Annotated in this window: 51 protein-coding genes and 2 pseudogenes; 23 read left to right on the top strand and 30 right to left on the bottom strand. The window is 62.6% G+C overall.

Translation table 11 applies throughout. The annotated features are described in order from the left end of the window. The 3 genes from FV228_RS00250 to FV228_RS00240 all read left to right on the top strand — a co-directional run. Nucleotides 1-866: tyrosine-type recombinase/integrase (locus FV228_RS00250; RefSeq protein WP_147852746.1), on the top strand; the 866-nt coding region annotated here is incomplete at its 5' end. 192 nt (nt 867-1,058) lie between these two features. Beyond that, nucleotides 1,059-1,718: a hypothetical protein gene (locus FV228_RS00245; RefSeq protein WP_147852745.1), complete on the top strand. Its 660-nt coding sequence runs from the start codon at nt 1,059-1,061 to the stop codon at nt 1,716-1,718. A 426-nt stretch (nt 1,719-2,144) separates the two neighbouring features. Then, nucleotides 2,145-2,471, top strand: a complete 327-nt coding sequence (locus tag FV228_RS00240; protein WP_147852744.1) for a hypothetical protein — start codon at nt 2,145-2,147, stop codon at nt 2,469-2,471. 125 nt (nt 2,472-2,596) lie between these two features. On the opposite strand, the gene FV228_RS00235 is transcribed toward FV228_RS00240, so the two are convergent. From FV228_RS00235 to hsdR, 3 genes are read right to left on the bottom strand one after another with little or no spacing between them, the layout of a single operon-like run. Then, nucleotides 2,597-4,060, bottom strand: coding sequence for a restriction endonuclease subunit S (locus FV228_RS00235; protein ID WP_147852743.1), 1,464 nt, complete (start codon nt 4,058-4,060; stop codon nt 2,597-2,599). Then, nucleotides 4,057-5,544, bottom strand: coding sequence for an N-6 DNA methylase (locus tag FV228_RS00230; protein WP_147852742.1), 1,488 nt, complete (start codon nt 5,542-5,544; stop codon nt 4,057-4,059). Before FV228_RS00230 ends, FV228_RS00235 begins: the two co-directional genes overlap by 4 nt. After that, nucleotides 5,544-8,942, bottom strand: a complete 3,399-nt coding sequence (gene hsdR / locus FV228_RS00225; RefSeq protein ID WP_147852741.1) for a type I restriction-modification system endonuclease — start codon at nt 8,940-8,942, stop codon at nt 5,544-5,546. The genes FV228_RS00230 and hsdR overlap by 1 nt, the downstream gene beginning before the upstream one ends. 232 nt (nt 8,943-9,174) lie before the next feature. On the opposite strand from hsdR, the gene FV228_RS00220 reads away from it, so the two are divergent. Continuing rightward, entirely contained in the window at nt 9,175-11,373 is a 2,199-nt protein-coding gene (locus FV228_RS00220) for a helix-turn-helix transcriptional regulator (RefSeq protein WP_246693768.1), read from the top strand. Between the two features lie 214 nt (nt 11,374-11,587). Continuing rightward, complete coding sequence (locus tag FV228_RS00215) at nt 11,588-12,217, top strand: hypothetical protein (protein ID WP_147852739.1); 630 nt, start codon at nt 11,588-11,590, stop codon at nt 12,215-12,217. A gap of 67 nt (nt 12,218-12,284) precedes the next feature. Here the strand turns inward: FV228_RS00215 and FV228_RS00210 are convergent, their stop codons facing one another. After that, nucleotides 12,285-12,521 carry a hypothetical protein gene (locus FV228_RS00210; RefSeq protein WP_147852738.1) on the bottom strand — a complete coding sequence of 79 codons (237 nt, stop codon included), beginning with the start codon at nt 12,519-12,521 and terminating at the stop codon, nt 12,285-12,287. Then, nucleotides 12,521-13,597: a site-specific integrase gene (locus FV228_RS00205; RefSeq protein WP_147852737.1), complete on the bottom strand. Its 1,077-nt coding sequence runs from the start codon at nt 13,595-13,597 to the stop codon at nt 12,521-12,523. Before FV228_RS00205 ends, FV228_RS00210 begins: the two co-directional genes overlap by 1 nt. Nucleotides 13,598-13,760: 163 nt before the next feature. On the opposite strand from FV228_RS00205, the gene FV228_RS00200 reads away from it, so the two are divergent. From FV228_RS00200 to FV228_RS00185, 4 genes are all read left to right on the top strand, one after another. Then, nucleotides 13,761-14,258: a hypothetical protein gene (locus FV228_RS00200; protein WP_147852736.1), complete on the top strand. Its 498-nt coding sequence runs from the start codon at nt 13,761-13,763 to the stop codon at nt 14,256-14,258. 28 nt (nt 14,259-14,286) lie between these two features. After that, nucleotides 14,287-14,481, top strand: a complete 195-nt coding sequence (locus FV228_RS00195; RefSeq protein WP_147852735.1) for a hypothetical protein — start codon at nt 14,287-14,289, stop codon at nt 14,479-14,481. Between the two features lie 24 nt (nt 14,482-14,505). Continuing rightward, nucleotides 14,506-14,871 (top strand): hypothetical protein, encoded by a 366-nt coding sequence (locus tag FV228_RS00190; RefSeq protein ID WP_147852734.1) that lies wholly within the window; start codon nt 14,506-14,508, stop codon nt 14,869-14,871. A 388-nt stretch (nt 14,872-15,259) separates the two neighbouring features. Next, entirely contained in the window at nt 15,260-15,508 is a 249-nt protein-coding gene (locus tag FV228_RS00185) for a hypothetical protein (protein ID WP_147852733.1), read from the top strand. On the opposite strand, the gene FV228_RS00180 is transcribed toward FV228_RS00185, so the two are convergent. Next, nucleotides 15,486-15,809 (bottom strand): hypothetical protein, encoded by a 324-nt coding sequence (locus tag FV228_RS00180; protein ID WP_147852732.1) that lies wholly within the window; start codon nt 15,807-15,809, stop codon nt 15,486-15,488. The two genes, FV228_RS00185 and FV228_RS00180, sit on opposite strands and share 23 nt — an antisense overlap. 31 nt (nt 15,810-15,840) lie before the next feature. Between FV228_RS00180 and FV228_RS00175 the strand changes: the two genes are divergently transcribed. The 3 genes and pseudogenes from FV228_RS00175 to FV228_RS00165 form a co-directional block, all read left to right on the top strand. Next, entirely contained in the window at nt 15,841-16,020 is a 180-nt protein-coding gene (locus FV228_RS00175) for a hypothetical protein (protein WP_246693767.1), read from the top strand. 6 nt (nt 16,021-16,026) lie between these two features. Continuing rightward, nucleotides 16,027-16,482 (top strand): S24 family peptidase, encoded by a 456-nt coding sequence (locus FV228_RS00170; RefSeq protein ID WP_147852730.1) that lies wholly within the window; start codon nt 16,027-16,029, stop codon nt 16,480-16,482. Beyond that, nucleotides 16,479-16,715: pseudogene (locus FV228_RS00165) on the top strand (Y-family DNA polymerase); the annotation flags it as partial. The gene FV228_RS00170 and the pseudogene FV228_RS00165, both read left to right, overlap by 4 nt. Before the next feature lie 69 nt (nt 16,716-16,784). Here the strand turns inward: FV228_RS00165 and FV228_RS00160 are convergent. Together FV228_RS00160 and FV228_RS00155 are read right to left on the bottom strand one after the other, a co-directional pair. After that, entirely contained in the window at nt 16,785-17,195 is a 411-nt protein-coding gene (locus tag FV228_RS00160; protein ID WP_147852729.1) for a hypothetical protein, read from the bottom strand. Nucleotides 17,196-17,515: 320 nt separating this feature from the next. Further along, the gene (locus FV228_RS00155) at nt 17,516-17,857 is read right to left on the bottom strand and encodes a hypothetical protein (protein ID WP_147852728.1); all 342 of its coding nucleotides are present in this window, start codon (nt 17,855-17,857) and stop codon (nt 17,516-17,518) included. A 137-nt stretch (nt 17,858-17,994) separates the two neighbouring features. On the opposite strand from FV228_RS00155, the gene FV228_RS00150 reads away from it, so the two are divergent. Beyond that, nucleotides 17,995-18,579, top strand: a complete 585-nt coding sequence (locus tag FV228_RS00150) for a hypothetical protein (RefSeq protein ID WP_147852727.1) — start codon at nt 17,995-17,997, stop codon at nt 18,577-18,579. A gap of 14 nt (nt 18,580-18,593) precedes the next feature. Here the strand turns inward: FV228_RS00150 and FV228_RS00145 are convergent, their stop codons facing one another. The 3 genes from FV228_RS00145 to FV228_RS00140 form a co-directional block, all read right to left on the bottom strand. After that, the gene (locus tag FV228_RS00145) at nt 18,594-19,091 is read right to left on the bottom strand and encodes a hypothetical protein (protein WP_147852726.1); all 498 of its coding nucleotides are present in this window, start codon (nt 19,089-19,091) and stop codon (nt 18,594-18,596) included. Further along, complete coding sequence (locus FV228_RS34715; protein ID WP_281406435.1) at nt 19,088-19,222, bottom strand: hypothetical protein; 135 nt, start codon at nt 19,220-19,222, stop codon at nt 19,088-19,090. The genes FV228_RS00145 and FV228_RS34715 overlap by 4 nt, the downstream gene beginning before the upstream one ends. A gap of 94 nt (nt 19,223-19,316) precedes the next feature. Beyond that, the gene (locus FV228_RS00140; protein ID WP_147852725.1) at nt 19,317-19,703 is read right to left on the bottom strand and encodes a DUF4189 domain-containing protein; all 387 of its coding nucleotides are present in this window, start codon (nt 19,701-19,703) and stop codon (nt 19,317-19,319) included. 458 nt (nt 19,704-20,161) lie between these two features. Between FV228_RS00140 and FV228_RS00135 the strand changes: the two genes are divergently transcribed. Next, nucleotides 20,162-20,713, top strand: coding sequence for a hypothetical protein (locus FV228_RS00135; RefSeq protein ID WP_147852724.1), 552 nt, complete (start codon nt 20,162-20,164; stop codon nt 20,711-20,713). A 250-nt stretch (nt 20,714-20,963) separates the two neighbouring features. Here the strand turns inward: FV228_RS00135 and FV228_RS32815 are convergent, their stop codons facing one another. The 4 genes from FV228_RS32815 to FV228_RS00110 form a co-directional block, all read right to left on the bottom strand. Then, nucleotides 20,964-21,116 (bottom strand): hypothetical protein, encoded by a 153-nt coding sequence (locus FV228_RS32815; RefSeq protein WP_187277568.1) that lies wholly within the window; start codon nt 21,114-21,116, stop codon nt 20,964-20,966. Between the two features lie 578 nt (nt 21,117-21,694). Further along, nucleotides 21,695-21,958, bottom strand: a complete 264-nt coding sequence (locus tag FV228_RS00125) for a hypothetical protein (RefSeq protein WP_147852722.1) — start codon at nt 21,956-21,958, stop codon at nt 21,695-21,697. A gap of 950 nt (nt 21,959-22,908) precedes the next feature. After that, nucleotides 22,909-23,346: a DUF1772 domain-containing protein gene (locus FV228_RS00115; protein ID WP_147852720.1), complete on the bottom strand. Its 438-nt coding sequence runs from the start codon at nt 23,344-23,346 to the stop codon at nt 22,909-22,911. Nucleotides 23,347-23,443: 97 nt separating this feature from the next. Further along, nucleotides 23,444-24,399, bottom strand: a protein-coding gene (locus tag FV228_RS00110) for an IS630 family transposase (protein ID WP_147852719.1) whose coding sequence is annotated in 2 segments (ribosomal slippage) — nt 23,444-24,054 and nt 24,054-24,399 — 957 coding nt in all. Because the reading frame shifts where the segments join, the coding sequence is not laid out codon by codon here. 410 nt (nt 24,400-24,809) lie between these two features. Between FV228_RS00110 and FV228_RS00105 the strand changes: the two genes are divergently transcribed. Beyond that, a complete protein-coding gene (locus FV228_RS00105) occupies nt 24,810-25,535 on the top strand; it encodes a Crp/Fnr family transcriptional regulator (RefSeq protein ID WP_147852718.1) in 726 nt (241 codons plus the stop codon). A 434-nt stretch (nt 25,536-25,969) separates the two neighbouring features. Here FV228_RS00105 and FV228_RS00100 read toward each other — a convergent pair whose 3' ends face one another. Further along, nucleotides 25,970-27,667, bottom strand: coding sequence for a methyl-accepting chemotaxis protein (locus FV228_RS00100; protein WP_147852717.1), 1,698 nt, complete (start codon nt 27,665-27,667; stop codon nt 25,970-25,972). Between the two features lie 158 nt (nt 27,668-27,825). Continuing rightward, nucleotides 27,826-28,104 carry a hypothetical protein gene (locus FV228_RS00095; RefSeq protein ID WP_147852716.1) on the bottom strand — a complete coding sequence of 93 codons (279 nt, stop codon included), beginning with the start codon at nt 28,102-28,104 and terminating at the stop codon, nt 27,826-27,828. Nucleotides 28,105-28,467: 363 nt separating this feature from the next. Here FV228_RS00095 and FV228_RS00090 point away from each other — a divergent pair, with 363 nt between their 5' ends. Beyond that, complete coding sequence (locus FV228_RS00090) at nt 28,468-28,869, top strand: response regulator (protein WP_147852715.1); 402 nt, start codon at nt 28,468-28,470, stop codon at nt 28,867-28,869. A 75-nt stretch (nt 28,870-28,944) separates the two neighbouring features. On the opposite strand, the gene FV228_RS00085 is transcribed toward FV228_RS00090, so the two are convergent. The 6 genes from FV228_RS00085 to FV228_RS00070 form a co-directional block, all read right to left on the bottom strand. After that, nucleotides 28,945-32,229, bottom strand: a complete 3,285-nt coding sequence (locus FV228_RS00085) for a PAS domain S-box protein (RefSeq protein WP_246693766.1) — start codon at nt 32,227-32,229, stop codon at nt 28,945-28,947. A 258-nt stretch (nt 32,230-32,487) separates the two neighbouring features. After that, nucleotides 32,488-32,613, bottom strand: coding sequence for a hypothetical protein (locus FV228_RS34710; RefSeq protein ID WP_281406434.1), 126 nt, complete (start codon nt 32,611-32,613; stop codon nt 32,488-32,490). Then, nucleotides 32,610-33,095 (bottom strand): PilZ domain-containing protein, encoded by a 486-nt coding sequence (locus FV228_RS00080; protein ID WP_246693769.1) that lies wholly within the window; start codon nt 33,093-33,095, stop codon nt 32,610-32,612. Before FV228_RS00080 ends, FV228_RS34710 begins: the two co-directional genes overlap by 4 nt. A gap of 999 nt (nt 33,096-34,094) precedes the next feature. Further along, nucleotides 34,095-34,226 (bottom strand): hypothetical protein, encoded by a 132-nt coding sequence (locus FV228_RS34705; RefSeq protein WP_281406433.1) that lies wholly within the window; start codon nt 34,224-34,226, stop codon nt 34,095-34,097. A 12-nt stretch (nt 34,227-34,238) separates the two neighbouring features. Further along, nucleotides 34,239-34,418: a hypothetical protein gene (locus tag FV228_RS00075; RefSeq protein WP_147852712.1), complete on the bottom strand. Its 180-nt coding sequence runs from the start codon at nt 34,416-34,418 to the stop codon at nt 34,239-34,241. Nucleotides 34,419-34,944: 526 nt separating this feature from the next. Further along, nucleotides 34,945-35,499: a PAS domain-containing protein gene (locus FV228_RS00070; protein ID WP_147852711.1), complete on the bottom strand. Its 555-nt coding sequence runs from the start codon at nt 35,497-35,499 to the stop codon at nt 34,945-34,947. A gap of 176 nt (nt 35,500-35,675) precedes the next feature. Here FV228_RS00070 and FV228_RS00065 point away from each other — a divergent pair, with 176 nt between their 5' ends. The 4 genes from FV228_RS00065 (at nt 35,676) to FV228_RS00050 (ending at nt 38,881) form a co-directional block, all read left to right on the top strand. Continuing rightward, nucleotides 35,676-36,173, top strand: a complete 498-nt coding sequence (locus tag FV228_RS00065) for a hypothetical protein (protein ID WP_147852710.1) — start codon at nt 35,676-35,678, stop codon at nt 36,171-36,173. A 479-nt stretch (nt 36,174-36,652) separates the two neighbouring features. Next, on the top strand, nt 36,653-37,474 hold the full coding sequence (locus tag FV228_RS00060) for a porin family protein (RefSeq protein WP_147852709.1): 822 nt from the start codon (nt 36,653-36,655) through the stop codon (nt 37,472-37,474). A gap of 311 nt (nt 37,475-37,785) precedes the next feature. Beyond that, complete coding sequence (locus FV228_RS00055) at nt 37,786-38,019, top strand: hypothetical protein (RefSeq protein ID WP_147852708.1); 234 nt, start codon at nt 37,786-37,788, stop codon at nt 38,017-38,019. A gap of 292 nt (nt 38,020-38,311) precedes the next feature. Beyond that, nucleotides 38,312-38,881, top strand: a complete 570-nt coding sequence (locus FV228_RS00050) for a fasciclin domain-containing protein (RefSeq protein WP_147852748.1) — start codon at nt 38,312-38,314, stop codon at nt 38,879-38,881. Between the two features lie 66 nt (nt 38,882-38,947). On the opposite strand, the gene FV228_RS00045 is transcribed toward FV228_RS00050, so the two are convergent. After that, complete coding sequence (locus FV228_RS00045) at nt 38,948-39,208, bottom strand: hypothetical protein (RefSeq protein ID WP_147852707.1); 261 nt, start codon at nt 39,206-39,208, stop codon at nt 38,948-38,950. Between the two features lie 306 nt (nt 39,209-39,514). Then, nucleotides 39,515-39,748 carry a hypothetical protein gene (locus FV228_RS00040; RefSeq protein ID WP_147852706.1) on the bottom strand — a complete coding sequence of 78 codons (234 nt, stop codon included), beginning with the start codon at nt 39,746-39,748 and terminating at the stop codon, nt 39,515-39,517. Between the two features lie 322 nt (nt 39,749-40,070). On the opposite strand from FV228_RS00040, the gene FV228_RS00035 reads away from it, so the two are divergent. Then, the gene (locus FV228_RS00035; RefSeq protein ID WP_246693765.1) at nt 40,071-40,487 is read left to right on the top strand and encodes a heme utilization protein; all 417 of its coding nucleotides are present in this window, start codon (nt 40,071-40,073) and stop codon (nt 40,485-40,487) included. A gap of 419 nt (nt 40,488-40,906) precedes the next feature. Here FV228_RS00035 and FV228_RS00030 read toward each other — a convergent pair whose 3' ends face one another. From FV228_RS00030 to FV228_RS32810, 3 genes are all read right to left on the bottom strand, one after another. Beyond that, the gene (locus FV228_RS00030) at nt 40,907-41,140 is read right to left on the bottom strand and encodes a hypothetical protein (protein ID WP_147852705.1); all 234 of its coding nucleotides are present in this window, start codon (nt 41,138-41,140) and stop codon (nt 40,907-40,909) included. A 951-nt stretch (nt 41,141-42,091) separates the two neighbouring features. After that, nucleotides 42,092-42,280 (bottom strand): hypothetical protein, encoded by a 189-nt coding sequence (locus FV228_RS00025; RefSeq protein WP_147852704.1) that lies wholly within the window; start codon nt 42,278-42,280, stop codon nt 42,092-42,094. Between the two features lie 447 nt (nt 42,281-42,727). Then, nucleotides 42,728-42,898 (bottom strand): hypothetical protein, encoded by a 171-nt coding sequence (locus FV228_RS32810; RefSeq protein ID WP_187277566.1) that lies wholly within the window; start codon nt 42,896-42,898, stop codon nt 42,728-42,730. A gap of 431 nt (nt 42,899-43,329) precedes the next feature. On the opposite strand from FV228_RS32810, the gene FV228_RS00020 reads away from it, so the two are divergent. Beyond that, nucleotides 43,330-45,921, top strand: coding sequence for a hypothetical protein (locus FV228_RS00020; protein ID WP_147852703.1), 2,592 nt, complete (start codon nt 43,330-43,332; stop codon nt 45,919-45,921). Nucleotides 45,922-46,047: 126 nt separating this feature from the next. On the opposite strand, the gene FV228_RS00015 is transcribed toward FV228_RS00020, so the two are convergent. After that, nucleotides 46,048-46,245: a hypothetical protein gene (locus tag FV228_RS00015; RefSeq protein ID WP_147852702.1), complete on the bottom strand. Its 198-nt coding sequence runs from the start codon at nt 46,243-46,245 to the stop codon at nt 46,048-46,050. A gap of 303 nt (nt 46,246-46,548) precedes the next feature. After that, nucleotides 46,549-47,856: a hypothetical protein gene (locus tag FV228_RS00010; protein WP_147852701.1), complete on the bottom strand. Its 1,308-nt coding sequence runs from the start codon at nt 47,854-47,856 to the stop codon at nt 46,549-46,551. A 507-nt stretch (nt 47,857-48,363) separates the two neighbouring features. On the opposite strand from FV228_RS00010, the pseudogene FV228_RS00005 reads away from it, so the two are divergent. Next, nucleotides 48,364-50,614: pseudogene (locus FV228_RS00005) on the top strand (glycoside hydrolase TIM-barrel-like domain-containing protein); the annotation flags it as partial.

Here is a 50,614-nt window from a genome sequence, read left to right as displayed (position 1 = left end):
CCGCCAACACCGTCCGCGCCTACCGCAGCGACTGGGCGCACTTCTCGGAGTGGTGCGCGCGCGAGGGCCTCGACCCGCTTCCGGCCGCGCCTGCGGCGGTCGGGCTCTATATCGCCGCACATGCCGACGCCCTGTCGGTCGCCACCCTGTCGAGGCGGCTCTCCTCCATCGCCGCCGCCCACCGGCTCGCCGGACACGGCCTCGACCCTCGCCACCCGGCCATCGCCGACGTGATGGCGGGTCTCCGACGTGAGCGCGGCAGCGCTCAACGCCACGCCGAGGCCCTAACCGTCCCACGCCTGCGGCAGGTGCTCACCGGGCTCGGCGACACCCTCGGCGACCGGCGCGACCGCGCCCTCCTCCTAGTCGGTACGGCCGCTGCGCTCCGGCGTTCTGAACTCGTCGCCCTCGACGTGGCCGACATCGCCGTCCTGCCTGAGGGCCTGCGGATCACGATCCGACGCAGCAAGACTGACCAGGACGGTGCAGGTGTGGTGCTCGCAGTCGGGCGCACCGGGACAGCGACCTGTCCGGCCGCCGCCTTCGCGACGTGGCTCGCCGCGGCCGGGATTGCGGAAGGAGCAGCGTTCCGGGGGGTCGATCGTCACGGCCGCGTCGGCGGGCGGCTCTCGGGCAACGCCGTCGCCCTGATCGTCCAGCGCCGCGCCGCCGCCGCCGGGTTCGACGCCGCGGCCTATGCCGGTCACTCCATGCGCGCGGGCTTCGCCACCTCGGCCGCCCGCGCCGGGATTGGCGAACTCGCCATCGCCCGCCAGACCCGCCACACCTCGCTCACCGTTCTACGACGGTACGTCCGCGAGGGTCAGTTGTTCGAGCAGAACCTCACCGCCGAGATCGGCCTTTAGAGATCGTGCCCGTGTCATCGGGGTATCACGGGAACCGTTCTTGTGGAGATCCTCGTTAATGTCTTGAAATGTACCTTTCACAATACGGGCTCGATCACCACCTCGCCCTGAGCGAAATAGCGATGGTGATCGTAGATGCAGCACAGCGTACCACTCAGGCGCCTTGATGAGCAGACGGAGTTGATCAGGCAGATGGAAGCGACAGGCTTCCCGCCGTGCGAAATCGAACAGAGCCGCGATGAACTCTTCTACAAGATCCTCGGCTTCACCCGAGATGACCTAAACGTCCCTGTTCCGCCTACGGAGATGGCGACACTTAGGGCCTACACCTACGACGATGTCGTCGAACTCGCCGAGCAGTTCGGGTTTGACGCGACCTCATCCGAGCGCGCAGGCGGTATCGCGCTTCCTCGGGCGATCCTCGAACGGGACGATAAGGACGAAGACACCTCGATCCCGTTTTGGCTTCGGGAACTCGATGCCGACGACGAGGAGGACGAGCCTCAGTACGTCATCAAGGACTACTTCGCCTGGATCGTGATGCTACGGGCCATGGAACTGGGGCTGCACCCAACCTCCGAGGAGGATCGCAACCGGGTGCGTCTCAACCGTGAGGCCAAGCAGTTCGTCCGGAAGAACGAGAGCCGCCGTCAGCGGCCTTCCAACAGCGACCCGGAGCGCGGCCGTGTATTCGGGATGGAGAAGGCCATCAAGCCGGGGACGGTCATCGTGCGGGCAACCCGATCCGGTGAGACCAAGCCCGTTCAAGTTGAAGTTCGCAAGACGCGGTCGTTCGGAAACGGCTCTCCCTCTGAGACTCGATCGAAGATCCGCAGGAACGGTCCTCGATAACGTCGCTCAGATCGCGAAAGGTGTTGTCTGCTGCGCTCTTAATCTGTGTAGGCAGCTCTCTGTCGCTTCCAGCATAAGTACATGGAGGGATCTAACCGAGATCCTACCCAAGGAAATTTCCATGTACGGTTTTCAACTTTTACGTTTATTCGATGATATGAAGATGCTTGGCTTAGTTTCGTCTCACGAACAATTCTCGCGATCCTGGTGCGACCGCGGTCCCGGATATCTCCATGATTATACACGGCGTGATGGGGCGATGGCGAGGGTTTCGCCGCGGACAATTCAGCGGATCCGCATGCGGCTGACCGAGGCTGGTACACTTCTGACCGGAGAACTTCGCGACCGAGTGCAGGCGTATGATGCTGAAATCCTTCGCGATCTTCACGTCGCCGATCTACTGTCACGTCGTTCGATCGATGCGCGGTGCTCGTGATGGCTATTCGAAACATCGAGAGCATCCGGCGCATGATCGCCCGGCTACGAGCCGATCCAGAATTCCAGGCGATGCTGGCGCGCAATACCTTCGTGATCGCGGGCACCGTCGAGATGATCTTGAACTTGAATTCTCCGTCGCAGCATTACCGACACGACATTACCTGTCAGTGGTGCGAGACATATGCAACCGGCCGCTGGCGCCGTTGTATCCGAGAGCGCAAAGGCTTCGCGGTCCTCGATGCGGTGATCTTCGAGTTTGAAAATCCTGCCGATGCGCCCGTGCTTTGCCGCTGGCTCAAGGCGCGCGGTTGGTAACGAAGTGTGTGGCCGATCAGTGAACCTCAATTTGGTCCCGGTCGGCCATCTCGTCGCGATAGGTGACTTCGAGACCATCCATCGCATGCGAACTGAGTGTACTCTTCATAGATGCCCGACCGCTGTCAGGCCCTTGTTGCGAGGCGTGGGCGACCGCGTCCTCTTCGAGGTTGGAGCGATATCGCCTTCGTGGTCTTGATCCGCTCCAGCAGTACGCTCGCGGGTTCATCATTCGGATCTTGCGGTACTAGCTCGCCGCGGAACGCCTTCGAGAGGACGGCCTGATCGAGGTGGTCCATGAGCTTGCGGGCGCTGGTCGCTTCAGCAGCAAGGCTGCCGATCCAGGAGAAAGCCGCCTCCACGCGCCGCACGATTTCTGCTTGTTCTAGCTTCGGTGCAAGACAGATATGTAAAGCCCTGATCTCAGGAAAATAGATCGTTGTATGCGTTGATCCTTCGCCGAAATCTCGAATTCGCTCGCCTTCTGCCATCAAGGCATACATCAAGTACTTGGGATCTAGGGCTTCAGAGCAACTCCAGGTCGCGAAATCCTGGCTTGTAGCCATCGTGGCCCCCATGATGGTGACGTACCCTACGGATGCTGTCCGCGATAAGCATACAGTTCCCGCGGGTAAGAGTCTTGCCGACGAATTTTGGAGACCTAGATCGCTGATGGTCTGAATTGTTTGATGTATCAGCCGCCCATGATGTGCTCCGGCGTCGCGAATTCCGATCCAAGGCACGCCGCCGTCCCAATATTCCGGCTTTGAGCGGCTAGGTGTATGGCCTGTTTCCTGACGCGAGATCCGGGAGAGGCGCACCCACGACCAGTTTTCGGGCGCAAGTAGATTCGGTTTATTAATTGAAAGTGCAGCTTGCCCTGGTTTTATCGCGTCAGTGGCCTCCCGGCCCCCACGGGATTTCGCTGGTTCATCCGTTGCCGCTATAAGTTCGGTCGCGGACTGAGGGCATCCGACGTTCCGGCGCCATTCTGCCGTTAGCCGCCCAGTGAGCGCAGCAACAAGCACTGCCTGACGGTAGGCTGCGACGAGACGCGGGACATGATCGAGATGATCACGCGCGCGCTTCGACTTCGCCGAGAGGCTGTCGATCCTGGAAACGATCCGGCGCTGTTCTGCGAGAGGAGCAAGAGGGAGGGGCGCTGCGGAAAAACGCCCTTTGTTAATGATACGGATTGTCGTTGCCGAGGAGTTCTCCTCCATCCAACCGCGGATAGTGCGGCTCCAATGAAGCAAGTATCTTGGCAATGCCGCTTCCGTGGGGAGAACAGCGTTTATTTGCTGATTGCAAATAGAATCCCTGCCCGTGAGGGCGGATTTACCAAGATTCCCGATGCATGAAATTAGAACACTATTCGCAGGGATCAGGCGACCGGTCCGAGCACCCTCTTCGGTAACACTTTCCTCAGAAGAAAAAATTAGGTCGGTGTTCCCGAGATCTCCCGGCTTGAAGAATGGATAGCCACTGCCGTAGAGACTAGCTTTTTGCTTCGGAGGCGTGCTTCCAGTCTCAATATTTGCAACGTCGCCAATCGCAGCGAGCGACCACTTTTCTGGCAAGGTGCTCATTCGGCCGCTTCCGGCAAAGTTACAACCAGCTCTCCGTCTTCACCGTCAAGTTCATCCGACAGCGCTTCGATATCAGCCAGTGCCGCCCGCAGATGTCCAATAATCGCCGCCGCGATATCCTCCGGCTCTGTCAGTCCCTCCTCGGCGTCGGCCTCTGTGTCACGCAGCCATGCGATGTCGAGGTTGTCGTTGCGCTCCGCCACTTGATCCCGCGTGAAGCGCCGGAACCGTCCGGTCTCGCCTTGATCCTGCCGCTCGGCCCCACCATTCGGATCGGCGCCGTAGGTGGTCTCGAAGTCCGCAAACTCCGCGACGGTCAAAGGACGAGTCTTACCGAAGGCAGGCATGTCCGCGCGTAGGTCGTAAACCCAGACGGCCTTTGTGTTCCCCTTGTCGGTTTTCCCCCGCCGGAAGAACAGCACGTTCGTCTTCACGCCGATCGCGTAGAAGATGCCGGTCGGCAGCCGTAGGATCGTGTGTAAGTCGCATAGATCCATTAGCCACGTGCGCAGGCGGCGGCCCGTGTTGTCTTCGAACAGCACATTGTCGGGCACCACCACCGCAGCCCTTCCGCCGGGCTTCAGCGCTCGCACGATGTGCTCGACGAAGGCCAACTGCTTGTTCGAGGTCTCCGCGGTTACTGAGAAGTCGTTCCGCGTCGGTCGCCCGCCACCCTTCTTCGTCCCGAAGGGCGGATTAGTCAGGACCAAGTCGGCCTTGCCCAACGCCTCACCGTCCGGCGAGAGCGTGTCTACGTGCTCGACGCCCCCCTCGATGCCGTGTAGCATCAGGTTCATCAGGCAGAGCCGGTGCGTGTCGTGCACGAGTTCAGCGCCGTGGTAGGCGCCGTTGCGTTGGAAGAACGCCTGCGACTCCGGCAGCTTGTAGAGGTTGTCGGTCTTCTCCTTGATGAAGTGATCGGCGGCCACGAGGAAGCCCGCCGTACCTGCGGCCGGGTCCTGGATCACCTCGCCCGGCTGTGGCTGCATCAGCCGCACGATGCAGTCGATGAGCGGGCGGGGGGTAAAATACTGTCCCGCGCCCGACTTTTTCTCCGCTGCGTTCTTCTCCAGCAGACCCTCGTAGAGGGTTCCGAGACCCTCCTCGCGGGCAGAGAACCAGTCGAGCTTGTCGATCGCGGTCGTGAGGGCTTTTAGGTTCGTCGGCCGGGTCAGGCGGGTCTGCGCGTCCGTGAAGATCGAGAGCACGAGGTGATCGGTCTCGACCTTCGGGTTGCCGAGGTCGAGCAGCAGGCGCTTGTAGTGGTCGAGTTGGTCGAGACCCTCGCGCCGGGCGAGTCTTTCCCAACGATACTGTGCAGGCAGCCGCCCCTCGCCGCCGGTCTCCGCCAGCATCTTCAGGAACAGCAGGTAGGTGATCTCGGTGACGTACTCGTTGTAACCGACGCCGTCGTCGCGCAGCACGTGGCAGAGCGACCAGAGCTTAGCGACGATGTCGCGCGTGGTGGGTGTGACCGCTTCCATCAGCCTGCCTGCTTCCAGAGTTCCTCGTTCACGTCGGCGAGGAGCGTCTCCACGCCGCCGCTGAAAATTTTGTTCAGTCGGGCGAAGCCACCGTCTGCCCGGAACGGCTCGCGATCGAGCGCCTCCCGATCGACGACGACTTCCCGTACGATCTGTTCGCCAATGCGCTTCAACCACCCGCGCTGTGGGTCCGTCCAGGGCTGGCGCGCCATGATCCGCTTCATCGCGCTGGCGACGCGCTCTTCGTAGGATCGAAGCGGATCTCCCAGCGCTGCCTGCCGGACGTAGCCGATGATCGAGGCGGCGATCTCCTCGTTCCTCGCATCCTTCCAAGCGCGCTTGAGCGTCGCTTCGGGGAACCCGGCACGGTCGAGTTCAGAACGGAGTTCGCGTAGCTGGGCACGTGTGAGATCACGCGGACGCTGTACCACTACCTTCAGGGCGGCGACGGTGTTCATGTTTTCGTTTACGAATTTGGCGAAGCCGTCGAGGAAGTCCTCAGGCTTGTCGGCGGCGCCGTAGCCGCGCGTCACGCTGATGACCGTATCGGGATGGGGCGAGATCGGCTTCCGGCCGGGCTTGCCGTCACCGCCGCTGGCATCGAGCATCGTCCCGATGCTTTGATGTGCGCGTACCCAGGCGACGAGGTCCGTGCCGGGCGCGGAGTGCCACCGTGCCAAAGTCGCTTCCGGGGTCTCGCCCGCTACGACCTCGAACTGCCTGCGTGCCTCCTCGGATATCCTCTTGAGCCGTCGCCGCAGCTTGACCACCAACTGCGCCCGGACAGTCTCGCGCTGCCGTTCATCCTCGGCGGAGGCGAGTTCTCCGATCAGTTGCTCGAACCCGATCGCTGGCGCGACCACGACCGGCTTCATGTCGGTGATCTTCTGGAGGTGGGGGTAGAGGTCCACCGCATCGAAGATCCGGAACACGTCCTTGCCGATCTCAGGGCACAGCCGCGTCGCCCGGCCGATCATCTGCTCGTACAAGATGCGCGAGTTCACGCGCCTCAAGAACACGAGGTTGGTGATCGACGGCACGTCGATGCCGGTGGTCAGGAGGTCCACCGTGACCGCGATCTTCGGGTTGGCGTCGTTGCGGAAGGCGCGGATCAGGTCGCCGACCTTGTCCACCTTGCCGGTGATCTTCTTCACCGATGCGTCGTCGATCTCGCCATAGGCCGCCTGGAAGGCGTCCTTGACCTGCTTGACGACGATGTCGGCGTGGTCGTTCGAGGCCGCGAAGATTAGGGTCTTGCCCGGCAGGCTTGGATCGATGTGCCGGGCGAGTTCTTCGGCGACAACCTTGTTGAAGTTCTCGGTGACCACCTTCTTATTAAACTGCTCGACCTCGAAGCGCAGGGCGTCGGGCGTGTGCGCAAGGTCGATCTCCCCGGTCTCGGGGTTGAAGAACGCCAACTGCTCGGACTGGGCGAACTCGATGCCGTACCGTGCCAACTCGGTCTCGATCCGAACGGGCGGCTCGTGGTCGTTGAGGTGGCCGTCGATCACCGCGTCGCGATACGAGTACGTGAAGACCGGTTCGCCGAAGATCTCCGTCGTGTGCAGGGCGGGCGTCGCGGTCAGGCCGATCTTGACCGCGTCGAAGTAGTCGAGCACGCGCCGGTACTTCGAGACGTAGTCCGCCTCATCGCGGAAGCTCAACTCGGCGTCGGTGAGTTCCCGGTCCAGAAGGTAGCCGCGGTGACACTCGTCCACGACGATCAGGTCGTACTGATCGATGGCAGGGGCCTGCGCCGGGTCGTTGGCGAGTAGAACGCGCTTCACGAGGCCCTGGATTGTGCAGATGTGCAGCTTCGTCTCCGCGTCGGGCACCGCGTCCCTCAAGCCCTTCAACCCGAAGATGTCGGCGAAGGACTTGCCGGTGACGACCTTGGTTGTCGAGAACTCGCCCTGGGTCTGCTCGCCCAGCGCCGAGCGATCCACGACGAAGCAGACGCGCTGGAAGCGTTTGGTCGAGAGCAAGCGGTACAGGAGCGCGATGGCGAGCTTGGTCTTGCCCGAGCCGGTTGCCATCGCCACCAACATCGCCCGGCGACCGGCCTCCAAGTTTTCCTCGACCTTGGCGACGGCGGCCTTCTGGTAGTCGCGCAAGGGGAAGCCGAACGTCATCGGCTGGTCCTTGAGCGCCTGGGTCGCCGCCTCGATATCGACGCTGAGCTTACCCAGCAGGCCCTCCGGCGTCGGCCAGTCCACGAGCGCGCGGCGCAGGTTAGCTGGGCGGCGCACGTCGCGGAACCACACGCCGCTCTGCGTCTCGATCTGCCTGAGGTACACGCGTCCGTTGGCGGCGAAGACGAAGGGCACGCGGTAGGCGTGCGGCCCGTCCTGCCAGGGCGCGCCATCAGCGAACGCAGCGCTACCGGTTTCCGTGATGGATCTGGCGTAACGCTCGGCCTGATCGATTGCACCGGACACGCTGATGTTCTTGCGCTTGGCCTCGACCACGCCGACCAGGGTCAGGCCCACGAACAGCGCGTAGTCGGCGCGCCCTTTGGTGACAGGCCACTCAGCGATGGCGAGGTTGCGGCCCTTGATCGGCCGGGTGCCCTCACTCCAGCGCAACCGTTGTGTATCCGCTTCCCAGTCGTTGTCTTTTAGCTGCCTGTCGATCAACGCGCGTGTGTCGGCCTCGTCGAGGTCGATCTTCTCGGCCGCCTTCTCGCCGGACGTGACGAGGGCCTGGAGGGTGACGACCGGGGTCTTCTCCGCCTGTGTCTGAAGGGCCGCAAGTCGGGACGCCAACTCGGCCTTCTCGATCTCGCCCTCCTGGGCGAGCGTTTCCCAGACCGCGCGGTCCTCTCTCTCGCGAAGCAAGCGCTCAGACAGACTCTCACGCTCGCGCGCCTCCTTCTCGGCGAGAAGCCGGGCTGCCTCGGCCACACCCTCGCTGTTGGCGAGGCTCAGCCGCAGCGCGGCGATCTCCTCGCGCAGGGGGCCTGAGGCATCGACCGGCGGTGGTGGCGGGAGAAACGGACCGGGCTTGAAGTCGGGCTGCTTGCCGTAGGTCCGGTGGAACCAGATCGCGATCTGACGGGAAAATTTCAGGCCGGACAGTGCTTCGGCGTGAGTCCCTTTGGCCTCATGAGCAGCGTCATTGCCGAGCTTTCGCAGGCCATGGAAAAGGTCCGCGGTCTCGCGGGGTAAAACGCGCTCGTAGGACAGGCGTGTGAGGATAGTCTCGAAGCTATCACGCCGTTCAGGCTGGTACAGGCCGTGGCGTGCAGCGATCTCCTTGGCTAAAAGTTCGGCGAACTGCCGCAGTTTGAACAGAGCCGTAGAGGGATCCGTCTGGAAATAGCTTTCCGCGAGCGCGGGCAGCGCCTCAAGGTTCTGCCCGTACGCTCCCATGAAGCCGAAGTTGGCGGTGTTTGCCATCGGTCCCAGACGCCCATTGCGCTCTTGGCGGCACCGTAGTTAGCAACCGCGAGCATCTCAACCTTGAGTGGCAAGAAAGCTGGCGGCCACGGCAAGAAGATGTATTTCGGCCACGTCCTCAGCCGTGCCCCCCAATGCCAAAGCCACACGCGAGTAGGAACTGCTCGCCGATTGACGATGATCAAACATGCTGCATATATGCAGCATGAATTTTTAGATGGAAGGAAGCGTAGTGTCCCCCAATCATCAAACTCCTTCGGTTGTCGCTCGCCTGCGCGCTGAACTCGGGATCACCCAAAAGGTTGTGGCCGATGAGGCCAAGCTCGACCAAAGCCGGGTATCTCGGCTCGAAAAGGGCGAAGTCCTTGGTGGGACTGAGATCGAGAGCATCCTTGATGCCCTTGCCACCCTTGGTTCGCCGCACGCGAACGACTTCAAGGCGTTCTTGAAGCGTGAGTGGCAGCACGTCGAGCCGCCCTCGTTCTGGAACCCGCAGCGTGGCTACCTCGAACAGGCGGACGAGGTCCTTGATAATGTTGCCTTGTTCCTTTCAGAGACGGAGCATCCTTGGCCGGTACGCCGACATATCGAGCGCCACCGCGACCTGCTGCTGTCGGCATCGTCGTTCCTCACACGCCTGAACCACAACATCGCGTTCATCGGGAACATCGGCGTCGGGAAATCGACGGCGATCAGCTTCCTATTCGACCTCCTTGTCCCAGCGACGACGGTGACGAACCCGCTCAAGCGTACTGTCCTAGAAACGGGCGCTGGTGGCACAACCATCTGCGAAGTTCACATCAAGAAAGGTCCGGAGTTCGGCGTCTCAGTCGTGCCCTTGAGCGACGTGGAGATGCGCCAGCGCATATCGGACTTCTGCAACGTCACCTGGAACAGCGTGTCCAGTGATGCGCAGGATCCGGCCGGAGAGATCGCCCGCGTAAGCAAGGAGATGGACCGCGCCCTGCGCAACATGGCGCAACTGAACCGCCGCACCGATACGGCAACCGGCAAGAAGCTTACCGTGGATCCGGCCGCAGATCTTGCCCGATCATGCGAGAGCGAGGCCGAATTTAGGGCTCGGGTGATCGAGCGGATGCTGTTGCCTGAGCGGACTCGCCGAGAACTCTGGTACAACAGCGCGACTCATAAACACCCGATGGAGTGGGTGAAAGAGGTCTTCAGCGCGATCAACAAGGGCCAGATCGGCGACGTGCCGCTGCCTGAGACCATTGACCTGCTCGTCCCGAACTTCGGTAAGAGTTTCGGTGATCTAGAACTTACGTTGATCGACACCAAGGGTGTCGAGGACCACGCTGTGCGCGAGGACCTTGAAGCGCGCCTCAAGGATCCGCGCACGGCCGTTGTCTTCTGCTCGGGGTTCAACGACGCGCCCGGTCCGACAACGGGCGCCTTGCTCAAGCATATGCGCGAGACGTTCGCTGAGGGCTTCGACCCTGGAAAGGCAGCTATCCTGGCTTTGCCGCTCTCCGGCCAAGCGACAGCGATGAAGAATGACGTGGGCGACGAGGCAGAGAGCGACACCGAGGGCTACGAACTAAAGGAGGCCCAGATCACCGAGAAGCTAACGGCTGAAGGGGTGAAAGCCCTCCCGGTCATGTTCTTCAACGTGATTTCTGATGAGCCGGTCGTGATCCGGAAGAACGTGGTCGAGCAGTTGACGCGGATGCGAGAGCGAGGCGCTGATCATCTGCTCGACCTGTGTGCCGCCATCGAAGACCTGATGGAGAACATCGAGCAGCAGGCAATCCAATTGGCGATCGAGGAGGTCTCCAAGCGGCTCAGCACCTTTCTTAAAGCAAATCGGCTGCTCAGCGCCCGGGAGCGGCTTCCCTATGTGGACGTGATGAGCACCTTGCGGGGCATTCGCTACGCCTCCACCCTGTGGGCTGCGACCCGTCGCAACGGGGAATACTCGGGCTTGAACGTCGTCCACATGATTGGGTCGGGCGCCGCGCGAGATGCGCGTTCCCGGTGTGATGGATGGTTCAAGTCGCTCGACGCCTTCCTGAACTCTCTGAAGGCCGATGACGACCTTGCACAGGCGGGACGAACGATTGACCAGATCCGCCTTAGCGCCGCGGCTTCGAAGACCACGTTCCTCGACACGGTCCAGCAGACCGGAATGGAGGTCTACCGCGAGCCCTTGAGGCAGGCGCCCGTTTGGCAACTATGCGCGGCGGAATGGGGCAGGGGGTCCGGCTTCAAGGATCGAGTGGCGGGGCACCTCGAACGTTGGTTCGAGACTGAGAAGCAGTACCTCGCCAGGGTCGAGGAGGGCGTCACGGCGTCCTGGGAGAAGCAGGTCATTGCTCCATTGATGCGCTTGGCCGAAGAGAGCGCCCCACAGGAGATGGGGGTGGGGGGCTACTCGAACGTCGTCAATTTCCCAGCGCGTGCTGCGGAGTAATAGCCTAACGCAGGGTCTGATTGAAGACGCCGCAGCACATCGATCGCTGCGGCGTCTATACGCCAGTCCACCATGGGCATGTGCTGCGCGACTGTTCGTACGAACCGGAGTGGAACGGCTACGCTCCGAAACGGTTGAGCCTACGGCTCACCGACTAATTCTTCAGTATATAAACCCCTTTCTTGTGCAAACGAAGACCACAGATCGATCGTGAATGCCCCGCGTCTCGCATTTCATCCGGCATAAAACGGCGGCCAACATCCATCATGCGGTCAGGATCGCTGAAGCTCAGGATCTACCCCTAAACACCTTCGTCACGGTCAATTTCAGCCGCACAGCATGCGCCCCTGAGGAAGTGAGCACCACATTCGCGCATCTCCGGAACACCCGCTACAGTCACTGGGCTCGTAGACCGACCCAACGCAGCGGCGCGGCCCCGTACCAGCCCACCCATGTGTGGGTGATCGAGGCAGGGGGTGGCGTTATCGCGGCGCACTGGTTGCTCCATGTGCCGCCCAGCCGCCGGTTAGTGTTCGAGAAGAAGATGAGCCGGTGGATCGAGGCGGTAGCTGGTGCTGCCTTCAAGAACGCCGTCCACGTGAAGAATGCCCATACCCCTCGCGGCGCCGGACGATACATGCTCAAGGGCATGGATCAGGCATGGGCCAAATTCTACGGGATCGACTTCTCGGACCAAGGTGAAGTTCACGGGCGGCGGTGTGGCTACTCGCTGAACCTCGGACCGTCGATGAAGAAGAAGCTCCGCGCAGAAGGTCGATATCAGGCTGCACGTTCCTGGCGCCGCTTCCCGTCGTCACCGCCCCCCGAAGCCCGTCCCAGCTAATCCCCCTGCCTCGATGACCCACACGTTGGTGGGCTGGTACGGGGCCGCGCCGCTGCGCTGGGTCGGTCTACAGCAGCGACGAGAAAGCCGAGAGGATCGAGGAGAAGGCCGCGTATCCCGCAGCCTGAATGCTCAGGCGGGATGCGGCGTGCATCGCGTTGATCATCCGTTGCACGTCGCCGCCAGTGCTTGCGGGGCGGTTAGGGGCGGGCATCGGCACGCGCGTGGACCGTGCCCAGAGCCACGCTGAGATCAGCCCACACACGACGGCGCCTGCAATCACGATGTACTTCAGGGCCTGCATCAGAGGCCAACCGCGGCGGAGAGATTGCGCCGCCAGATCTCGCCCTCGCGAATGTACCGGCGCAGGGTCGCGGTCGAGCGGTGACGGGTCTGGCCCGCGATCACCCGCTCCTCGATGTTCTGTATGGCGGCCGTCGTGGCGAACCCGGCCCGCAGGCTGTGACCCGAGTAGATCATCGGATCGAGCCCGGCGCGCCCGGCACGGGACCGCACCACGTGGGCGACGCCTTCGGGCACCAGTCGCGCGCCGATGGCGCCGTGGCGATCCACCCGCCGGAAGACGGCCCCGGCCGAGATCTCGGAGGCCGAGATCCACATCTCGTAGGCGGCGACCGGGCAGGTCGGCGAGCCGGTCCGGCCGATCTCTACGATCTGCCCGGCGCCCTCCTGGTCGGCCTTGCTCCGCCGGATCACGAGCCGGAGACCCTGATCCGAGACCGAGATGTCGGTGGCGTCGAGGGCGACCAGTTCGGACTGGCGCAGGGCGGCGGCGTAGCCGACCAGCAGCAGGGCGTGGTCGCGCAGGTCGATCACCCGCCCGGCGGCGCAGGTATCGAGCAGGCGGCGGAGCACCGGGGTGGTGATCGGCGCAGCCTGCCGCTGCGCGGTGCCCCTGGCCCGGCGCACGCCGCGCAGGACATCCCGGATCGCCGGATGGCGGGTGTCGAGGTGATGCCCGGCCAGGGTGTGGGCGACCGAGATCGCCGACAGCCATCGGGTCAGGGTCGCGGGCGCGTAGGTCTCGGCCGCGTCCGCGAGGTACAGGCCCACGGTCATCGGCTCGGCCGGGAGCGCGGCGAGACCGTGCCCGGCGCACCATCCCTCGTACCGGCGCCAGTCTCCCCGGTACGCCGTGCGGGTGGACTGGGCGCGGGCGCCCTCGGCGTAGCCCTTGGCGCGCTCGGCCAGGGCGGCGAGACCATCCGGGGTCGCGACCACGCCCGCCGGGGTGACGGCCAGGACCGGACCACGAGCTTCGCGGGAACGCCGGGCGACTTCGGCCACCACGTCTTCCGCGATGGCGGCGTTCTTCGCGGCCCGCGTGCCGAAGTCGCCCGCCTCGGAGATCTCGCCCACACCCGCCTCCACGCGTCCAAAATCGGAATAATAACCTTCTTTTATTCCGAGCTAGAATGGCACGTCAAGCCAAGATGGACATCATGGTATTTTTTGCAACCATAATGGCCATCTTGATGTTAGGATGGTCATGGTTGGCCATCGTGGTCAGCCGGTGGAGACCATGATGCAAATCCTTCTGTCCCAAGCCGACCTCGACGCTCTGCCCGCCCAGACGCGGCACGACATCCTCACTCACTTGCTCAAGGGAACTCGTCTCCCGGAACCCGCACCCGCCCCAGCCCCGGCTGACTCTCCCTCCACCATCGATCCCGTAGGCGAGTTCGTCTGGGAGCAGCGGGTGAACTTCTCCCCGGCCGAGATCGCGACCTGGATGGGGACCGCGTCGGAGAACACCAAGCTCGGGTTGCGCCTCATCGCGGAGCATGGCCCGATCGTCGATGCGCGGTTGCTCTACGACGCCGGGCTCGGAGATCTGCGTCACTTCCAGTCCCGCACGACCATCCGCACCCGCACGATCACGGGCAACCCGCACGCGTTCATGCTCTCCTGGGACAACTGGGAAGAGTACGAGCGCGACGCGGACGGCCTGCGCTTGGGCCGGTACGCGGTGACGCCGATCACCCACGCCTCCCTGCGCCGTTACTTCGGCCTCGTCTGATCACGCCCCTGCACGCTGGAGATCTGCCATGACGAAGTTCACTATGAACCCCCTGCTCGCGAACCTCGCCGCTTTCGAAGCAATGAACCATCGTGACCGGCGCCGTGCCGGGAAGCGCGCCCGGCAGGAGGCCGCCGCTGCTGGGTATCGCTACAAGGCTGGTCGGCGGATCGTGCTGCTGCCGGGCGGTGGTATCGCGCGGTTCACGATGTTCTCGGCGTAGTCGAAACTATCTGGGATCGACATCTTGGAGACCGCGAGCCCACAGGCCGAGATGTCGGAGATCGACATCTCGGAGACCGCGAGCCCGCAGGCCGAGATGTCGGAGATCGACACCCCGGAGACCGCGAGCCCGCAGGCTGAGATCTCGGAGATCGACACCCCGGAGACCGCGAGCCCGCAGGCCGAGATGTCGGAGATCGACACCCCGGAGACCGCGAGCCCGCAGGCCGAGATGTCGGAGATCGACACCCCGGAGATCGAGATCTCAGAGATCAACAACGCCGCGAAGGAGGCCCCGAAGACCGTGATGTCGAAAAAGGATGCGACCAGCCCTCCCCAGGTTAGTGCGGTCCCGAGTAGTGCTGCCGGTCATTCTCGGCACGGACTTTAGCGATCGATGACAAGGTATGTTCGAAAAATATTTTGCAATGATTTCATCCCATTTACTATCCCAGAATAAATAATCGTATGTATGGACATCAGCTAATGAGATTATTCTAAGCATTGAAGAAAATAGGGCTAACCCGCTCGCGTGCTCATTTTTCGAGGATGGATTGCGGACGTGATGATGGATACGTTCGAGATCTCATGCGGCGAGAAGGACCGACTTCGCTCGTCACGGGGCGCACTGTCATGACGATCAGGATGCGACTGGCAGAAGCAGCATCACTCCTTCCTCCCAAGCTTGGAGACGAAGTACGCGCGCTGGACGAGGTGATCGTGCGAGATCAACATGTGGCTCAACTACTAGCGCGGCGCACGATCGACGCGAGGTGCCTATGACCTGCGTCGTGCTGTCTGAGATCACGCTCAAGGGTATTCCAGAGCCCCTGGAGGCCGCTGGTCGTGCTCTCCGCGAGCAGATCGACTGCTTGAGCGATATGGAACGTTGGATCGAAGAGCAAGGGTCTAGCGGCAAGGTCTACCTGGACCATGATATCTTGGAAGGATGCCACGCCGTGACACTCGGCTTCGAGTTCGAGATCCCGGACGAAGCGTTCTGGCTCAAGATGAAGTGGATTGGATAACGATCGGTGCTAGATTTGCGGTCCAGAAGGAGGCGGTCGGTTCGAGCGGGATCTCGGTGAAGATCCGGTAGAACAGGGCGACCACCTTGTTGTCGTACCTGCCCACCCGGATGCTCTGCTCGCCCAACTCAACGTGGTTCGTCCGCATGACTCGAAGGATTGGACCGGAGCCCTTAGGCTGATCGTACACCTGGAAGAAGATGGCGGGCGGGTCAGCGTTGAACTGGACCGTCATGTTCCCGTGAGCCATGTACTGGCGCAGGTTCTCGAACTCGGCCAGCCCGTCCGCAACTCCGAGCAACTCCGGTCCGTAGGCGTTGGACGCGCGCCGGGTGGAGGCCGAAGCCGTCGCCGCGGCTTACCGGCACCTGCACCGAGGTGACGATCGAGCGGCACTGCTCGCCGCGATCACCGATGCTCTAGCCGATCTGGACGCAGCCAATCGACGGGTCGAAGTACACCTTCGGCAGATCTCCCGCGGCTACGTCCGCGCCGCCATCGCTGAGCGCTGAGCCGAGATGTCTGGCCATCGCATCGACGAACTCCTTGTCGGCAGTCCTGACGCGGTGCGGGTGCCCCTGATCGGGCAGGCCCTGTGCGCGGGTTTTCCGTCCCCGGCCGACGACTTCTTGGAGGGCGCGCTCGCCCCCCCCCGGTGGCTGGTGCCGAACCCTCCCGCGACCTTCCTGTGGCGGATATCCGGCTCGTCGATGGAGGGTGCCGGTATCTTCGATCGCGATCTCGCCTGCCTGGACCGCAGCCTCACCGCGGGTCACGGCAGCGTGGTGGTGGCGGCGATCGACGGGCAGATGAGCATCAAGCGGTTGGAGGTCACCGGCAACATCGCCCGGTTGGCCTTCTGCAACCCGGACCTGCCCGCCTTCGCGGTGGAGGAACTTGGCGAGGGCGTGATCTGGGGCGTGGTGCGCTTCTCGATACGCTGGCACGTCGCGCGGGATCGTCTGTCGTCGTGAGCGGACCAGAGGATCGCCAGGGTGACCGTATCGGCGGCGGCCGCGCCTACGTGTTGATCGACGGCAACAGCTTCTACTGCTCGTGCGAGCGCGTGTTCGACCCGAAGCTCACCAAGGTGCCAGTGATCGTGTTGTCGAACAACGACGGGTGCGCCATCGCCAGGACGGCCGAGGCGAAGGCGCTCGGGATCAAGATGGGAGACCCCTGGTTCAAGATCCGCGAGATGTGCCGCCGCTTCCTGGACAATAAACTTCGGATTAAAGCAAGCGTGACATGATTTCCATTGATGACGCGTTCATTTTTACGGAAAAATATTTTTCATCTCACGCTTGCAAAATGCAAGGTAGGCGGCGGTATCCGGAAAAATCGAAGAAAGTTGTGTCTGTGTCTGGTGCATAACTGATATAAATTGATCCATGCGGGCATGAAATTTTTTCTGATTTACGACACCAAACTGATCTCTGGACTGGCACTCGTACTGATCGATTGTATTTTTACAAACTACGGCGACTCCCTGTTCACGAGGATATGACTCCATCCTCACGTCGCCGTGGCAGGAAGTTGTACGCTTTTTCTCGCTCACACGCGTGGGCCGGTCATCCACGAATAACTCACGGCTGAGATAATGCGCGGCCTGCGGCAGCGCGGGCGAGGCAGCAGTCGCAAGGAGCACGAGCCCAGCAAGGGCAGATTTAATTTCGGGAAGGATCATTTGATCTCAGGACAAAATACTTCAGATCAGGGTGAACGCACCAAAACCGATCCCTGCAAGTCTACGGCTAAGATTGCTTTTCGTAGCGACGGGAGAGGGCCATCTGGGCAATGGAGCCCCATAACGTGTACCCCGTTGCGACTTAATCAAGCTCCGTAAAGGAACAGAAATGGCTTAGTGCGCACTCTTCAGGTTCAGTCTCTGGTCCGGTTCGATTGGTCTGGACGGCACGACGGCCCATTCCTCCTCCTCGGACTGCCACAGCCTACCAAACAATGGCGTCCCAGCGGCTTATCATAATCACAACCATAGGCGACATCTCACATCCCGGTCGGGCGCCAATCCTTGTCCTCGCACCGAACGAAATCCTTGCTTTTGAACGTCTCCTTGTACGATCTGCCCTCCCCGTTGCACTTCCCGCCGAGCGTCCAGTCGTTGCCGGTGACCTTCTTCGTGGTGATCTCGCACATCCACTCACCGCCCTCGACATCGGTGGGGGTGATCTTGATGAACGGGCTCTCCGTATCGTTGGGGTTCGCTTTGCAGGCTTTCTTGTCCATCGCCCAGACGCCGACGTAGGGCGGCGGGTTCTTCCCCGCGGGCGCGGCAAGGGTTGAAGAGGCCGGAGCAGCAAGGAGCAGGGCTACGAGCAGGGTGCGCACCGTCATCTCCATCGTGGCTATACGAGGTCTTGGGATTGAGGTTCGTATGTTGCCTTCGCAGGAGCGAGCGGCCAAGCCGTGAGGAGCACTGATCGGATCTCGCAAGCTCGCCGAATAGGTTGGTGGTAAACGCATCGATGGCCGACGACCGCTACTCCGACCATGATGTCGTAGAGGAGATGCTCCAGCCCTTCAGGGATCAGTTCTACCTGGAGCTTCCGCCCGATCCCCGCATCATCGACCCGGCGCAGATCAACGCTCTCCGAGAGCGTATCCTGTCGCCCTACAGCTACAAATGGCGTGGGGAAGACGCCAACTTCGAGATCGCCGAAGCGATCTTCGGCGCCCGAAGGTCCGGGAACCGTAACAACGTCATCCACCAGATCACCGACTCGATGCTCCGGGACGAACGCGGGCACTCGACATTTTCACGCTTCCCCGGCCCCGAGTTCAAAAAGTTCTACTACGTCACCGTCGCGATCTCGACGCTGCCAGATTACATCCACGCTGAGGGACCGGCGGTGGCCCTGCTGGAGAAGGTGTTCCCTGGGTTCGGCTACGACTATGAGTTCCGGTCGGAGCACCAACGGCTGCGGCTGGTTGGGGAGGACGAGGTTGGGCCGTGGATAGAGTCCGATCACCAGCCGAAGATGCTTGTGGCGGCGGTGCTTGAACTGCTGGAGCGGTATCCGGAGCGGGCGCCGCAGTGGCGGAGGTTGTAATCGACCGTTCGCGGTCACCCGTCCTTCCCCGTCGCGACGCGGCTTGCTTTCGACCTCCCCATGATCCGGTTGAACCGTTCTTCCTCCGTGATGACCGAGCGTTCGACCACGATCCCCTTCTCGATGACGATATCGTCGTAGGTCTCGAAGACGGCCCCCTCGAACGTGTCGTAGAAGGTGGGCTTTCCGATCGCGACTTCGAAGCGGGTTGTGATCCACTCGGCCAACACGGGCTCATTGCTGCCCCACACGTCCTCCATCTCGATGTAGAACTCCCGGAGGATGTGATCGACGATCACGTCGATGTGGAGGCTCGTGAGGTAGAGCTTCCCGTCTTTGATCTCCCAGGCGCAGCCGCACCCACCGTACGGTGCGTTCTCATACCTGCCCGCCGGTTTGAAGCGGACGCCATCGGGCAGGCGGAAGTCGTCCGGGAACAGCGGTAGCCATTGCGCGCGTAGGACCGCGTGCCGCCCATCGATCGTAATCCATCGGGCGGCTGGGGCGGTCATAAGATGACTTCGGGAAGATGGCGGTGGAGAAGGTGTGCGGAGCCTTCAAACTGGCCCCGGCAGAAGATATTTGCCACCGCGATTTCGGAATGCTCCTCCAGGCAGCCCAGCATGGCGTAGAGGTTCGCCATGACTGCGTTCCTCGTCTGGCACCAAGTGTTATCCTTATCCGGTTGGATGAGACGGTGGAGCCTCACTCGCCCTTAAACACGGACCGCTGTGTCGTCAGTCTGACCCTGTGCAACCACCGATAGTTCTGCTGGAGCAATCGAGGCCATACGAACGGCAGAGGTCAATAGCAGCTTGTGGCGTTTGCTGCTGTCCCCAACCCTTCTGCCCCTTATTGTTCCGCCCTGTCGCTACGTAGCTGCAACCATGGTTGTAGGAGTCGAGCACCCGGCAGTTTCGCGGGTGCTGAGAGCCGCCGCGGCAGCGCCCGATCGCTTCGGCTTTGCTCACCTCGGGCGAAGCATCTTTCCCCATCGTTACCGTGATCGTGGCTTCGCGGGCAGGCGGCACCGGGTCGGTTACTTCGATCGCGAAGGTGATGGTGTCACCCTCCTTCGGTTCCGCGGCGGCAGGGGTGAGCGCGAGGGCGATCAGGGCGGCCATGGCCAGCAGACACGGGCAGGCCCCACGACATAGTTTTTTCAACGTTGGATACTCCGAAGCTTTTGTTTAGCCTCTTGGGTAGGCGCAGCAAAATACCGTTAGTCCCCCTAAAGCAATTGATATATGAAAAGATGTTATCCGAATATCGAGTTAAGCGCCTGCGGGGCGAGCCCTGAACTGGAGCGTCTGGCACCGTAAGCATAATTTACACGTTGCGATCAGATTATGAGCGGCCGCGGCTGGTGAAGATGGGCGAGGTTGGGCCGCGGATCAAGCGCAAACTTCCATCGTTAGTGATCGCGGTGGCCGTGCGCGAACGGCCGCAATGTTATCCGAGGTAAGTGCCGCAAACATGGTTATTATGAAAATCTGACGAGTACGACCGAGAGTTCTTCTGATTGGTGTTTCGTCGCCCGAACACTAATCTTTCATCTGCCTGTTTTGTAGGGAGAGTGTTCTTGTGGATCCCCATCGCCGTATCTGCCTTTATTTTTTTCAGCGCATCAATCGCCGACAATCTCACATTGAGCACACAAGATTTTGTCCATGTCTGTGACGCTCATGAGGTATATAATGAGGTTGGTCGGAAGTGCGCGGTTGGCGGTATGGCTATAGCGCATAAGATTTCCACTGAATATATTGCGCCTTTAAAGCCCGTTTCGCTCAAATGCCCCGCCGAAAATGGCGGTGTGATTGAGATGTACAAATTAAATGCAGACGGAGATATGTATAGAATGAGAGCGATTTTTCGGGGCTCGGAAGTTGATTATGTCGTCCTAGATGTCGAGGATGCTGGCGGATCGTCAAGAAAAACTGCCAAAGGCGTACCAAATTCTGGAGCTAGTGACCAATATGACATTTTTATATACTACGCTTCTAAGCAAGCTATAGAGCTTAAAGTTCGCATTTGTGAAAGTTTAGATCCGAATATGCGCGCTCGCTACAACCGAATACTCAATTCAAATCGTTTGGAAATTAAAAATTATAGAGAAAAATTTAGCGATGAATAGGACTGATCGACCAACACGTGATAGCGGCGAACAACATTTCGGTCGCGGTGCGGACGACGACCGGGTCTCCACCACCGCCCGAACTCGGTCTGATTTCCTCGACACCGCGTCTCCGAAGCCCTTCGAAAGGCGCTTCTCGGTGCCGGTCTTCGAGGCGACGATCACCGCGATGATCTTCGAGAAGGCGGTTGTCTCGGCAGTCGTCGAGAAGTTCATATCGGTCACGGTGCCGACGACGACCTGACTCCCATCATCGACCGATCTCTGACTGGCGGCCTGTGGCAGCGGTGTCGAAGCCCTTCGAGATGCGCTTCTCGGAGACGTTCTTCGAGGCGACAACGAACTCGGTCTTCTCGGTCGTGGCGTCGGTCTTTGGGTGGTCCTCTACGCACCAATCAGTCACGACGATCTCGTCCCGACCATTCGGCAGGTCGAACCTGACGGCGCGATCGTCTTCCCACCAGCCGTATCGAGCGATTTCCGGGGCGTGGAGGGGGCTACGCGCGTTTTAGGCACGTTGGGAGCCAATTCAGCGCCACGGCCGTCCACGGCCTTCTCAGGCTCATATTTCGAAAGCGGTCGCCGGAAGTTCATGCATCATAAGGCACACAACGGGTGTCCGCTGGATGCGAGGCGGTACTCCGGTACGCCATAACGGCACCCGCAGTCGTTGACGTGAAGTTCCGGCTCGGCCCCGTTGCCCGATCCACTCGTAGATGGGGCAGAGTGCTCCCACATGCTGACGATGATCACCTTCAAGCCTAACCCTCACAAGCTGCGGGTCACCCCATCCTTGAAGGAGCCGGGCCGGTTCGACTGGTCGGTCACGCGGGACGATGTGGTCGTGCGTCAATCGCTTCAGTCCTTCGGCTCGGAGGGAGCGTCAGAGGCGAACGGAGATGCGGCGCTTCGAGAAGTTACGTCTCGTTGGCTGAGCGGACGATAGGGGCAGACCACTTCGTTGCTGACGGCACGCGACGGCTACACCCGCTGCGGCTGCGCGAGCATGATGGCGGCGCGCACGGCGGCGCGCCGAAGCTCCGGGCTTGCCCAATGCTGATCGATCAGCGTGTTGGCGAAGGGGTGGTCCACGATGGCAGCGGCGGGATCGATCCGATAGCTCTCGCCGAACGGGACCGTGCCGGAGGTCGGATTGGCCATGTAGGCGTTCACCACGGCGGTCACATCCGCCTCGACGATGTCGAGGGTGGCGAACAGGTCGAGCGTCATGATCCGGTTTGCCATGGCGCCGTCATAGCCGCTTTACGATCGCAGCGCTCTAACGACGGTTAACCGAGTGCGAAAATCCAACCGCGCCCTCGCGAGGCGCATCCCTCGACCTCATCGTATCGACGCGGTGGTCCTGGTCCACTCTGCGGCGATGATCGCCCGCCGTGCGTCCGCGTGGGCTGGCGACAGTTCTCCGATCTTCCGGAGGACGGTACGCATCATGTCAGAGCCGCCCGAAGATGCGAGCGCTCGGCCATGTCGTCGGATCGCAGTCCGATGATCGGCCGCACTGGGGGCGCTCGGCGTGCGCTCGATGGCCAGGACCAAAGCGGCGAGCGCACCGACCGCGGCATCGATCTCGGAGATGCCCGGCCGGACCAGTGATGTCCTTTTCAATGGCATGAAATCCTCGGAGCGGTGATGCGATGTCCGAGGATGCATAGGCAGAGTTCGTGCCGGGGCCGCCGAGATGTTGGGCCACCCGTAGAACGTGTTCATCGTCGAGAGCGATTTTCGACCTATGCCGCTTCAAGCTGCTGAGCGGGTTCCACGTCCTCGCATGAGGGGATGTAGGCGCACCAGCCGCATACGCCCTTATCGGCAGCCTTCGGGGCGTTCCATTGCGAGCACTCCGGGCAGACCTTCAACACGATCTTGGTGCCGTGGACGAACGCTCGACCGCGACCACGGAAGGTGGCAGCGCCCTGGGGAAGCTTTTTCAACATAGGTAGTCCCTGCGTGCTACCGCAGGTTGATGTCAACGGGCGCTCATGGGGGCCAGCCCTGCTCGTCCGGCAGGTCTATGAACCAGGATGACCTATGAGGCGAAACAAGTTGTCATGAACATCGCAGAGGGTCGGCAGGTGCACCGCTCCCGCTTATGGAAATTGATCGCTCGCGGTCTAGTGGTCCAGATCTGACGCTTGGTGCCCACTCTGAGGATCTACAATGGGGCAACAGCAGACCTAGCGGGTAACCAGAAAGCCCCAAGCGAACAGGAGCGACGCAGCGGAGCCGAGTGCACTCCTGACGCCATGTAGACCTGCCCAACGACGCAGGAGGCCCCGGCTTTCCGCCCCCGCGTGCTGCGGCTGCATCGCCATCAACTGCTTGTTCGTCGGCATGATCACCAACATTGTGAAGGGCCAGTTGGCGAGCAGGAACAGGCTCCCAGCCATCCACTGCCATTCCCGATGGAGATACCACGCCAGAAGCCCCGCCGCCCCTCCCAGAATGGCTAAGCCAGCCTGGATGGGTAGGGCGCGATTGTAGCTGGGCTGCCACTGCGCGAGCAAAGGCCCATCTTCCAAGCCCATCCTGGCAGGATGTTCAACGAGGGTGATGTAGAGTGCGGCCCCGGCGAAGAGGGTCGCAGCGACAAGGGCAACAAGGTCAGGGACCACCTAAATTTTCCTCTGGTGCGCTAAGGGCTTCGTGTCGGTAGCTGACCCTTGCAACGGGTATCAAGCGTCAGATTTGGACCACTAGAGCCGTGCCCTTTCAGGTTGGCTCATAGGCATCGTATCCAGCTGCAGTGAGGTAGTTTCGGCACTCATCCGGTCGGACGGCGGCGAACGCGTCCTCGATGGCGATGGTCAGGTCGGCGGCGGTCCGTGCTGCAGCCGTTCGGAGCAGGGCTTTGACCTTGGCAAAGACCTGCTCGATCGGATTGAAGTCGGGACTGTAGGGCGGGAGATAGAGAACCCGTGCGCCGACCGCCTCGATGGCCTCGCGCACCCCGGCGACCTTGTGAGCGTTCAGATTGTCGAGGATGACGGTGTCACCGGGCCTCAGCACCGGAGCCAGGGTGTCGGTGACGTAGGCCCGGAAACGCATACCATTCGTGGCTCCATCGAAGACGGTCCTGGCGATCAGTCCCGTGGCGCGCAGGGCGGCGGTGATGGTAGTGGTCTTGTAGTGCCCGTGAGGCCCGGCGATCCGGCAGCGCTCCCCGCACGGAGCACGACCATAGCGCCGGACCATCTTCGTCGTGGCGGCCGTCTCGTCGAGGAAAACCAGGCGATCCGGATCCAGATCGGGTTGCCCATCGAACCAGTCCTCGCGCGTGGCCCTCACATCCGACCGCTCCTGCTCGGCCGCGTGGACAGCCCCTTTTTACGGGTGATCCCATGCCGGGCGAAGAAGCGTGACAAACTGCTCGTGCTTGCCCGGACGCCGCGTTCCGAGAGCCTGTCGCGCAGCTCCCGCAGGAAGGAGAGCGGGTGTTCTTCGTTGACCCGAAGGATCAGGGCGGCTTGCGCTTCCAGACGCTGCGAGTTGCGGTCGCCGCCCATGGGCTTGGGCGCGATCTTCCCGTCCTGCCGGAAGCGCTCGTGCCAACGGACCGCGCTGGCCGCCCCGACACCGAAGCGCTTGGCCGCCTGACGCCGCGATGCACCCGCTTCAATCGCGGCGACCACACGCTCGCGCAGATCCACCGACAGGGCTGAAGGCATGGCAATCCTCCATCACAAGCCCATCCAGTGAATCACACGCCAGCCAGATCGCCTACCCCATGCGATTCAACCCGCCAGGGCACGGCTCTAGGTCACGCAGGCTGATGACCCACGCTCGGCGCGACCAGATGCTTTGGCTCGCCGATCTAAACCCGCTCCTGTTCGCCGACCTCGATCAGGCACAGATCCGGATCGCCGAGCGGCTTCGGTAAGAACTGCCCCTGCCGGTAGTAAGCGGAGACGCGGGTTTATCACCGGCTTGGAGTTGGGCGCGACGCCTTGAAGCGAAGCGGTTGGGGTGGCAGAACCCCTTGTGATGAGACGTTAATCGCCATCCTTCGCTGGCGGACGAAGTCCGGGCTCTGACGGTTGGAGAGTGTGCTCTTACCCGTCGAGCTTGACGAGAAGCGATGTCCGTATCTGTGAAGCACCCGCTCGACGTTATGATCCGCAAGCTGGGCGGGAGTGGCCGCTTCTCGCAGGCGGAGATGTTTGCGTTGAAGAGTCTGTCGGTCGTCGTCCGGACGCTCGAAGCCCATCATGACATCGTGCCCGAGGGTGGTCCGGCCACACATTGCTGCATCGTCCTCAGCGGTTGGACCTGCTGCTACCAGCTTCTCGACGAGGGCCGACGCCAACTTCTGTCGTTCCATCTCCCAGGCGATCTACCTGATCTTCAAGGGTTGCACCTGAGCGAGATCGATTTCGGCATGGCGACGCTGACACCAGCCGTCGTCGCCTACGTGCCGCACACGGATCTGCGCAGGCTGATCGAGAGCTTCCCTGGCATCTCCACGGCGTTGTGGCACGAGGCACAGGTCAGCGCTGCGATCCATCGCGCCTGGATGAGCAGCCTCGGTCGTCGCGCCGCACGCGAACGGCTCGCTCACCTGTTCTGCGAACTTTACCTGCGCCTCAAGGCGGTTGGCCTCGCGAACGGGAACACCTTGCCGATGCCGCTCCGGCAACCCGATCTCGCCGATGCGCTGGGGTTAACGTCGGTCCACGTGAACCGGACGCTGAAGGATCTGCGCGAGGATGGGCTTATCAGCCTGAAAGCTCGACGGCTGGAGATCCTGGATTGGGCGAGGCTACAGGCAATCGGCCAGTTCAGCCCGCGCTACCTGCATGGGTAGGTGTTGGCATCCCGATGTAGGGGGCATCCAGGGCTTCAGAAGCTATCCTATGTGGAGGCTGCCGAGTGCCATGACACGGTAGCAGCATGAGGCTCGATCCGGCGTCATTCATCCTGACGGCCGCGCAAGTGCAGGGCATGTCATATGGCTTGGGAGCCCGAACCAATCACCGTTACTGACCTCGGCAACGAGCGCTTACGCATCCGGGTCAAGGCGTCACCGCGCGATGGCGCAAAGTTCAGCGCGGTGCTCGGCCTCCCAGTGAAGGCGAACGGACTTCTCTACCGCGTGTCCCTCGTGGCGGCAGTCCCTGGTTCCGGGCGAGCCAACGTCCCGGAGCTTCTCGACCTGACGCTCAGGCTCGTGGACGGCGATTAGGCATCTGAAAGTCCAGCGCGGTCCGCAGTATCGTGGCCTAACGGCTCGCCGATGCCTCAGGCCGCCCGTACCGTCACGAGGAAGCGATCGACCTCGGCGGCCAAATGCTCGGACTGCCGCGACAGGTCCGAGGCTGCACCCAGGACTTGGCTCGCCGCCGCACCGGTCTCCTCGGCCGCCCCCGCCACGCCGACGATGTTGCTGGTCACTTCGCTGGTGCCCATCGCGGCCTGACTGACGTTGCGCACGATCTCCTGGGTCGCCGAGCCCTGCTCCTCCACGCCCGCCGCGATCGAGGTCGCGACCGCGCTGATCTCGCGGATCCGGCCGGTGATCCCGGCGATCGAGGCGACCGCCTGACCGGTCGAAACCTGAACCCGAGCGATCTGCCCGGAGATCTCGTGGGTCGCCTTGGCGGTCTGCTCGGCCAGTGCCTTCACCTCGGCGGCGACCACCGCGAACCCCTTGCCGGATGCTCCTGCGCGTGCCGCCTCGATGGTGGCGTTCAGTGCCAGCAGGTTGGTCTGGCCTGCGATGTTCGAGATCAGTCCGACCACGTCACCGATGCGCGCCACGGCGCTGCTCAGTTCGTGCACCAGGGCGCCGGTCTGATCCGCTTCGCTGACAGCGAGGCGCGCCAACTCCGCCGAGCCGCCGACCTGCCGCCCGATCTCCTGCACGGACGAGCCGAGTTCCTCAGCCGCGGCAGCCACAGTGTTGACGTTGGAGGCCGCCTCTTCCGCCGCCGCCGCCACGGTGATGGACTGGCTCGCCGTCTCAGTCGCGGTGGCGGTCATGGTCTGCGCGGTCGCCTGCAACTCGTTGGCCGATGAGGAGACCATGCCGATGATACCGCCAACAGCGTGCTCGAACCCGTCCGCAAGTTCGACCATCGTGCGCTTGCGCTCCGCGGCTGCGGCCACCTCGGCTATGCGACGGATCTCGGCCTGCTCCGCGGCCTTCTGCGCGACCATGTCCCGAATGCCCTGGACGGCGCGACCAACGGCACCGATCTCGTCCCCGCGCGACGCCTCACGGATCTCGGCATCGACCTCGCCCCTAGCCATACGCTGGAGCACAGCGACGAGATTGCCGAGTGGGCGTGTGATGCCGAGCACGACGATGACACCGAGCAGGCCAAAGGCCAGCAGCAGACCGAGCGCTGCGATCGACGTAAGCTCCAGCTTGGCTTCGTTGGCAACTTCGCTCGCTCGATGCTTCTCGTCAGCCAGCGCGGTCGCGTTGGCCGCCACGCGCTTGTTGAGCGCCTCGATCAGGGCTTTGCGTGCCGTTCGGCCGTCGCCGTTGGACAGCCTGACCGCACGCGTGGCATCGTTCTCGACCACATGACCGACGACGCTCTTCGAGACCGAGAAGAAGCGTGTCGTCAGCGCCTTGAGATCTTCGTTGATGGCGTGCCGCTCCGGCGTGTCGGAGAGCCGGATGAGTTCATCGACCGCCTTACTCGCGGTGTGCTCCGCCTCGGTATGCTGAGCGCGCAGAACCTGCCGATCGGGGCTATCGCTCTCGATGATAAGATTCTTCTCTCGGATCGTGGCCTCGTCCACGGCGACGGCGAGTTCCAAGGCCAGGATGGCGCGTTGGGCGCTGTGATCGACGATCTGCTGGGTGTTGGCGTCGAGGTTCGACAAGCTGCTTCGAGCCAGCAGGATCATCCCCACCGACACGATGACCAGCAGAGTGGAAGGAAGCGCCAGCTTGGCGAGGAGCTTCGCGTTGTTGAGCAGCTTCATCGATCTGGCCACGCAGGTTGCATACGCTGCCCTGGCGCGATCCCGCGCGCGAGGCGGCCCATCTCTCAACTTATACGGTTAGCGGCGGCTTAAGGCCGGTCAAAACATACTGCTCTGGGTTGAATTTGTTCAGAAGGTTTGGCGATCGATCGGCCATTCTATCTGCCCCGCATGGTTACAGACCCATCGACCATGCTCACAGTCTCGATACGCGGCCCGGCCCAGCCCTGATCCGGCAGAGTGGCGAGGTAGCGGTTGCAGGCGGCGGCCAGCACGCCATCGAACCGCGTCGGCATCACCGCTACCAACTCGCGCATCAGCCCTTCGACGGCCGCTTCTCGGGTAAGGGTTGCGAGACTATCGCCTTCCAAGCGCTCCAGCGCCGAGACCACATTCTCCGCGATGACGCCTGCGGCGCGGATCTGATCACTGAGCATTGGCTAAACTCCCCCATTAGGCCCCCTGATATCGATCACGTCTTCCTCGTCCTCCTGGATCTTCCAGACAGCGTGGAGACGAGGCAATTCAAGCGCCTCGATTGCGGAGATCTCCTTAGCGATAAAAGTAATTTTCGGAGAAGTTCTTCCACCGCGACGATCGTCAAAGATCGCGGATCAAGAATGACATTCTAAGCTTGTGACACGCGAACGTGAGCATAGCCAACGTCTAGCCACAGCTACGTGTTGAGGTTCGACTAACCGAACTGCGGCATAGTCATCGAACCGCACCGCCTGTCGGCGGCGTCGTGCTCGCTACGGACCTGCAATATGACTGGAACCGTACCATCAGATCCGGGTCGGATGCCCATCCTCGTGGTCGATGACGTACCGATGATCGTCGAAGTCGTCAGAGCCGTGCTCGGCAAGATCGGCTTCTGTGATGTCGATACGGCTCGTGATGGAAGCGATGCCCTCGTCCGAATGCGGGAGCGTCGCTACGGCCTCGTAATCTCGGACTGGAACATGGATCAGGTCACCGGCTACGAGCTTCTGCGTCGCGTGCGTGCGGATCCCGCTCTTCGCGAGACCTTGTTCGTGATGATGACGACGCGGGAACAGGCCCATTGCTTCGAGGCCGCCCGCCGGGCCGGGGTCAATGGTTGTCTGATCAAACCGTTCACGCCCGCCAGCCTGCGCCAGACGATCGAGGCAGTCGGCCTCATGGATCGTAGCTCGATCCATGGCGAGCTAACCACGATCTGAGGCGCGGGCGACTCCTCCCACTCGGTAGATGCAACGGTCGCAGGGAGGTCCAAGGTGATAGAACGGGGAGATATTTTACGCCGTACGCATGATCATGATCTCAGCGATCGTCTCGACCGAACGGGTACGTAACAAATCGACCAGCGGTTCGTGTCCCTCGCCCGAGCGGCAGGCCGCCTCCACCTCGCGACAGAGATCCGCAAGCGAGACGAACCCGACCATGCTCGCCGCCGACACCATCGCGTGTGCATCCCCAGCGATCTGTTCGCGATCACGGGCGTGGGAGGACGGTCCAAACCGATGGGTCAGTTCGTCCGCCAGCATCGCCAGCAGGCCGACCATGCGTTCGTGACCGACCATCTCCTTCAGGTCTTCGAACACGGCAAGATCGACGGTCGCGTGCGTTTCACCACCAGCGCTACTTCCAGCCGTCCAGCGATCGACGACGGCCAACAGAGCATCGCGTCGGAAGGGCTTGCCGACGTGGTCGTCCATGCCGGTCGCCCGGAACTCGGCGACCTGATGCGGGAGGACGTTCGCGGTGAGCGCAACGATCGGGATCTCTGATAGCGCGCCGCTGAGCGCCCGGATCTGTCGGGTAGCGGACAGGCCGTCCATACCGACCATCTGAACATCCATCAGTACGAGATCGTAGGCGTTGGCCTGCACGGCCGCGACCGCCGCCGCACCGTCGCTGACCACGTCTACGGAGTGCCCGGCGCGCTCCAGGATCGCTCGGGCGAGGTCCTGGTTCAGTTGCACGTCTTCGGCCAGGAGCACACGCCTGCCCGTACGGGTGCCCCCGATAGACGAGGGCTCCGCAGCGACGGCCGGTTCGGCTACCACGGGCAGATCGAGCGCGAACCAGAACGTCGAGCCGCGGTTCACCTCACTCTCGACACCGATCGCTCCGCCCATACGCTCGACCAGCGCCTTCGAGATCGCCAGTCCCAGCCCACTGCCGCCGTAGTCGCGACCGATCGAGCCATCGACTTGGCTGAAGCGCTGGAACAGGCGGTCGTGCTTGTCTGCGGGTATGCCGATGCCAGTGTCCCGAACCGAGCAGCGCAGATGGATCGCCTCGTCGGCCACGGCGGCAACCGCTACGCGCAGATCGATCCGGCCCCGCGCGGTGAACTTCACGGCGTTGTTGAGCAGGTTCAGCAAGACCTGCCGCAAGCGGTCCTGATCGCCCAGCAGCCACCCCGGTGTGGCGGGATCGAAGCTGACCCCGAGCGTCAAACCCTTCGTCTCGGCCGAGCGACGCACGATCGAGACCGTGTTGTCGATCAGCGCAGCAGGGGCGAAGGGCTGCTGCACGATCTCGACCTGACCAGCTTCCAACTTCGAGAAGTCAAGCACGTCGTTGACCACGGTCAGCAGCGCCGCACCCGCGGTACGGATGCGCTCGGCGTGCTGACGTGTGTTCGGATCTAAACCCGACTCCTCACATAGGAGGTCGGCGTAGCCGATCACCCCGTTGAGCGGCGTCCGGATCTCGTGACTCATCGAGGCGAGGAACTCGGACTTTGCTTGGCTCGCCGCCTCAGCCAGTTCTCTCGCCGTATCAGCTTCGTGCGTCCGCTCGGCTACGCGCTGGGCCAGGGTCGCGTTGAGGTCGAGCAGGGCAGCTTCGGCCGCGGCACGTGCCGTATCGTCGCGAACCGTGAGCACCGCGCCGATCCGCGTACCGTCCAATCCCAGAAGCGGATGAGCGTTGCCGATCGCTAGAACTTCGGTGCCGTCCAGCCGCTGCACTCGCCAGCGCGCATCGCGCACCGTCTGGCCGTGCATCACCGCGCGCGCGAGCGGCAGGTCCAGGGGCGGGTATGGCTGACCGTCCTCAGTGAAGAGGCGATAGGTGTCGCTGTAGGCGTCCGGCTCCACGTCGAGCCGAGCCACGCCGTGGATCTCGGATGCGGCCTTGTTGACCAGGGTGATCTTCCCGGCAGCGTCGGTGACGATGACGCCTTCGGCAAGCTGCGCCAGGATGGCCGCACTCGTGGCGGTGGAGGAGTCGGCGCGTGCTCGCGCCTCCGATAACTGGGCTTCGGTCAAGGCGCGGTAGCGCTCGTCGCTCTCGCGAAGGGCGTCCTCCATGGCCTTACGCTGGGTGATGTCACGCAGCGCCGCGACGTACCCGTCCGCCCGACCTGTCATCGCGTCGTGGGTGAGGCTGAACGAGATCTCCAGCCAGATCCAGGTCCCGTCCACGTGTCGGTAGCGTTGGCAGGTCGTCGCCCGCTCAATGCGTCCCTCCGTCAAGTCGGCGAGGATATCAGCGTAGCCCGCGGCGTCATCAGGATGGACGAAGTCGAGCGGGCGTGATCCGATCAGGTGCTCGGGCGCGTAGCCGAGCACGGCCGTGACGGCGGGTGAGACGTATCGGCGGGTCGTGTCGAGTCCTGACCAAACGATGATGTCGGTGGCGTTCTCGGCCAGCAATCGATGATGGGCCTCGCTGGCTCGGATGCGCACGTCCGCCGCTTCGCGCCGCTCAATCTCGCGCGCAAGCAGAAGCAGGGCGCCGACGAGAATGAGGGTCAGACCACCAGCGACAACGCCTTGCATAAACGCCGACCGGCGCCAGTCGGCCAGCGCATCATCTTTCGCCAGGGCGGCGCCGACGTAAAGCGGATAGCCGTCCAAGTAGCTCAGCGCGACGACGCGCTCGATGCCATCCGTCATGGCCGCGGACCAGTACGGCTTGTCATCCCTGGCGGGCACGTGCTGCCGGTAGTTCTCCCCCTGGGCGAAGTTCTTACCGATCACCCCCGGCATCGGAGGCGAGCGCACGAGCAGCGTTCCGTCCAGCCGCCACAGGGTCAGTCCCGCCCCCGGCCCATTGTCGATGGTGCCGTACACGGTCTCAAAAGTTTGTGGGTCGAGCATCGCCTGGACGACCCCCGCGAACGCTCCGTCCGGGCCGTCGATGCGTCGTGCCACGGGGATCAGCAACTTGCCGGTCAGCCGCCCGGTAATCGGGTTGCCGATGACGATGCCGCTGTCGGGTCGGTCGCGCAACGTCTGGAAGTAGTCGCGATCGTGCACGTCGAGGGCGCGGGCCGGGAAGGCGTCCGCCTCGACCGTGGCGCGGCCATCGCGATCGATGATCATGATGTTGTTGAGCCGGGAGCGTGGGACCTGTTCACGCAGCGCCGTGTGGATCGCTTCTAGCGACAGGCTACTGGCGCCGGTTCCGACCAGGGGAGCCACGGCTCGCAGATACGTGTCGATGGTCTCGAAGGCACGGGCCGCGTGCTGTTCGAGGGCATGAGCCGTGTTCGCAGCGCGGACCTCGGCCTGGGCAACTTCCTGAGCGTACTGGCGGTTCACGGTGACTACGACGAGGACCGGCACGCCGAGGCCAACTGCGAGCGCAGTGGACCGCGCGAGTGTCCCGAGCCTCGGCCTCCTCATCGTAGCGACTACCCGAACAATCCCCGCCTGCGTCCCTCCGCTGGCTGTCGCCTATCCCTAACGGAGAGGGGTAAACAGGTGGTACGGCGACGAGGGAGGCTTAGATTGCCGCAGGCGACGCGGAGATCGTGAAGACGGCCTTCAAGGTCATACTACCCAAACAAGGCGGGCCGAAGATCACCGCGATGTTCTTCGAGATCACGGTCGTTCCAGCAGCGCTACTGCCGACAGGTTGATCGAGATCTCGGACACGATGGCAGGACACCATGCGCCGCCCATTGTCGAGACGCCGCCGCCATAGAACACCGATGCGATCTCGATCACAGCTTTACCCACCTGTCGAAGGCATCAGTGGTGAAAGGTTCGACGAATTGAACAGCGACCCCATCCTCGATCTCCCGCACGACGGTAGCGTAGCGGCCTGCAACCCGTATCAGGGTGCCGACGAACAGACCGGGATTGGGCCGTAGGGTGATAGCAGCCCCTGAAAGCGAGATGTCTAGGATCATTCCGGTGAAAGTGACTGTCTCCGCGAGCCTTAGTTCAACCGCAGGGTGGAGGGGGACGATACGAGGTGCGCGACGTAGTTGGGCGGCGCGAACCGTATGCGTGGCGTGCCAATCCAGCCGCGCGGCCAGCTTCTCCCGACGACTCTCGCGTACCATGAAGTCCACCAAGATCCCCCGTGGGCTGATCTCGTTGACCTTGCCGATCAAGATACCGACATTGTCGAGTGAGCAGACGACGACCTGACCGGGAGATACCTTACCTTTGAGACTGATCTCGCCCCGCAGCAGCGAGCGCATCACCACGGTACACGATACTTCCTCCCCATCAGGCAGAAGTGCACGTCCAGCGATAGGAGCAATATCATCTTTCGATGGGGCGCCATGCGATTGTGCGCGACCTTGAGGGTCGGACCCATTCCGGACTGACCTGCTATTGAACATGGCTTTGCAGCGCGACTAAGGATCACGGGCTGGGAGCGTTTGCACCTATCGTGTGCCGATCCCAGCGTCTTATTGCAGGATGTTTCGTGCGCCTTAAAGATCGATTAAAGGCGTTGACCTCAGGTTATATATGGCCATCTATAATTTTGTATGCAAATAACGATTGCGTCTTGTCGGCAAATTACCTTGTTTAATAAAGGTTAAACGTACTCGAACAACATTGTTGGACCTTTGGGTAAATTTTTCTGCCTTATGGCACATGAACAATCCGGGACACCGCAAGTTGCGATGGATAACAAAGTTCCAGCGCAAGGACCCTACGCTGCCCGAAAATCTGAGTCGAAGACATGGTGATGACGGCCTGCTGAGCAATCAGGACAAGCCGATCTTGTCCTGATTGCTCAGCAGGCCGAAGGCGACGAAGTGATCGTCATCGCTCCGGGCGTATCAAGCAGATTTCGGGACGTGTGAGAGTTTCGGCGACTGCCGGGACCCGAGCGACCAGCTTGACGCAACCGCCCCTTGGGGCCTTCTGAGCGCATCTATGGGCTATTTTCTGCTGTAGGATCTCGCTTCATCTCAGAGATGTCCGAGATGATATCGTGCGGTCGATGGACAGGCAGTTCTCGCGTCTGCGCCGCTCGTCAGCCGCTTCTCGGACTGTCCATCAACCCGAGCCGGATCGCCAGTGCGAGCACGACCGGACCCGTCATGGCGTCCCTACCGTCTACGCGATAGACGTTGGCTGTCCCACGCACCTCCTCCACTCGATGACCACCAGCGCGCAGCACCGCGACGGCTCGACTGATGCGATCTGTCAGCATGGCCCCGATCATCGTTGTCTTGCGGGCGCACCTATTTGACGACACCCGTTCCGATTGTCTCCGCCACGGCGTTGGCTTGATCGCGGGTAAGGCCGGTCACCAGTACGGTCCCGTCCCGGTAGACGGTGTAAGTGCCGTCATCGGTGACGCAGATGCGGATCATCGAGCGATTCCCTCAGATCGCCGAGACGCGATTGATACGGTGGTATCGAGCGGCGCGTTGGCTGGCGCGGGCGTTGTGCAGACGCCGCATCTGGTCCTGCTGCGCCTCATCCTCACGCAGCGGGCCAACCGTGATCGCGGGGTAGACCGGCAGTGTGGTGGTGCTTTCAGACCGAGGCTGCGTGGGCTTCATGGCGACACCCCTCAAAATACTTAAGCAGTCGAGATTAACTGTTCATTCAATATTTGCAACCGAGTGATTGCCCCCGTCACCATGAAAATGGCAGTGCCGTCGAGCCCTCCCAACTAATGTTGGGAGCAACCCCGTTTCTGGCTGCATGGCCTCCTGGAAGCACCCGTCATAGGTCGGCCGCATGTCAGCCGGTCTCGCCCCCCACCCCGCTCTCGAATTCCGTCGCGATCCAGCACGGCGCCGTTGAGAACTTCTCTCCGCATGCCTCGCCTTACCGGTACATACTTCCGGGCCGCTGGGCGCCGATGCGGGACGGGTCGAACATCACCACGATGATTTTCGAGACGGCGGTTGTCCCGGCTGTCATCGAGAAGTTCACGTCGGTCACGGTGCCGCCGACGATCCTGCTCGAAAAGCACCCGGTGGGCGAGCACACCCGGTGGCGACGATCATGTTCTTCGACGCGACGAAAAAAATCAGCGGAGGCAGATACTTAGGTTGCCCAACTCAGGGAGCACGGTACACGTCAGTGAATGCGGTCGCCGGTCTCGGGTGATGTGATGTTTCGCGCAAGCAGGATGCCTGCTGTGAGTAGCGCCTTCCTCAACACCGGCAGCATCTCCTTGGCGTGATCCTGTTCAATGAGACCGTGAGCTACCAGAAGGTAATCTGCGACGAGTTCGAGCGTCGAGCCCGGTGGTGTCGCCGGGTTGGGTGGCGGCGGGACGAAGCGCGCGAGCGTTCCATAGGCCGTCAGAGGTTCGGAGCCGCTGGGGCCGAGTTCCGTCGTCGAGCCGAGGTAGCCGAGGAAGGTGTTGCCCGGCGGCCCGAAGGACGGGACGGCACCGATGATGACCCATGTGTAGCTGCCATCTGAACGGCGCAGCCGGAGACGCAGGCTGTACTCGCTCTGCTGGTCGCGAGCGTTGCGGAGGAAGGCGACGGCGGTTTCGTAATCATCTGAATGGACGCAAGCGAACCAGCCGAGTTCGACAGCTTCGATTGCTGGCTGATCGGTGAACGCGGTCCATTCTGGGCTTACGTAGGTTACGCCCCCCTCAGCATTCGTGACGAAAATCATCTTCAGCGCTCCTGGCTTCGGTCTTGCGGTGACGCTGAAGCCCGAGCGCCAGAAAGTCAGACACATAATCAGATTTTGAAATTAATCGAGCGAGCACCAGTCCAACACCATGGCCGCAAAGCCGAAATTAGATTTTCGAGGAACAATCTTCTGCGAATACAATTTTACTGGCCATCATGGATAATTCAGCCGAGCCCGATCGGGCCATTCTGCAACGGATCGCTGATGCGCTCGGGGTGCCGGTCGAATGGTTTTTTACGGGTAGCTTACCTGTCGATGCGGATGAGTGTCTGCATATCTGGGCCAAGATCAGGACGGAGGAGGGGCGGCGCCGAGCGTTAGAGGCTCTACGGACGATGGCCGATGAGGAACTGGAGCAACAGGCCACGCGAGCCCAACTAAATGGTCGAACCGCTGAAATTCGATCCCATCTGACGGAAGCACAGTATGGTCCGGCTCGCGATCCGGACCGCTTCTTCGATGACGGGATTAAGCCGCGCGAGGAACTCATCCAACAAGTCGCGGCAGAGCTAGTCGATTTCGGAATGCACGTCGTACCGTTTGGTGACGATATGGCTATGTGGAAGGTCGGTGGTATGTCGTTCACCTCTGGCGAACTGTTGGCGTTGGCCCGTCAGTTCGGCCTCGTGGATGAGCCGCGCGGCCAGCATTAACTCCGCACGATGCACTCCGGGATCCGAGTCCCTCATCGTAGTCTTCGGCGTGAAGTTTTCAGGGACTGCGCCTTGTATCCGCAGGGCATGCGGTACCTGGCGCGCGAGTGTAATGCGGATGCCGTTAAACATCGAGCCGCTCGAAGAGCGCCAGATGCTCGGGCGATAAAACCGGAAGTCACAGGTCCCAAGCCCGACCGTACGGACGGACGCTGTAGGCCGCCTGCACGAAGGTGCAAGGCAGCCGCAATTATTTCAACAGATGTGGGGATTAAACAGATCGCCAAATCGTTTACGCCGTCTCATCAAGTCTACGATGGCATCGTTCCTTCAATTTTGGCAATTCGAAAGTTTACGCTGGGCGTTTGACGCCCCAGGACCGGACTATAGGTCTGGGTGTGGCCAGATAGATACATCATTTATAGGATGCACGCGATATCCTACTCCCTGACGACAGACAGGCTAGGGATGATCAAGCTATGAGGAAGCTACCGGCCGCGTTGGCCGCCTTTACCGCCCTCACCACAGTCGCTTCGGCCGCAGACCTACCCCGCCGCGCCCCGCCGCCGATCTTCACCCCCGTGCCGGTGTTCACCTGGACCGGCGCGTATTTCGGTATCAATGCGGGCTACGCCTACACCGAGTCGGACACGATCCGGACCGTGGGTATCGGCACCCTCCAGAACAACGTGACCAACCTGCTCCGCAGCCCGGCGGTCCGCCTGTCGCAGGATGGGTTCTCTGCCGGTGGTCAGGTCGGCTACAACTATCAATTCACGCCGGGCTCCGGCATCGTCGTCGGCGTCGAGGCCGACGCGCAGTACATGGACTTGCAGCGCACGGGCGTGCAGTCGATCTTCCGCCCGGCCTTCAACCCTAACGTCCTGACCAACACCTATCGGACCGATCTCAGCTTCCTCGGCACCGTCCGCGGTCGCGTCGGCTACGCCTTCGATCGGGTGTTCGTGTACGGCACTGGTGGCTTCGCTTACGGCGACGTGACCCAGCGCGTCGGCTTCCAGACCGCCGCGCCGCTGACCTACTTCGGCAGCCGCTCGCGGATGGACACCGGCTACGCCTACGGTGGCGGCATCGAGTACGCCTTGCCGACCGACTCGTTCCTGAACTTCTTCCGGTCGAACGCCGTGACGCTCAAGGCCGAGTACATCCGCTACGACCTCGGCAGTCACAATCTGCTCGTCGGTTCTGTCGGCGGCCCCGGCGTCGGCTACATCTCCCGGTTCCGGACGGAGGGTGGCATCGCCCGCGCTGGCCTGAACTTCAAGTTCGGTTCGTACTGAGGCGGGGACAAGCTACGCCTCGGCGTCCGTGCCGAGGTGATCGCAGCAGGGCAGCGAGGGACTGGTCCTCTTCATCGCCTTCCTGCTGCGAGCGTTTCTATAACTTCGACTGACCTTCTGATCCTCAGCCCGATCAAACTGGCCGGGAGGTCGGTCCGCCCTGGGAGCACTCGCTCCTGGGGTATTTTTTTGATTCGACTTGAGCGCGCAATCCGCGATCGTATTTGGGATTGTCGCTTTCCCGGTAAGGCCGTCTTCACCCTGTCAGCGGAGCCGAGAAACGCAACGTGGGGTGCGTGCGTACCGCGGGTATGATCAGCAAACGTGTCGAACCGACCGAGCCGATGTCCCCGAGTGAGGATGCGCTCACCGATATATCGCAGCGAGAGTTCGTAGCTGGTTGGGCGGCACTGGTGGGAGAACCGCCCGTCATGATGCTCGAAAACCGATCCGAGATGATCCGGGTCCTGGTGGAGAGCACGCCGATCGTACCGTTGGTCGCATCAGTTCCTTTCACTATCGGCGAGCAGGACGAACAAAACTGATGGGTCCACCTTCGATGAGAAGGCAGGGCCTCGGGTTGGTACGCGTCAAGCTGGTGATAGCCGCTGTGATCCTCGTGGTCGCATGCATCATCGCCGCGGTTCGAGCGATCGGGCGGCTGCTGTGATCAAGTCGGGTGCCGCGATACGGTTCAGGCCCATCCCGGCAGTGCTAATAGGCTCACGCTCACCGATCAGTGATGAGGCCGGAGAGCCTACGATCCGAAACCTTTCCGCAGATGGCTCCGTATCAGCCACCATCGCCCCCAACGCAGGGGGAACGGAAGGAAACATGATGTTCAACACCAACACCGGCCGCCGCACGGCCCGGACGTTCGCCCTGACCCTCGCCCTCGGCCTAGGGGCGACCGGTGCAGCCTACGCCAAGAACCCGATGGTCGGCGGCGCGCCGATGTATGCCAGCAAGACCATCGTCGAGAACGCGGTCAACTCCAAGGACCACACCACGCTGGTCGCCGCCGTGAAGGCCGCGGGCCTCGTCGAGACGTTGAGCGGCCCCGGCCCGTTCACGGTGTTCGCACCCACGAACACCGCCTTCGCCAAGCTACCGGCGGGCACCGTGGAGAACCTCGTCCAGCCGCAGAACAAGCCGACCCTGACCAAGATCCTGACCTACCACGTGGTTTCGGGTGTCTACACCGCCAAGGACCTGATGGCGCTGGCCAAGAAGGGCGGCGACCAAGCGACCCTCACCACCGTCCAGGGCGAGCCGCTGGCCGTCTCGGTGCAGGGCAAGAAGGTCCTCATCACCGACGTGAAGGGCGGCACCGCCGTGGTGACCATCCCGAACGTGATGCAGTCGAACGGCGTGATCCACGTCGTCAACGCCGTGCTGATGCCCTGATCGCGATGGCGGCGCGGCATTTGTCGCGCCGCCCCCTTGGCTACTCAGGTAGCTTCCCGCAGGCGGTCACTCGGAACGCTCAAACAGCGCTTTCAACAGCGCCGCGTGTAAATTCGAGCGTGGCACCACCGGGGGGATCGCGTCGAGTAAGGGTGCCAACCACCGCTCCCAGACCCGTATCCGGTCGGCCATTCGCGCATCGGTTGTAGCTTGACGCGCCACCTCTGCACGGTCCCATGCGTCGAGGCTGCCGAGCACATATTCGGCGGCGCGAAGGTCAGGATCGACGCTGGCTTTTATACTGAGGTCGCTTCCGTCTTCGATCACCGGACCTCCTCCATCGGGTATGCAGAGATCCGCGGTCTCCCATCAAAATCGATCACCCCTAAGATCTGACATCCGGATCCGGCCTACGATCCATGCAGCGCCCCTGGTCGCGTAGGGATAGGCCGATCGCTCGGAGAAGAGGCCGTCAGAGGACGACACGATCCAGCGGTAGAAGCCCCGGTACACAGGGCAGGGCATCACCGCGAGCCTGTACGTGCGCGACAAGGCGTCAGCCTCGTAATCGGGCGGAACGACAGAGGGTGAGAGGGCTCCACCGGAGCCCTCCCGATGCTGGCAGTGATCGCCTCACATGCGATGCATCATCCGCTTGCGCATCATGCGGCGGTGCATCATCCGCTTATGCATCATGCGCTTCTTCATCATCATGCGGTCGCCGTGCATCATCCGGACCTGCGTGACATCCGACTGGCCAGTCTGAAGACCGCTTACCGGAACTGGAGCCGCCGACACGGTGCCGACACTGAGGGTGAAGCTGCCGAGCAGGGTTGCCGCAGCGAGAGCGAAGGTGGTCTTCCTCATCATGTTCTCCTGAGTTCGGCGGGCGCGTCGGCTCACAGCCAGAAAGGCTGGGGAACCGCACGCCCCGGCACGACGCCGAAGCATGGCGTCAGCGGTCCCCTACGATCGTGATCGCGCCAGAGTTTCACCACTCGAACCGATGAAGCGATGAATTTCTATCGTACGATCAGATACGATTGGGTCTGCGTCGGGGGCTTCATGATGAGGGAAGCTTAAGCTTACTCATGGGCTTGATCACGGAAGAAAATTGATTTTGGCCACAGCCGAAACTGTTGAGCGGATGCGTTCGTATAATCGGAAATGTGTCCAATCATCGAGGTTGATGGTGAAGCAAAATTTGATGCTATCGATGGCCCGTATTTCCGTGCCGATCCTCGCGATCGCTATCTCGGCGGGCCTCCTCTGTCCGGCTGATGCCGCGGTGAGGAAAGTGAAGATACCGAACCAGTACGACGGCTCGTGGACGATCATTGCCGCGACGGCCCAGGGGCCATGCTCAGCCAGCACGAGCTATCAGGTGCAAATCAAGGGTAGCGACGCGTCAATCCCCGGCGATGAGATCGACATCGATGGTGGTGTAGCCGCTGGGGGCGCAGTGAAGGCGACGATCACCAAGGGGGCTAACAGGGTGCCGATTGCCGGGAGCCTCAGCACGAAGGGCAGCGGCAGCGGCACTTGGAGAACGTCCGGTGGGCTGATCGAGTGTAGCGGCAGTTGGAGCGCTAAGCGGGCGGGGTAGCGGAAGCTGCCCCGCACCTATTCGCGACAAAGTCAGTCAGACCGTCTTTCCCCTCGGCGCATTCTTGCCAGGCGTTGATCGCTGCCGTCCAGCGCGCAGGTTGTGAACGTCGCTGGGAGCCCTTCCGTCGTGAGCAGTTTGCTGATCCATGGCCACAGTTCCTCCGCCCAGTCTCTCTGAGTCAGGCCCGTTCGGCGGGGCCAACAGCCTCGAAGGCTCTCTCGCCGACCACCTCGCGTTCTGCGCTTCGTGGCTCGCGGACGAGCGGTACGTTGTTGAGGCTACCTTCGTCTTGGCTGAGGCGCGGAGGGTTCAAATGGAAGTGCTGCGGGGCGTCGCCGATGCCACTGGCGATCGGCTGGGCACGCTCATGGATGAGCCGCTCGCCGTTAGGACGCTTTAACCCATGAAGGCTCCCGTCACTCAGCCAGGAGGCTCTCGATTAGCTCCTGATGCATGCGGCTGAGCACGATGGTGCGGTCGATCTCGCTCAGGACGTGCTCGGCATAGACACGCGCAGGCGAGCCTTGGGCCAGCCCCGACAGGATGCGCATCTGCTGTTCGCGCCGCTCTTCAGCCTCGGCGACCTGCAATACTGCTTGGAAGAGCGGGTCGTGCAGGTACTCATCGGAACGGGAGAGCATAGCAGTCACGAAAGCATCCATAGCGCTGCCCCGCCGCCCATCGTTTCAGGGCTGGCGGGGCGTCGTGCCGTTCCTCACGGCGATGGGACTGGGTACGCGACACAGCCCAGGGTGCACAGTGGTCGAGGACGGTTATCGGATACAGAACGGCTACGCTTGAAGGGGTCCCAGATCGGGATGCCAGTCGGTCCAGCCCGAGATGGACGGACTGCAACAAGTCATAGTTCTACATCCTAGCCGTTCCACCGGGAGCGGCAGCATGGTGCTTGATCGGCAAATCGCCGTGGCGTTCGGGGGACTGGGGCGGTAGCGGACCATCAGCGCGTTGCGTCGAAGCATGCTTCCGGTGCCAATTCGCGCAGTGAGTTATGCCGCTGATCTCAATCGTTCCAGTCAGGAAGACGAGCGCCCCGGCGCCTACCATGGTGCCGACGAAGCCGAGCCAGAGCGCTTCGTGGACGGCCTCCTTCCGCGCTGAGGCTCGCTCCCACTGCGCAGGTACGAACGCCTGTTCGGCGACGAGGATCAGGCAGGACCAAAGCATGGCAGTTCGCTAAATGCTCGGCGCGGGGGCCTGTTCCGCAGGTTTGCACGTAGCGGTAAACCGTCTGTGTGCGGTCCGACCTACCGCCCACGAAGTGGCACACCGTCGATTAGATCACCGCTGGAGCCGCACCGTGCGTTACCAGCCGTGTTGGCTTCCAGGCCGATCCTGCCGAATGGCAACGAAGTAGACGATGGCGGCGGGGGTTAGGAGGGGCAGGGGACCGGAAGACGCATAATAGACCTCTATCGTTTGATATGAGGTATTTAGGCGTGAAAAGACCCCCGCAACCCAACTACGGGCGGCGAGGGTTGAAGTAGTCCTCGGAGAAAAATCTACGGAGAAGTCGTTGAGAGGAAGGACTTCACGCCGATACCGTATGCGGTGTGTCTGGCGAAATCAATATCCAGTCGCCATCAAAATCGCGGCACCGAGCGAGTTCGCCGGATGTGGACGCTGACGCGGTGCTTCTCCGTGACCGGCAGGATCGCCGAGATCTCACCAACTGGGCATGGGTTGAACGGGATCTCGCCGTGCTCGAAGAACCAGTCGCGTGCCGTGTTGATCGGCCCAATCTTCCCGATCCGTTCGTCGGACGAGGTCATCCGCCCGCGGCAGCGTCGTAGTAGCCCTTCGAGATGTGCTTCTCGATGACGTTCTTCGAGGCGACAACGAACTCGATCTTCTCGGCCGTGTCTTCGGCATCAAGGTGGTCCTTCAGACCCTACTCCGTCACGATGATCTCGTCCTTGGCGTTCGGCACGCTGAAGACGACGGAGATATCGTCGTGCGACCGGGCGTACCGAGCGAAATCCGGGGCGTGGGGAGGGTTTCACCTGCTTCGTTGAAACGGGGTGGTATCTCGGCTCAACGGCCGCCCGTGGGGCTGTGCGCGCACCTGCGGTGCGATCTACTCCATGTCGATCTCGCCCGTGTCCGTGAGAAGATCGAGACGACTTCGTGCGGTCAGGAGGTCGTGGGCGAACCCGTCGAGGCGCACCATCGCCCGGTGTATCGCGGCTGCCAAGCCGTAGAGCGACCGTAACCCGGTCCTACTCGCCCATGAGCCCCAACCGCCGCGCCTCGTCGAGGAGTTCGGCGCCGGTCATCACCTCACCGTTCACCCGCCATAGCGTGGGATCCTCGTCGAAGCGCTCGACCATGAAGTCGGCCGCAACGAGAACCTCCACGGCCTTCAGGGTAGGATCGTCGCCTTCGATCATGCCGCGAGGCTACCTTGATCACGGGAGGCGCGCGATCCGTCATCGTACCCAAGGGGCGGTACTGGATCGTCATCACCACGATGATCTTCGTGCGTATCGAGGGGTAGGCGCGACAGGCGCGCCCACCCGCTCGCGACGACGCGCTTGAGCCGCCCGAGATCCTCGGGCCGCTCTACCACGCCGCCGGGCTGCGCCACGAAGTCTTCGGCTCGAAGTTCACGCGCGATTTGCACGAGGAAATTGACCGGATGAGATCGCGCACGTCATGTTTGTCGTGCCTGCGGCTCCGGGAGACGGGCTGAGGCGGATCCAAGACCTCAAATCCCGTTACGAAATACCTCTCATATATAGGTCCTTTCGTAACGCATTTTCTTCATCCCCAAGCCCCGTCTGAGCTACGAAGGGCGCATATTCGAGACGAGACATACTTCGTGCAGCAAATCGATTTCGTGAACGCGCCCGGCGGCGCGGGCAAGACCTACGGCGCAACCGACGACATGAAGGCGCGCGTTGTCCGGGGCGAGAAGATCATCCTCGTCCAGTTAATCAACCGGCTGATCTGCGAGACCGTCGAGACCACGTTCACGCGCCTCGGCATCGACCCGAGCCACGTCACCGAGATCTCCGAACGCACGCGGCCGAAAGGCGCCATCACCAAGGCCGTGATCGACCACATCAACAACGCGGTCGAGGGCCGCGGCGAGATCCTGGTGATCACTCATGCCGCCTTCATCCGCCTCGCCGAGACGTACGCCTCGTTCCGAGATGGCTGGACCGTGATCATCGACGAGGCCCTGGACGTGCAGGAAGCGTTCTCCTTCAAGCTGCCGGACACGCACGCCTTCGTGACGGAGCACCTGGAGATCACGCGCTCGACCGACCCGAGCTATTGGACGATCGGCAAGAAGATCGGTTCGAGGAAGCTCGACGACATCGCGCGCAACCACGGCAAAGACGAAGTCTACGAGCGCATGCAGCCGTTCGCGGCGGCCGTCGTGTCGAACCACCGGGTCGTCTACGTCCAGGCGGCCCGGTACAACGCTCTCATCACCGAGGCCGACGTGCACGGTGTCCCGCGCCGGTTGGATGCCTTCTCGGTCCTCAACCCTTCCGTGCTCAAGGGTTGGCGACAGGTCATCGTCATGGCGGCGAACTTCAGCAACACCCTGATGTACCTCCTGTGGTCACGCATGTGGGCCGAGCACGTGGTGTTCCGCGACATCACCTCGACCTTCTCGCTGCGCTACACCGAGCACGGCAACGGCCACCTGCTCGACATCGACTTCGCCTACGACGGGCGCTGGTCGAAGACGTTCGCGAACAAAGAGATCGCGGGTGATGCGGCTGGGCGCACACATCTTGATGCATTCGTGGACGCGGTTCACGAGCGGGTCGGGGATCAACCGATCGCGGTCTTGGCCAACAACGGCCACGTCGGCGTCGAGAAGTGCTTCGTGGGCGGCGTGCGTTTGCCCCCCTTCGCGCACGGGCTCAACACGTTCCAGCACCTCGACGCCGCCGTCCTGCTGCTGGCAGCCAACCCGAAGCCCGACCTCATCGCCTTCCTGAAGCACATCGCCGATTTGAGCGATGACGAGGTCTTCACCGCCTTTCACCAGCAGGTGATCTACCAGGGCGCCCTGCGCATCAGCCTGCGCGACCCTGACAGCACGACCCGGAAGATCCTGTACGTGCCGGATCGCTCGACGGCCGAGTATCTGCACGGCCTCTTCCCCGGCTCCCGGCTCCACCGGCTTGAACTCGGCCTGCCCGAACACGCGGTTCGTCAATCGCAGACCGGGCGGCCTAAGATCCATGCTTCGGGTCCGGACCGTCAGCGCGCCTACCGCGAACGCCAGGACTACGAGAAGGTCGTCCGGCTGGAACGCGAACTGCGCCTGAAGCTCGTCAACGGGTGCGGCATCGCAGATCGGGACGTGGCTCAGGCCACCCTCATCGCCGAGACGATGGAGGAGACCCTGAACATCGCGGACACCACGATCGACTGCGAGAAGTTCCACGGCACGTACTTCGACGCCGACCTTCACGAGAACGTCGGTCACGTCGAGCCCTGCGCCTCGTTCGACGGCGTCGTGGCGGACTTCCGCGACCTCTCGCAGGAGAGGCACGCGCGCAAGGAGGACTGCTGGCTCTGGAGCCCAGCGTACTTCGTGCCGATCACGCGCAACGATAACCCGCAGGGCAAGCGCTGCGGCTACGTCAACATGGCCTACGCACGCCACATCATCCTCGACAACGATGGTGGCGACCTCTCACCCGAGCAGTTCGCGGCGCTGTTCCCCGGCTTGAGGATGATGATCTACTCGACGTGGTCCTCGACCGCGACGCTGCCGAAGTGGCGCGTGATCATCGAGACCGACCATGTTCTCGACATCGAAGGGTACGCCCTCGTCACCGCCAGGATCATCGCTCTGCTCAACGATCAGGGCTACTTCCACGCCGACGAGATCGGGAAGGACCCGGCTGTGTCGCGCCGCAAGGACTTCATGGGCGCTCACGGCTTCGATCGTTCGAAGCTCAACCCGGTCGCACGACTGTTTGTCCCGAGCCTGGGTGCCTATCCCGCGGACGCCTTCTTCCACGATTTCGCCGGGGGGCAACGCACGGCGCTGCCGGTGTTCGAGTGGATCGAGATGTGCCCAGTTCCCGAACGACCGGCCATCCTGCCCATGCGGTCTCCCGCAGCACCGATGGCTCCGAACCCGAAGGCGGATCCGCGCCTTCAACGGCTTCAAACGGCGCTGTTCGCGCAGCAGACCATCAAGTTCGTGCGCAAGAAAGAGTTCAGGATCGAGGCTGCGCTCGACTGGTGGACGCTGGAAGGCGATCGGAATGGACAGCGCGACCGCAACTTCTGCCGCCTCGCCGGGCGTCTCCGCTGGGCCGGGTGTGATCGATCAGAGTTCGAGATCAATCTCATGGCCGCCGCCGTTGCAGCCCGGCGTTCGTCTGCCTCACTCAAGGGCAAGATCCCGCGCCTCTGGAAGATGGTCACGCGTTGAACATCTTCGCCGTCAGTCAGGCGCGCCGGATCGTCCTCACGACGAGATCGCGCAATACATGGGTCTCTGCATCATCGAGGCTGTACCGACCGATGAGCGCCTGGATGGTGGCCTCCTGCGATGCCCTTAGGCTTGCTCCACGGAGATCAACTCCATGATCGTCGCCGTGACGGCCATCGTCTCCACGTCGTCCAGGTCGTGTCGATCGGCGAGATGCCGGAGCGCCGCCTCCAGGCCGTCGCAAATGAAGATCCCCGTGAACTCTGGATCCCAGGTCGCGTCCTGGGGCATCTTCACGGCGGCGGTCTCGGCGGCCAGGGTCATACGGGCGATCCACCAATTGGATAGGAAACGAGCCGCCGGGCTCCGGGTGATCGGTGGCATGCCACGGCCTAACCCATGTGAAAACCGTCCGCCTCCATCTGGGTTGGGTTCGAAGCTCGGCGTGACGCGACCCATGGCCCTCTATCGCCCTGAGGTTGGTCAAACCATCCGACATCAGGGGGCCGATCGCGCCCATCGCGTCGGCCATACCGTATCATTCGCCGACAGGTTGGAAGCCGTGAACTTCGAGGCGATCGCAATGCCCTTGGAGAGGCAGCCAGCGACCGGCCTCGTCCCTGGCGCTCATCCCGAGTCCTCCGGATCCTTCTGCTTGGCATAGGATGCGACATCGGCGGCCATTCGAGCCCATCTGTCGTCTAACGCCACATGGACATCCGGCCGCTCGATCCGGTGGGCGTGCTTATCTTGGATCGGCGCCATGTGCCCGGCCGCGCCCTCCCGAACCCACGCCTCAATTGCAGCCAGCTTGTCGTCGATCGGCACGTGATGCTCGACCTCCTGGGGCGGCGGCTTGGGATGTCGGGCAGCCCACTCCTCCATTGTCATCTTGGGCTGCCACGAGGGCCGGTAGTGAAATGGGGTCGGGGCACCCAAGTCTTCCACCGGAGGCAACGGTTCCTCATCCGTCTCGGGCTCAGGATCAGGCTCGACAATGAACTCCGCGATGGGATCCGAATCGATCACCTCCAGGATGGGCTCAGGAGCCTCCAGGACAGCCGTCTCGACCGAATTGCTTTCCTGGTCAGGCTCAGGGTGGACGACCTCCAGCGCGGCTGTGGAAGCCTCCACCGGCCCTTCATCCGAGGAGTGGGTGTAAGATTTTACACCCCTAAGCGGGCTTTCATACTCAATCCCTTCGGAATTCAGATTTAAGTGGTTTTCGAGAGGGTTAGCGAATTTGCTGCCGTTGAGCTTCAACTGGTATGCCAGAATTTCGGGGCAGTCGGTTGTGATGCGATTTGAGATCGACCGGCGGGTCTCGGGACAGATTCGACGCTCGATGTTGAGTTCGCGGCGCGCGCTGGCATAGCGCAGCATGCCCTGGACGCTGCTCTCGGAGGTTCCCGCGGACCGGGCGATAAGCTTGATCGGACGGGTGCACTCGCCGTACTGGGCGATATCGAGCAGGACGATCGAGAACGCGCATTGGTGAGCGGGGGAATACCACCCCCATGTGTCCGCGGGGCACTTGCCCATTTTGGCCTGGGCGAGGGGATAATGGCGGTCCGCTCGAATTTGATGTGCGGTCTTGGGCGGCTTCCGGCGGGAGCGATCCGGCACAAGCAGAGTGACTGACTCGGGCTTCTTAAGCCGGGTCACGAACTTCGGCATCGCCACGCCAGAACGCTGGAACACCATTGCTCCGCCCTCGAAGCGATCGTGCTCCTCTACCGCCGAGCGGGTATGCCGCTCCCGCCGGGCCTCAATCTCTTCGAGCCAGATACCAAAGGTCTCGTCGTCGAGTTTCCCGCGCTGGTTTGCCTCGGCGGAATCCCGGTACAGGGTCCCCGACTTGGCAGGCCAACAGCCCTTAGGAATTGCCTCGATCCACTGCCGGATTTTGATCCGGTCTCTAAGCTTCAGATCCACGACTCAAACCCCTAATTGGGGCCGTTCGGGCACGGGTTCGCAATCTCTCGCGAAGAACTTCGCGAAAGTGGTTGCAGGCTCCCCGTGGAGTCAGTAGCTTGGGGGCTGGAAATCGACCCCCTTTCTACGACTCCCGCTCTACGGGACGAAAAGGCCGCCCTTGCCGGGGCGGCTTTTTCGTTTCTGGATAGCGTCCTCTACGGCATCAGACACGACTCTTCGGCCCACGCGAGATCCGGGGCTCAGTTCGCGCAAGCCTGGACGGGACGCGGCAGCGGCGCAAGTGCCTGGGACTGCGTGAGATTTTCGGTATACGAAATTGAACTCGGACCGGTGATGCATTGGTTCACACGCATAAGTTGCGTCCGGCGCGGCAGCGCGGTGAAGAATATCCACTTGGGGGCCGTGTGACAGGAATGGCCGTGTGGCCCTCATGAAACTGTCCCTTAGACTTGTTCCACTCTGCCTCTAAGGCGTCTGTAAGGCTTTGAAGTATAAGATTGGTTTGCCTCCACGGAGGGCGATCCCATCCCGCGGGTCTACGGGCGGGCGAAGATCGGCGGCAGCCTGATCTGGGCGACGCGCGCCCGCGAGGTCGCCAACACGACGGTGGAGCGCGCGGCCTCCGCCTCCAAGGGCGCGGGCGGCCAGAAGACCGTGCGCACCCGCTACGCCTACTTCGCCAACCTCGCGGTCGGCCTGTGCGAGGGCGAGATCGCGATGGTCCGCCGGATCTGGGCGGACGGCAGGGAGATCGATCAGGTTGGGATCACCCTGCGGGTCCATGCCGGCGGCCCCGACCAGGCGCCGGACCCGCTGATCGTCGCGAAAGAAGGCGCCGAGAACGCCCCGGCCTATCGCGGCCTCGCCTACGTGGTGTTCGAGAACCTGCCGCTCGCCGATTTCGGCAACCGCGTGCCGCAGTTCGCCTTCGAGGTGGTCCGCCCGGTCAACGGCCTGTACCACCGGATCCGCGCCGTCGACCTGATCCCGGGGGCCGGCGAGTTCGCCCTCGATCCGAACCGCGTCACCGTCGATCTCGGCCTCGGCCGGACCGAGGCGGCCAACCGGCACCAGCTCCAGCGCGCCACCGACGTCACCGCCTCCCTCGACGCGCTTCAGGCCCTGTGCCCGAACCTGCGCCGGGTCGCCGTGGTGGCGACGTGGTTCGGCACCGATCTGCGCGCCGGCGCCTGCCGGGTGGTGCCGAAGGTCGAGACCCGGGGCAAGCGCACCACGCCGGAGGCCTGGAGCGTCGCCGGGATCACCCGCGACAAGGCGGACGTGGTCTCGACCCTGCCGGACGGTACGCCCGCCTATGGCGGCACCCCCTCGGATGCCGGTCTGACCCGGCTGGTGGCCGAGCTCGCCGCCCGCGGCCTGGACGTGCTGCTCTACCCGTTCGTGATGATGGACGTACCGGCCGACAACGGCCTGCCCGATCCGCGCGTGCCCGGTGGAACCCAGCCGCCCTATCCCTGGCGCGGGCGCATCACCTGCGACCCGGCCCCGGGCGTCTCCGGAAGCCCGGACGGCACCGCCGCCGCGGAGGCGCAGGTCCAGGGTTTCTTCGCGAACGGCTACCGCGCGGCGGTGCTGCATTATGCCGGCCTCGCAGCCCTGTGGGCGGCCTCCGGTGTCCGGATCGCCGGCTTCGTGATCGGCAGCGAGCTCGTCGGCCTCACCCGGGTGCAGGGTGCCGCCGGCTACCCGGCTGTCCAGGCCCTCCGGTCCCTCGCCGCGGATCTGCGCGGCCGGCTCGGGTCCGGCGTCACGCTGGTCTACGGCGCGGACTGGACCGAGTACGGCGCCCATGTCCGGGACGGGGGCACCACGATCCGCTTCCCGCTGGACGACCTGTTCGCCGACCCCAACATCGGCGCGGTCGGGATCGACTGGTATCCGCCGGTCACCGATTGGCGCGACGCGCCGGAGCACGCCGACCTCGCGGTCGCGGGCGACATCGCCGACCGCGCCTACCTGAAGGCCCGGGTCGCCTCCGGCGAGGCGTTCGACTGGTACTACGCCGACGCCGCCGGGCGCGCCGCCCAGGACCGCCGGCCGATCCGGGACGGCGCCTACGGCAAGCCGTGGATCTTCCGGCCCAAGGACCTCATCGGCTGGTGGTCGAACCCGCATGTCGAGCGCGACGGCGGCGTCGAGACCCGGGCCACCGCCTGGGTGCCGAAGGCCAAGCCGATCTGGCTCACCGAGGTCGGGGTGCCGGCGGTGGACAAGGGCACCAACGGCCCCAACGTCTTCCCCGACCCGAAATCCGCCGAGGGCGCCTACCCGCCGGAATCGCGGGCCCTGCGCGACGAGCTGATCCAGCTGCGCGGGCTCGAGGCCGTGATCGCCCGGTTCGACCCGGAAGCGGCGGGCTTCGCGGAGGCCGACAACCCGGTCTCGCCGGTCTATGGCGGCCGGATGGTCGATCCGGGATCGATCTTCGTCTGGTCCTGGGACGCGCGGCCGTTCCCCGCCTTCCCGGCGGTTCAGAAGGTCTGGGCCGACACCGCCAACTGGCGGGTCGGCCATTGGATCACGGGACGGATCGAGGGCTGCGACCTCGACCTGCTGGTCCTGAAGATCCTGGCGGAGCTCGGCTTCGACGCGCCGGTCGCCGTGGAGGCCGCCGCCTTCCTCGACGGCTACGTCGTCGACCGGCCGCTCTCGGCACGCGCCGCCCTGGAGACCCTGGCGCAGGTCTACGGCCTCGACGTCTCGGCGGTGGCCGGGCGCCTGCACCTGCGCGGGC

This window comes from Methylobacterium sp. WL18 (assembly GCF_008040015.1).
In the GTDB taxonomy this organism is placed as follows: Bacteria; Pseudomonadota; Alphaproteobacteria; order Rhizobiales; family Beijerinckiaceae; genus Methylobacterium; species Methylobacterium mesophilicum.
This window is presented reverse-complemented; position numbering and strand designations above follow the sequence as displayed.

Bases quoted from the DNA above. Each gene is read 5' to 3' on its own strand.
- FV228_RS00040 (WP_147852706.1), bottom strand. From the start codon at position 39,748: ATGAGGAAGACCACCTTCGCTCTCGCTGCGGCAACCCTGCTCGGCAGC.
- FV228_RS00215 (WP_147852739.1), top strand. From the start codon at position 11,588: ATGCCCCGCGTCTCGCATTTCATCCGGCATAAAACGGCGGCCAACATC.
- FV228_RS00150 (WP_147852727.1), top strand. From the start codon at position 17,995: ATGGCCGACGACCGCTACTCCGACCATGATGTCGTAGAGGAGATGCTC.
- FV228_RS00025 (WP_147852704.1), bottom strand. From the start codon at position 42,280: ATGACCTCGTCCGACGAACGGATCGGGAAGATTGGGCCGATCAACACG.
- FV228_RS00195 (WP_147852735.1), top strand. From the start codon at position 14,287: ATGACGAAGTTCACTATGAACCCCCTGCTCGCGAACCTCGCCGCTTTC.
- FV228_RS34705 (WP_281406433.1), bottom strand. From the start codon at position 34,226: ATGATCCGCATCTGCGTCACCGATGACGGCACTTACACCGTCTACCGG.
- FV228_RS00035 (WP_246693765.1), top strand. From the start codon at position 40,071: ATGGTGAAGCAAAATTTGATGCTATCGATGGCCCGTATTTCCGTGCCG.
- FV228_RS00065 (WP_147852710.1), top strand. From the start codon at position 35,676: ATGGATAATTCAGCCGAGCCCGATCGGGCCATTCTGCAACGGATCGCT.
- FV228_RS00160 (WP_147852729.1), bottom strand. From the start codon at position 17,195: ATGATCCTTCCCGAAATTAAATCTGCCCTTGCTGGGCTCGTGCTCCTT.
- FV228_RS00090 (WP_147852715.1), top strand. From the start codon at position 28,468: ATGCCCATCCTCGTGGTCGATGACGTACCGATGATCGTCGAAGTCGTC.
- FV228_RS00125 (WP_147852722.1), bottom strand. From the start codon at position 21,958: ATGGCAAACCGGATCATGACGCTCGACCTGTTCGCCACCCTCGACATC.
- hsdR (WP_147852741.1), bottom strand. From the start codon at position 8,942: ATGGCAAACACCGCCAACTTCGGCTTCATGGGAGCGTACGGGCAGAAC.
- FV228_RS32810 (WP_187277566.1), bottom strand. From the start codon at position 42,898: ATGATCGAAGGCGACGATCCTACCCTGAAGGCCGTGGAGGTTCTCGTT.
- FV228_RS00050 (WP_147852748.1), top strand. From the start codon at position 38,312: ATGTTCAACACCAACACCGGCCGCCGCACGGCCCGGACGTTCGCCCTG.
- FV228_RS00140 (WP_147852725.1), bottom strand. From the start codon at position 19,703: ATGGCCGCCCTGATCGCCCTCGCGCTCACCCCTGCCGCCGCGGAACCG.
- FV228_RS00185 (WP_147852733.1), top strand. From the start codon at position 15,260: ATGACCTGCGTCGTGCTGTCTGAGATCACGCTCAAGGGTATTCCAGAG.
- FV228_RS00095 (WP_147852716.1), bottom strand. From the start codon at position 28,104: ATGCTCAGTGATCAGATCCGCGCCGCAGGCGTCATCGCGGAGAATGTG.
- FV228_RS00235 (WP_147852743.1), bottom strand. From the start codon at position 4,060: ATGAGCACCTTGCCAGAAAAGTGGTCGCTCGCTGCGATTGGCGACGTT.
- FV228_RS00075 (WP_147852712.1), bottom strand. From the start codon at position 34,418: ATGAAGCCCACGCAGCCTCGGTCTGAAAGCACCACCACACTGCCGGTC.
- FV228_RS34715 (WP_281406435.1), bottom strand. From the start codon at position 19,222: ATGGCGAACCTCTACGCCATGCTGGGCTGCCTGGAGGAGCATTCCGAA.
- FV228_RS00245 (WP_147852745.1), top strand. From the start codon at position 1,059: ATGGAAGCGACAGGCTTCCCGCCGTGCGAAATCGAACAGAGCCGCGAT.
- FV228_RS00170 (WP_147852730.1), top strand. From the start codon at position 16,027: ATGTCTGGCCATCGCATCGACGAACTCCTTGTCGGCAGTCCTGACGCG.
- FV228_RS00200 (WP_147852736.1), top strand. From the start codon at position 13,761: ATGATGCAAATCCTTCTGTCCCAAGCCGACCTCGACGCTCTGCCCGCC.
- FV228_RS00230 (WP_147852742.1), bottom strand. From the start codon at position 5,544: ATGGAAGCGGTCACACCCACCACGCGCGACATCGTCGCTAAGCTCTGG.
- FV228_RS00055 (WP_147852708.1), top strand. From the start codon at position 37,786: ATGATCAGCAAACGTGTCGAACCGACCGAGCCGATGTCCCCGAGTGAG.
- FV228_RS00070 (WP_147852711.1), bottom strand. From the start codon at position 35,499: ATGATTTTCGTCACGAATGCTGAGGGGGGCGTAACCTACGTAAGCCCA.
- FV228_RS00210 (WP_147852738.1), bottom strand. From the start codon at position 12,521: ATGCAGGCCCTGAAGTACATCGTGATTGCAGGCGCCGTCGTGTGTGGG.
- FV228_RS00100 (WP_147852717.1), bottom strand. From the start codon at position 27,667: ATGAAGCTGCTCAACAACGCGAAGCTCCTCGCCAAGCTGGCGCTTCCT.
- FV228_RS00145 (WP_147852726.1), bottom strand. From the start codon at position 19,091: ATGACCGCCCCAGCCGCCCGATGGATTACGATCGATGGGCGGCACGCG.
- FV228_RS00015 (WP_147852702.1), bottom strand. From the start codon at position 46,245: ATGACCCTGGCCGCCGAGACCGCCGCCGTGAAGATGCCCCAGGACGCG.
- FV228_RS00080 (WP_246693769.1), bottom strand. From the start codon at position 33,095: ATGCGCTCGCTGCTGCGGGGCGAGATCAGTCTCAAAGGTAAGGTATCT.
- FV228_RS00060 (WP_147852709.1), top strand. From the start codon at position 36,653: ATGAGGAAGCTACCGGCCGCGTTGGCCGCCTTTACCGCCCTCACCACA.
- FV228_RS00105 (WP_147852718.1), top strand. From the start codon at position 24,810: ATGTCCGTATCTGTGAAGCACCCGCTCGACGTTATGATCCGCAAGCTG.